Below are 42,499 nucleotides of genomic sequence, written 5' to 3'. Positions count from 1 at the left end.
CCGGCGTCAGCGGATGCGGTCGACAACATGACGACATCATCGCAGCCACCACCGACAAGTTCGGGCCACCCGATCCCAACGCCGCCACCACCGCCAACCATGGATAGCCGCGCAGGTAACGCATGCGGACCCCCGGGGCGAAGGCGACGGCGAGCCACAACTTTTCTCGCGCAGCCGCGGCCGGACCGCACCTTAGAATGAATCCCCTTGGTGCTGCCGTGTCACCGGTCGGGATGAGGTTGGTCATGAATTGCCATGGGCTCCGGTCGGCACTGGTCTGGGCGGCGGTGCTCGTGGTGGCCGGCTGCACAACGTTTGTCGACGGGCGCGCGCTGTCGATGCTCAACGACCCCTTCCTGGTTGGCGGGTTGCCCGCGACCAACGGGCCCAGCGGAATTCGTTCGAACGCGCCCAGCCCGACGGGGAAGGTGCTCAACACCGACAACGGACCCATCGACAGGTTGGCGCTGCTCTCGGTCAACGACATCGAGGACTATTGGCAGTCGGCGTACACCCAATCGCTGAAGGGCAAATTCGTCCCCGTCAGCAAGGTGGTGTCCTACGACTCCAACGACCCCAGCAGCCCGATCGTGTGCCACAACGACACGTACAAGCTCGTCAACGCCTTCTACACGTCGCGCTGCCACCTGATCGCCTGGGACCGCGGCGTGTTCATGCCCGTCGCGCAAAAATACTTCGGCGACATGTCCGTCACCGGAGTGCTCGCACACGAATTCGGGCACGCGCTGCAGCAGATGGCCAAGCTGGTGACCAGACGGGACCCGACCATCGTCCACGAACAGCAGGCCGACTGCTTCGCCGGCGTCTATCTGTTCTGGGTCGCCGACGGCAAGTCGCCGCGCTTCACGCTGAGCACCGCCGACGGGCTCGACCACGTGCTGGCGGGCATCATCACCACGCGCGACCCGGTCATGGACAGCGAGACCGACAACGACGACGCCCACGGCTCGGCCCTGGACCGGATCAGCGCCTTCCAAATGGGTTTCATCAACGGCGCCTCGGCGTGTGCGGCCATCGACCGCCGGGAAATCGAGCAGCGCCGCGGCGATCTGCCGAACGCCTTGCGGGTCGACTCCACCACCGGAACGCCGGAGACCGGCGAGGTCCCGATCAACCAGGACACCCTGTCGACCCTGATGGAACTGCTGGGAAAGATCTTCGGCCCGGCCAATCCGCCGGTGCTGACCTACCAGCCCGCGAATTGCCCGGACGCCAAACCCACCCCGCCGGCCTCCTACTGTCCGGGCACCAACACCATCGCGGTCGACCTGCCCAAGCTCGCCGTCGTGGGCAGGGTCGCCGACGAGAACGAACAGACCCTGCCGCAAGGCGACGACACGGCCCTGTCCCTCGTGATGTCGAGATACGCGCTGGCGGTGCAGCATGAACGCGGCCTTGCGATGCAGAGCCCGTGGACCGCGCTGCGCACCGCATGCCTGACCGGCGTGGTGCACCGCAAGATGTCCGAACCCATCGAACTGGCCTCGCACAACCAATTGCAGCTCACCGCCGGCGATCTCGACGAAGCGGTGGCCGGGCTGCTCACCAACCACCTGGTGGCCAGCGACGCGGACGGCACCAGCGTGCCCGCCGGTTTCACCCGGATCGCGGCGTTCCGCGGCGGCGTGACCGGCAACGCGGACGCGTGTTACACGCGCTATCCGGGATGACGAAAGACGGCCCGGGTCAACCTATTTCGGCAAGCCGGGGAATCACCTCGTCGCCCAGGCGCCGGACGAACCCGACCGGGTCCGGGTTGCCGGGCAACGGGCCGACATTGATCATCTCGACGCCGAGCTTGGCGTAGCGTTCGACCGTCTTGAGGTAGGCGTCGACATTCTCGAACGGGTCCGCCGTCGCGAGGCCGCCCGACGTCTTGCGGATGTCGGCGGGGTTCCTGCCCACCGCATCGCAGTGCCGGTGCAACACGTCGATCTTGTGTTCGAGCTCCCCGACGTCGTTCGACATGCTGTTCCAGATGTCGGCATATTGTGCGACCAGGCGCAGCGTCTTCTTCTCGCCGTCCCCGCCGATCAGGATCGGGGGACGCCGAATCGGTTGCGGCGCACAGATTGTCTCGTTCAGGCGATAGTGCTTGCCGTCATACGGCCCGTCGTCGTCGCTCCACATCTGCCGGCAGATCTGCAGCGTCTCTTCGAGCATTTCGAAGCGCGCGCTCAGCGGCGGATACGGAATGCCCAGCGCGGTGTGTTCGCGCTCGTACCACGCCGCGCCCAGCCCGAGCATCGATCGGCCCTGGGACAACACGTCCAGGGTGGTGGCCGTTTTCGCCAACACGCCGGGGTGACGGTAGGTGACCCCGGTGACCAGCAGGGCCAGGTCGATCGTGGCGGTCTGGGCGGCCAGGAATCCCAACGACGTGTAACCCTCGAGGAATGGATCCTGGGCCGGGCCAAGCTCTTCCATCTGGAAGAAGTGGTCGGCCAGGGTGAACAATGTGGCGCCGCCCTGCTCGGCGGCCTTGGCCGCGTCGGCCAGCGTCGGGCCCAGCCTGGCCGGGTCTCCGGGGAGATAGTCGATGAAATGCAAACCCAATTCCATTGCGATGACGCCCTTTCTTATTGTTCGGTCAAGCGCTCGAGTAGCGACAGCGCATCGACGATGACGCGCCGCTCCGCCTCGGTATAGCGCTCCTGGATGGTCCGGGCCAGCCACTCCTGCCGGGCGCGACGGTCGCTCTCGGCGCGCTTTCTGCCCGCCGGCGTCAGCGAGACCACCTGTCGCCGACCATCATTCGGGTCCGGGGCGCGTTCGATGAGCCCCCGCTGACCCAACGCGGCCAGGATGGTGGCCATCGACTGGGGACGTACCTGTTCCGCACCGGCCAATGCGCTGGCCGACGACGGCCCCTCTTTCCATAGCCGGGTGAGCACCGCCGTCTGTGACGGTGTCAAACCGTCGACCGCGATGTCTTTCAACCGGCGCCGCAGCCGGCTGAACACCACCCGGATATCGCGCGCCGCCGTCACCGCGGAGTCGCTGATGCCATCCACGGCACCACTCTAAATTAGACAGGAGAAACTGTCCAGTTTTAGCTGTCTAATTCCGGCCGAGCAGCTGCATCGCGGCGTCGACCGCCAGGGCCGGGACGTTCAGGGTCTTGGACCGCAGATCGTGTCGGGCGCTGGCGATCTCGACGACGGCGGTCGTCCCGCTGATCAGCGCGGCCGCGGTGCGCAGTTCGTCGGGCGTGCCGAAGGGGTCCGAGGTTCCATGGGTGAACACCGTCGGCACGGTGATGTCGGGCAGATGCTCGGTGCGCAGCCGTTCCGGCTTGCCCGGCGGGTGCAGCGGGTAGGAGAACAGCGTCAGCACGTCCACCGGAGCCTCACCGGCGGCCACCACCATGGATGTCTGCCGGCCGCCGTAGGAGTGCCCGCCGGCGATCAGCGGGCCGCCGGCGAGGCCGCGGCACACCGTGATCGCCTCGACGATGCCGGCACGATCGGTGGCGGCCGACCCGGATGGCGGGCCGCTGGGCCGGCGCCGCCGGTACGGCAGGTTGTAGCGCACCGCCAGCCAGCCGCGCTGGGCCCATTCGTCGCAAACCTGTTGCAGCAGTGGCGAATCCCGGTTGCCGCCGGCGCCGTGCGTCAGGACCACGATCCCTTTGGGGCCACCCTTGTGGTCGCCGCCGGGTTCGTGCGCGATGCCCGTGATCTGGTCGAGGAGGCCGGCCATCATGACAGCCTAAACAGCGGGGAGACGGGGCCGTGGCCATGGCCCAGGGGATAGGAGGCGCGCAGACATTCGGTGACCCACCGCTTCCCGAAACCGACCGCGTCCGGCACGGTGAAGCCGTGCGCGAGGGCGCAAGCGGCCGCGCTGGCCAGGGTGTCCCCGCCGCCGTGGTCGTTGCCGGTCGCGATCCGCTCCGCATCGAACTCGTGATAGGAGGTGCCGTCATAGAGCAGGTCGCAGCTGCGGTCCGACGAGCGCAGGTGACCGCCCTTGACCAACACCCACTGCGGGCCGAGGGCATGCAGGGCCTTGGCCGCCGCCCGCTGCGACGCCGGGTCCACGACGTCGATGTCGACCAGCAGCCGCACCTCGTCGAGGTTGGGCGTGACCAACGTGGCCAACGGAAACAATTGATTCCTAAGCGAATCCAGGGCCGCCGGCGCCATGAGCGCATCGCCGTGCATGGACGCGGCCACCGGGTCGACGACCAGCGGAACGGTCAATCCGAGCCGGCGCCAGGTGGTGGCCACGGTGTCGATGATGCGCGGCGACGCCAGCATCCCGGTCTTGGCGGCCTGAATACCGATGTCGCTGACCACGGCCTCGATCTGGCCGGCGACGACGTCGTCCGGCACCTCGTGAAAGCTCTTGACTCCCACCGTGTTCTGCACGGTCACCGCGGTCACCGCGACACACGCGTGCACACCCAACAGCGCCATGGTGCGCATGTCGGCTTGGATGCCCGCGCCGCCCCCGGAGTCCGATCCGGCGATGGACAACACCCGCAGGGGCGTCGTGCCCGGCGGCGGAAGGGGCAGCAACGTCACGGTTCCGGATGGCGGCGATCCGCTGCGCCCGGCCGTGCCAGTTGGTGGCGATCCGCTGCGCCCGGCTTCGCCGCGCTTGCGATCGCCGCGTCCGCGGTTGCGATCACTGCTGTGCCAGCGGCAGATACACCCGGTTGCCGTGCTCCGCGAACTCGCGAGACTTCTCCGCCATGCCCTCGGACATGGCCGCCTCGATCGCTTCCTCGCTGTCCAGGCCGTGCTTGGCGGCGTAGTCGCGGACGTCCTGGGTGATGCGCATCGAGCAGAACTTCGGCCCGCACATCGAGCAGAAGTGCGCGGTCTTGGCGGGTTCGGCGGGCAGCGTCTCGTCGTGGTATTCCCGCGCGGTGTCGGGATCCAGCGACAGGGCGAACTGGTCGTTCCAGCGGAACTCGAAGCGCGCCGTGCTCAGGGCGTTGTCGCGCTCCTGGGCGTGCGGGTGTCCCTTGGCCAGATCGCCGGCGTGCGCGGCGATCTTGTAGGCGATCACCCCGTCCTTGACGTCCTTGCGGTCCGGCAGGCCCAGGTGCTCCTTGGGCGTCACGTAGCACAGCATCGCGGTGCCGGCCTGGGCGATGATGGCCGCGCCGATCGCCGAGGTGATGTGGTCGTAGGCCGGCGCGATGTCGGTGGCCAGCGGGCCCAGCGTGTAGAACGGGGCCTCCTCGCACCACTCCTCTTCCAGCCGCACGTTCTCGACGATCTTGTGCATCGGGACATGGCCCGGGCCCTCGATCATCACTTGCACGCCATGGGATTTCGCGATCTTGGTCAGCTCGCCGAGGGTGCGCAGCTCGGCGAACTGCGCGGCGTCGTTGGCGTCGGCGATCGAGCCCGGCCGCAGCCCGTCGCCAAGGGAGAACGTGACGTCGTAGCGGGCGAAGATCTCGCAGAGTTCGTCAAAGTTGGTGTACAGGAACGATTCCCGGTGATGAGCCAGGCACCACGCCGCCATGATCGAGCCGCCGCGGGACACGATGCCGGTGACACGCTTGGCGGTCAGCGGCACGTAGCGCAGCAGCACACCGGCGTGCACGGTCATGTAGTCCACACCCTGCTCGCACTGCTCGATCACGGTGTCGCGGTAGATCTCCCACGTCAGCTCGGTCGGGTCGCCCTTGACCTTTTCCAGCGCCTGGTAGATCGGCACGGTGCCGACCGGCACCGGCGAATTGCGCATGATCCACTCGCGGGTTTCGTGGATGTTCTTGCCGGTGGACAGGTCCATGATGGTGTCCGCGCCCCACCGGGTCGCCCACACCATCTTGTCGACCTCCTCGGCGATCGACGACGTCACCGCCGAGTTGCCGATGTTCGCGTTGACCTTGGTCGCAAACGCCTTACCGATGATCATCGGCTCGATCTCGGGGTGGTTGTGATTGGCCGGGATCACCGCGCGCCCGCGGGCGACCTCGTCGCGCACCAACTCTGCGGGCATGCCCTCGCGCGCGGCGATGAACGCCATCTCCGCGGTGATCTCGCCCGCACGGGCGCGCTGCAACTGGGTGCCGCGGTCGCGCACCACCCCCGGCCGCGCCGGCAGCCCGGCCGTCAGGTCGATCGTCGCGTCCGGATCCGTGTAGGGGCCCGAAGTGTCGTAAAGATCGAAGTGATCGCCATTGGACAGGTCCACCCGGCGGAACGGAACCCGTCCGCCGGCCACATCGCGATAGATCTTGTGGCTGCCCGCAATCGGGCCGGTGGTCACGGACGGTGCAGCGGTTCCCGATAGGGTCTCGGTCATTTTCATCTCCCTACGCCGGCATTACCCGGTCAGGTTCGTACGGTCGACGGCCCCGAGCCGTCCTCTCAGCGCACTCGGCATGCGCTCCCGCGTTGATGGATGGGTCCGCACGCGACGTTACCCCCACCCCGGACCGCATGGCAGGGCGACGGCCCTTCTTCCGGGGCGGTAGCCGAGGACGTCCCCGAGTGGAAGGATGCAAACGTGCAAGCTGGAGAGCCGTCCACCAACGGCGAGAGCGCGCGATCCGGTGGGCCGGGCGAATACCTGAATATCGGCACCTTCCGGTTCTGGTTCCTGGGCCAACGTTGGGAATGGTCCGACGAGGTGGCCCGCATGCACGGCTATGAACCGCAAGACGTGGAGCCGACGACTCAACTGTTGTTGTCGCACAAGCATCCCGACGACCGAGCGCATGTCCAGGAGTTGCTGGACTACGCCCTGCGGTCGGAAGGCTCGTTCTCGAGCCGGCACCGATTCCTCGACACCGCGGGCACCGTGCACGACGCCATCGTCGTCGCCGACCGCATGCTGGACGAGTCGGGCGCCGTGCTGGGCACCGAGGGCTATTACATCGACCTCACCGACACGCTCGACGAGGCCCGGCAAGAGGTGCTCGACGAGGCGTTGCCGGAGCTGGTTGAGAGCCGCGCGGCCATCGAACAGGCCAAAGGCGTTCTGATGTCCGTCTACCGGATCAGCGCGCAACAGGCCTTCCGCGTGCTGCAGTGGCGCTCGCAAGACACCAACGTGAAACTGCGTGCGCTGGCCAAGCAGCTGCTCGACGAGATGGCCACCCTGCCCGCGCCGCCGGGCGCGATGCAAAGCCAGTTCGATCATTTGCTGCTGACCGTGCACGAAAGGATTTCGCCCGAGCCCGCTGACTAGGATCTCGACGTCGGCGAAAGGCACGAACTTGTCGGCGGCGTTACGAGGCTAGACCTCCTCCATCGCCTCGCCGAGCTCCTCGAGGAGCTTGTTGTGGTGATTGCTCGCCAGCAGGTGTCCGGCGGCGATCACCACGGCCACCGGCCAGTCGATGAGTTCGAGGGCCGCCAGGGCGGCCAGCCCCCCGAAGTAGGCCAGCTGCTCGGGCCGGGGGATCTCTACCTGGCCGATCGCCGGCAGGTTCACCACAAAGGTTTCGCCCTCGCGGATCTTGTCCACCGCATCGCGCTGGGACGTCTCGCGCCGCGACTTCTTTTCCGCCATCATTTGCCTTTCAGTAACGAAGGGTTTCCCGCCTCGCCGGTTCGCGCGTACAACGTCGGACCTATGTCGATGATGACCGACACCGGGGGCGATCCGCTAGTTTCGTCGATTGCTTCGGTGCTCAGGGTGCCGTTACTGGAACTCTATGCGCTGTTGTGGCGCGTCGGGGTGGTCGAGATTCGAAACCCTGAGCGGGAGGCTCGGCGAGATCCGCCGGCGGCTCGGGGTCTGATTTGTCCGGACCCGTCAGCGCACGCGACAGCACGCCGGTCGCGACCGTCGCCACCGCGGCGGCGCCCAGGCCCTGGGCCCAGCCGAACGGTCCGAGCGGCGTACACCCGAGCAGCTGGCTGACGCCCGGCGTGCTGATCAGGACCCCCACCAGCCCGAGCGAACCGAGCGCGGTGAGCACCACCAGCGGGGCCTGAGACTCGACCAGCGTCTGGCCCAGTTCGGTCCCCACCAGCGCGACCAGCGCGACGGTCGAGGCGCGTTGCGGACTACTCAGCGGACCGGTCAGGCCCGCCATCGCCCACGCGGCCGTCGTCGCCGCCGCCGTGGTGACGCCGCGAATGGCGACCGCCTGCCACAACGCGGCCTGATCCGCGCCGCGCAACCGCGGGTCGATCGGGCCGCTGGGCTTACTGACCGCGAGCGCGGCGGCCGGCAGCGCGTCGGTCATCGTGTTGACCAGCAGCAGCTGGCGCGTGTTCAGGGGCGACGTGCCGGTGATCGCGCTGCCGATGATCGCGAAGATCACCTCGCCGGCGTTGCCGCCGAGCAGCACCGACACCGCCGCCTGCACCCGCCGCCACAGCTGGTGGCCTTCCCGGATGGCCTCCATGAGCGCGTCGATCCGGCCGTCGACCAGCACCACGTCGGCGACCAGGTGCGCCGGATCGCTGCCATGGGCGACCACGCCGATGCCGACCGTGGCGGCCCGGATGGCGGCCGCGTCGTTGGCCCCGTCGCCGACCATCGCCGTCCGCACGTCCGCGTTCTCGAGCGCTTGGACAACCTGAACCTTGTTCTCCGGCGTCATGCGGGCGAAGATCACCCGCTCCGCCGCGACGCGCTCCTGGTCCTTGCGCGACAAGGCCTCCCATTCGGCGCCGCTGATGACCTGATCGGCGGTCACGTTGAGCCCCAGCTCGGCGGCGATGGCCTTGGCGGTGATCGGATGGTCACCGGTGATCAGCTTCACGCCCACCCCGAGGCCGCCGAGGTCGGCGAGCAATTTCGCGGCCTCGGCGCGCGGGGTGTCGGACAGGCCGAGGAAGCCGGTCAACGTCAGCCCGCTGGTGCAGTACTCGGCGATGTCATCGGGGTTTTCCGCGATCGCCCGGGCCTGTTGGGCGGTCAGCTCGCGGCGCGCCACCGCGATGACGCGCAGGCCGCCGGCGGCGAGTTCGGCGACCGTGCCTTCCATCGCGCCGCTCTCCCCGCAGGCGGCCAGGACCACTTCGGGCGCGCCCTTGACGGTCAGCTCGGTGCCGGTCACCGAGGCGGAGAACGACCTGCCGGAGCGGAACGGCAGGTGCGCGGTCGGCGGTGTGGACGGCGAGCCGTCGGCGTCCGCACCGGCCTCGACGATGGCGACATCGGTGGCGTGCACCTGGGTGGCGCCGTTCGTCACCGGTGCGGCGTGCACGGCGCAGCGCAGCACCTCCTCGCGCGAGTACCCGGCCGCGGGATGGACCTGCGAGACGCGGAGGCGGTTTTCGCTGAGCGTCCCGGTCTTGTCGAAGCACACCACCTCGATGCGGCCGAGCGCCTCCACCGAGCGCGGAACCCGCACCAGCGCACCGAATTTCGTCAGCCGTCGCGCCGACGACGCCTGGGCCAGCGTGGCCACCAGCGGCATTCCCTCGGGAACCGCGGCGACCGCGATGGCGATGGCGCTGCCCACCGCGTGCTGCAGGGGGAGGCGGCGCAACAGCCCGAGCGCACCGACCAGCGCGCCGCCGGTGATGCTCACCGGAAGTGCCTTGGTGGTGAGCTGGCCGAGTTGGTGCTGCAGGCCGATGTCGGAGGACAGCTCGCCCGAGATGAGGTCGGCGGCGCGGCGCTGCTGGGTGTCGGGCCCGACCGCGGTCACCAGCGCCACCGCGGTGCCCGCCACCACGGTGGTCCCGGCGAACACCATGCAGCGCCGCTCGGCGAGCGGCGCCCCGGGCGTCGCCTCGACCTGCTTTTCCACCGACAGCGATTCGCCGGTGAGGCTCGACTCGTCGACCTCGACGTCGACCTCTTCGATGACGCGGGCGTCGGCGGGCACCACCTCATGGGTGCGCACCTCGATGACGTCGCCGGGCCGCAGTCGCGCGGCGTCGACGAGCGTGTACGTCCGCGCGCCGTCCGGCCCGGTGACGACCTTTCGGGCGGGCGGAGTCTGTTGGGCCAGTAGGTAACTCAACCGCTTCTCGGCGCGCAGCCGCTGCGCGGCGGCCAGTATCGAGTTTCCGGTCAACACGGTCCCGACCAACATCGCATCGACCGGCGAGCCGAGCACCGCGCTGGCCGCCGAGCCGAGCGCCATCACCGGCGTCAGCGGGTCGGACAATTCGGCGCGCACCGCCTTGGCGAGCTGCCAGACCGCCTGCGCGGGCGTCTCCGCCAGCCGCAGGGCGGCGGGGGTGTCTCGCTCCGTCGGGGCGGGCGGCGCGGAGTCCTGCGCGGGCAAGGCGTTTCGGACCTGCTCGACCGACATCGCATGCCATTCGTGCGTGGCCGCCGGCCGCGGGGTGTCCGCGCCCAGGACCCCGCGGGCGAGCAGATACCCCGAGAGCAGACCGGCCGCCGCGCCGACGTTCACCGTTTCGGATCCGAGGTTGCCCCGCACACCCGGGATCATGAACAGCGACCCCATCGCGGTCGCGCCCGCCGAAATCCCGATGCCGCGCTGGATCGCGGCGTTGGCCGCGGGCAGCGCGTGCACCACCCGCCAGACGGCCGCCAGGTCCGGCAACAGCAGATCGGCGTTCCACAGCGGGGCGCCGCCGCGCGCGGGCAGCACGCCCAGCGCCAGGTGTGCCAACGAAATGGCTTGTGCCGCAGACGATGACAGCACGGCCACCGTGCGGCCGGCCTCCTGCAGGTCGCCCACCGCGGCGGCCAGCGCGTCGTCGATGGATTTGTCGGTCCCGCTCTTCAGCGGCCGGACGTCGTCGAACGCCGGTCGCAACTCGTCGAGCGACTCGTGGTCGACCGACACCAGTTGCGCCCCGGCGCGGTTGGCCTCGCCGACCACGGCTGAGGCCAGCGGATCGTGGGCGGGCAGGAACAACGCCTCGACCGGCGCGTCGGGCCGCCTGCCCGAAATCCCGGGCACCTTGCGCCAGCCGGGGCGCAGGCCGCTGTTCTCCAGCATGAGCTGGGCGCGACTCCACGCCGCGGGCAGCTCGCTGTCGTCCGCGCCGCGGATGCGGGCCACCCGCAACGTGTCGGTACACAACACGCGGGGGTCGATGACGATCGTGTCGACCTTGTTCAGCCGGCGCAGGCTTTCCGGCCGCAACGGCAACACCGAGTGTCGCTCGGCCAGGCCGCGGCCCAGCGTCGCCGCGAACGCCTCGGGGGTGGTCCGGTTGGCTTTGGGGGTGGTCACCTGCACCGCGGTGGCGGCCATGTTCAGGTTGCGGGTGCCGGCGCCGATCGCGCCGGCGCTGAGCGCCTGGAGGAGGGCGAAACGACCGGGAGCACGTTCCATGCCCCTCGACGGCTGCGGCCGCGGCGACCGGGGGGTCAGCGGTTGGTCGGCGTGGCGCGCCAGCTCGGGTTCATGCTGCTCCCACGCTCGCGCCTCGGCACGGCACTCGGCGACCTTCAGCGACTGCATCGTCAGCCCCAGCGACAGCGACGTCGGCGACTGGGAAAGCGTCTGACTGGTCGCCTGAACCAGCGTCATCACGGTGTCGGTGGCGGGGCCGCCGATCCGGTCTTCGAGCCGGCGGCGCAGCCAGGGCTGATAGTCGAAGAACGTGATGCTCGCGGCGATGGTGACCGGCAGCCGGGGCAACCGCGTCGCCCGGCCGAAGAGCGCCACGCCCAACCCGGCGGCATTGGCGGCCACGGTGAGCGCCCTGGTCGCCAGCACCAGGCCGTCGCCTGGCAGGCTCGCCGACGTTGTCACGGTTTGGTCGGCGTCGTATGTTGGCGCACAACGGTTTTCGGATTCCTCGACGATGCGGCAGAGGTCGCTCAGCGAAGTGTCCGGGTCGTCGAGGTCCACGACCACCCGCGACAGGGGATGATTCAGCTTTGCTGAAGCCACGCCGGGATGGGCCAGGATCGCCTCGAGCACGGCCGGGCCGAGTCGGCCGTCGGGCGCGCCGGACAGGCCGCGCACTTCGATCCACGCGCGGCCGTTGCCGCGCCAGCAATGCCGGCGCAACGTGGCGCGGGAGAGTTCGCCGGAGAGCACCTTGGCTCCCTCGCGCAAGGGGATCGTCGCGACTTCGATACCGGTTTCGATGCCGGCTCGCGCCAGTCCGGTTGTCGCCTGTAGGCCCGCAGAAATCATTCGCGACGGCAACGACCGTCGCAGAGACATTGTGATACTCAAGAGTTCAGTAAGGATTCCGTGTCAGTTGGTGCTGCGCAGCGTGGCGCTGCCGGCGCGGCGGCCGGTGGCCTTCTTGGCCGGTTTTCTGGCGGCCGCCCGTTTGGTGGGGGCCTTTTGCGGCGGCGATTTTTGCGTCTGGGGCGCGGGTTCGGGCTTGGTCGGCACCGTCGTCAGCTTTGCCCTGGCCGGCGGGGCCGACTCCTTCTGTTGGCGGGCGATGCGCTGCAACACCAGCGCGCCGCCGCCGACCGCCAGCAGCACCGGCCACTCGATCAGGCCGATGGCGCCGAGCGCTCCCAGGCCCACCGCGGCGGCCGTCGTCGATTTGCTGCCCTTGCTGATGCCCTGCTGAATGCCGTCCGCGGCGCCCTTGATGCCGCCGACGACACCGTTCACCGCCGCGCCGCCGACCGCGCCGGCGGTGGAGGTGGTGACCGATGCCGCACGATTCAGTGTTCGCCCCACGCTGCGAACCGCTCCGTCGACGACACCCATGTTGACTCCCTGGCCCAATTTCGTATTCATGCAATTCGCGTTCGCTGTTTTCATGTATACCGTGGATCGCACAGTAGAGGGGATCTACGGAATTGCGCTGCCAGTTAGCCTACGCCGGGTCGCAGCGTCAGTCGACGCGCACATCGACGAGCACGGGCGCGTGATCGCTCGCGGCTTTTCCCTTGCGTTCCTCGCGGTCGATCCGCGCGTCGGTCACGCGACTCGCCAATGCCGGTGAGCCCAGGATGAAGTCGATGCGCATGCCCTGCCGCTTCGGGAATCGTAGCCGGGTGTAGTCCCAATACGTGTAGACGCCGGGCCCCGGCGCGAAAGGCCGTACGACGTCGGTGAATTGCGCCTCGACGATGGCGTTGAACGCGCGGCGCTCCGGCGCGGAGACGTGGGTGGCGCCGGCATAGAACTCCATGCTCCACACGTCGTCGTCCTGCGGGGCGATATTCCAGTCGCCGGCCAGCGCGATCGCGGCGGCGGGATCGTCGCGTAGCCACCGTTGCGCCGAATCACGCAGGGCAGCAAGCCAATCGAGCTTATAGGCGTAGTGGGGATCGCCCAGCGCGCGGCCGTTGGGAACGTAGAGGCTCCACAGCCGCACGCCGCCGCAGGTGGCGGCTAGGGCGCGGGCCTCCGCGACGGCGGCGACCTCCGGCTTGCCGCTCCAGGTCGGCTGGCCGTCGAATCCGATCTGCACGTCGTCGAGGCCGACGCGTGAGACGATCGCCACGCCGTTCCACTGGTTGAAACCGACATGGGCGACCTCGTAGCCGAGTTCGAAGAACGGCAGGGTCGGGAACTGGCTGTCGGAGCATTTGGTCTCCTGCATGGCCAGCACGTCGACGTCGGCGCGGGCCAGCCAGTCGACGACGCGGGGCAGGCGGGAGCGGATCGAATTCACGTTCCAGGTGGCAAGCCGCAGGCGCGGCGATCGCAAGGGCGGCGAAGCCGGGCGCAGCGGGTCGCCGCCATCGACCAGGTCGCCGTCATCAACCGCATCGGGCATGGGATCAGACGGTATCTCAGGTGCCCCGTCGGACCGGGAAGTAGCGGCGGTGATGGTGCAACCGGAAACCCAGCCACCCGGTGTCGGCCTCGGCGTCGGGGACGGCGACGTAGCCGCGCGTCGCGCCGCGACCGGCGCCCCACACCAGCAGCGCTTCGCACACGGCCGTTGCGGCCCGGTCGTCGTCGCCGCGGATCGCCGACAGCCCGACCCAGCGCGCGCCGTCGGGCGCATCGGTCATCGCGGCACGCGCGACCGCCGCGCCGTCCAGGGTCCCGAACATGAGTTCGCCGTCGCCGATCGCGGTGAGCACGTCGACGTCGACGTCGCGCCCGTATGCCCGCAGCCAGGCGTCGTCCGGACGCGCCGAGAGGGCGACGGACGCGTCGGGTTCGCGCGCCGCCAGGTCGGACACGTCGCGCACCAGGACGCTCTCGGGGTGCTCACCCGTCGAACCGGTCGGCACCGACAACAGGCGATCGGGTATGGCCAGTCGCGGTGACAGGCCGCGGCGCTCGTACCAGTCCACGATCGCGGGCACGGAACTCAGGCGGGCCGAAAGGTCCAGCGGCACCGCCGAATTGGCGGTGAGTTCGGTGCCCTTGCCGGTTGGGGGGCCGGCCCGCAGCAGCCACCCCTGAAGCCAGGCGTGTTCGACGCCGGGCCAGGCCATGGCCGCCGCGTGCTCGAGCGCCCGGATATCCGAGGTGCGCACCGGGGCGAAGGTCAGCACCCGCAGCATGACCACATCGGCGGGCGAACATTCGACGACCGCACCCGTTTTCGTCTGCAGCCGCACCACCGGGTCGACCGCCAGCAGGTGTCCCACCGCGTCGGTCAACGGCGGCACCGACCCCTGCGCGCGCCGGTAACGAACCATCACCCGGGTTCCCAGGGCCGGCCACGAGATCATCAGTGGCCGAACGGGTCCGGTCCCTCGCCGGGCATCCAGGAGAGGCCGGGAACGCCCCAGTTGTGGGATTTGACGGCCCGTTTCGCGCTGCGGGCGTGCCGGCCGACGAGGCGGTCCAGGTACAGGAACCCGTCCAGGTGCCCGGTCTCGTGTTGCAGCATCCGGGCGAACAGGTCGTTGCCCTCGAGGGTGACCGGGCTGCCGTCGGCGTCGAGCCCGGTGACCCGGGCCCAATTGGCCCGGCCGGTGGGAAAGGACTCGCCGGGGACGGACAGGCAGCCCTCGTCGTCGTTATCCGGGTCGGGCATGGTCTCGGGTACTTCGGAGGTTTCCAGGACCGGGTTGACGACGACGCCGCGCCGGCGCTCGGTGCGCCCTCGTTCGTCGGCGCAGTCGTAGACGAAGACCCGCAAGCCGACCCCGATCTGGTTGGCCGCCAGCCCCACCCCGTGCGCGGCGTCCATGGTGTCGTACAGGTCGGCGATCAACGCGGGCAGCTCCGCGGGCAGCGAACCGTCGGCAGCGACGGGCACCGGTTTCGTCGGGGTATGCAGGACGGGATCTCCCACAATGCGGATCGGAACGACTGCCATGGTCGGCTAAGCTACCGCACGCCCGTGGGCTGTTCGGCCGCCGATCTTCGGGGGTGGGCAATTCGGTCAATCGGCCGACTCGCGGGTCTGGATGACGGCTTGAGGGTTTGGGGCGTGTTTCAATATTCGCCGAAAGACGCGCTTAGCTAAGTCAAGTCATTCGAGCAGTTCGGAATTCGCCGAAAGGGTCCAGGGGAATCAATATGGACAGCGCCATGGCGCGGGCAAATCGATCGGGGGACGATTCTGAGATCGCCGATGGCCTTACCCGCCGCGAGCACGACATCCTGGCCTTCGAACGCCAGTGGTGGAAGTTCGCCGGTGTGAAGGAAGACGCCATCAAGGAGTTGTTCTCGATGTCGGCGACGCGGTACTACCAGGTGCTCAACGCGCTCGTGGACCGGCCTGAGGCGCTGGCGGCCGACCCGATGCTGGTGAAACGGCTGCGCCGGCTGCGCGCCAGCAGGCAGAAGGCACGTGCGGCGCGGCGCCTCGGCTTCGAGGTGACCTGACTCGTTACAGTAGGGCTCGATGAAAGAACGAGTTCCCGACTCCACTGGGCTGCCCCTGCGGGCGATGGTGATGGTGCTGTTGTTCCTCGGCGTCATTTTCCTGCTGCTCGGCTGGCAGGCCCTCGGCACCTCCGGGAGCTCTGACGACGATTCGGCGTCGCCGGTACCCAGTTCGACCGCCACCACCTCCGCCACGTCGACGAGCAACAAGCCGGCGGCCGCCCAGGCCGACGTGCAGGTCTACAACATCTCCTCGAAAGAGGGCGTCGCCGCGCGCACCCGAGACCAGCTGACGTCCGCCGGATTCAAGGTCACCAAGGTCGACAACATGGCCGTGCCCGACGTCTCGTCCACCACGGTCTACTACACCGACGCCGACGACGAGCGCGCCACCGCCGACGCGGTCGGCAAGAACCTGGGCGCGCCCGTCGAACCGCGAATTCCCGCGCTGAGCTCAGAGCCGCCGGGTGTCATCGTCCTCGTCGCGGGCTGAGTACGCGCCGGGTTTGATTGCCCGCCTCCTCAGCGAGCCGTTCCGGCTCGCATCGTCACCGGGCTAGGCTGCTGGCTATGCCGAAGCTGCCCCCCTCCCTGGTTCTGGCCGGATGTGTCGCGCTGCTGGGTGCCTGTTCGTCGCCCGAGCACGCCGCGTCGGTTCCGGGCACCACGCCGGCGATCTGGACCGGGTCGCCGTCGCCGTCGGGCGCCAAAGGCACGGAGGCCAGGCCCGCGGAGGTGCCGACCGTCACCACGCATCTGAAGGCGCCGGACGGCACCCAGGTCGCGATCGCGAAATTCGAATTCAACAACGGCTACGCGACGGTCACCATCGAGACGACCGCCAACGGTGTGCTCGCGCCCGGCTTTCACGGCGTGCACATCCACAAGGTGGGCAAGTGTGAGCCCAACTCCGTCGCCCCGAACGGCGGTGCGCCCGGGGACTTCCTGTCCGCGGGTGGCCACTTCCAGGTTCCCGGACACGCCGCCGAGCCCGCCAGCGGAGACCTGACCTCGCTGCAGGTCCGCAAGGACGGCTCCGGGACGTTGGTGACCACCACCGACGCGTTCGCCATGGAGGACCTGCTCACCGGGCAGAAGACCGCGATCATCATTCACGCCGGCGCGGACAACTTCGCCAACATCCCGGCGGAGCGCTACAACCAGACCAACGGAACACCGGGCCCGGACGACATGACAATGAGCACCGGTGACGCCGGCAAGCGGGTGGCCTGCGGTGTCATCGGTGCCGGCTAGAAGGCGTGACGCGCGCATCGATTTCGCCCGGTCGTCGCGGCCGACCATCGGGGTGGAGTGGGAGTTCGCGCTCGTCGACGCGCAGACCCGCGACCTGAGCAACGAGGCCACCGCGGTGATTGCCGAGATCGGCGAAAACCCGCGCGTGCACAAGGAATTGCTACGCAACACCGTCGAAGTGGTCACCGGCATCTGCCAGTCCGCCGGCGAGGCGATGGAAGACCTGCGGCAGACCCTCGGCCCCGCGCGCCGCATCGTGCGGGATCGGGGCATGGAGCTGTTCTGCGCCGGCGCACATCCGTTCGCGCAGTGGACCACCCAGAAGCTCACCGCCGGCGCGCGCTATGCCGAGCTGATCAAGCGCACCCAGTGGTGGGGACGGCAGATGCTGATCTGGGGTGTGCACGTGCACGTCGGGATTTCCTCGCCGAACAAGGTGATGCCGATCATGACGTCGCTGCTGAACTACTACCCGCACCTGTTGGCGCTGTCGGCGTCCTCACCGTGGTGGACCGGCGTCGACACCGGCTACGCCAGCAACCGGGCCATGATGTTTCAGCAGCTGCCCACCGCCGGGCTGCCGTTCCAGTTCCAAACCTGGTCGGAGTTCGAGGGGTTCGTCTACGACCAGAAGAAGACCGGCATCATCGACCACGTCGACGAAGTCCGTTGGGACATCAGGCCTTCGCCACACCTGGGCACCATCGAGATGCGGATCTGTGACGGCGTGTCCAACCTGCGGGAGCTGGGCGCGCTGGTCGCGCTGACGCATTGCCTGGTGGTCGATTTGGACCGCAGGCTGGAAGCCGACGAGTCGTTGCCCAGTATGCCGCCGTGGCACAACCAGGAGAACAAGTGGCGCGCGGCGCGCTACGGCCTGGACGCGGTGATCATCCTGGACGCCGACAGCAACGAGCGGTTGGTCACCGAGGATCTCGACGACGTGCTGACCCGGCTGGAGCCGGTCGCGAAGAAGTTGAACTGCGTCGACGAGCTGGCCGCGGTGGCGGAGATCCCCCGACAGGGCGCCTCCTACCAGCGGCAGCGCCGGGTGGCCGAGGAACACGACGGCGACCTGCGCGCGGTCGTCGACGCGCTGGTGTCCGAGCTGGAGATCTGATGACGGAACCCGTTGAGCTGGCGATGTTTCCGCTCGAGTCGGCGCTGCTGCCCGACCAGGAGCTGCCGCTGCGGATCTTCGAGCCCCGCTACGGCGCGCTGGTGCGACACTGCATGGCAACCGGCGAGCCGTTCGGGGTGGTGCTGATCTCGCGGGGGCGCGAGGTGGGCGGCGGTGATGCGCGTTGCGACGTCGGCGTGATGTCGCGGATCACCGAATGCGTCGACCAGGGCGCGGGCCGGTACGCGCTGGATTGCCGGACCGGGGACCGGATCCGGGTGCGCGAATGGCTGCCCGACGATCCCTACCCGCGGGCGCGGATCACGCCGTGGCCCGACGAACCGGGGCCCGAGGTTTCGCCGGCCCAGCTGCTCGACGTCGAAGACCGCGCGGTGGCTTTGTTCGAGCGGATCGCGCAGGCGCGCGGGATCACCCTGCCGGGTCGCGAGGTGCTGTTGGGCCACGGCGCGGGGCGCCCGGCGGGGGAGCGCCTGTTCGCGTTGGCCTCGCGCATCCCGATCGGCACGGCCGACCGCTACACGGTGCTCGCGGCCCCGACGGCCGCCGAACGCCTCGCCGCGCTGTGCGAAGCCGTCGACGCGATCGCCGAGGTGGTCGAGTTTCAGCTCTCCGAATAATACTGCGCGACAGGAGCATACGATGAAGGTTCACCTCCAGGTGGACGGTTCACCGGCGGGCGCGGCGGCAAGCGCCGCCGACATCGCCGCGACGGGAGCGGATGGCCTGTTCACGTTCGAAGGCCAGCACGATGTCTTCTTCCCGCTGCTCCTCGCCGCCGGCGCGACCGGCCTGGACCTGATGACGAACGTGGCGATCGCCCCGCCGCGCAGCCCGTTGCACCTGGCGCACGCCGCCTACGATCTGCAGTGCTACAGCGGCGGGCGGTTCCGCCTCGGCCTCGGCTCACAGATCAAGGTGCACATCGAAAAGCGTTACGGCAGTAAGTGGGACAGTCCCGCGGCCCGGATGGCCGAGGCCATTGCGGCGATCAAGGCCATCTTCGACGCCTGGGAGGGCCAGGGCCGCTTGGACTTTCGTGGCGAGTTCTACACGCACACCGTGATGGCGCCGAACTTCAACCCCGGCCCCAACCCGTTCGGCCCGCCGCCGGTGCTGCTGGGCGCGCTGGGCCCGGTGATGACCCGCACCGCGGCCGAGGTCGCCGACGGTCTGTTGGTGATGCCGTTCAACAGCGCCCGCCACTTCGCCGAACGCACCGTTCCCGCGATCGGCGAGGGGCTGCGCCGTTCGGGGCGGGAGTCCGGCGAGTTCACCATCATCGCCCAGGCCATGGTCGCCGTCGGCCGCGACGAGGCCGATCTGGCGGCCGCGGTCAACGGGGTCGCGACCCTCATCGCCTTCTACGGGTCGACGCCGGCCTACCTGCCCGTGCTGCAGGTCGAGGGCTGGGCCGACGTCCAGCCGGAGCTCAACGCGCTGTCCAAGCAGGGCCGCTTCGCCGAGATGCGCCGGCTGATCAGCGACGAAATGGTGGCCCGGATCGGGATCGTCGGCACGCCCGAGGAATGCGCACAACAGATCGCCGTCCGGTTCGGCCGGCACGCCGGGGAGGTGTGCTGCTACTTCCCCGGCTACACGCCGCGCGACGCCGACATCGCCGACCTGATCGGCGCCCTGCACCGGGCGCCGGCCCTGCCATGAGCGATGACCTGACGGTCGAAATCGACTCGGGCGTGGCGATACTCACGCTCAACCGGCCCGATCATCACAACGCCTAGACCGCCGAGATGGGCGCGCTGCTGAGCCGGGCTTATCGGGATTGCGACGGCGACGACGACGTGCGGGCCATCGTGGTGACCGGAGCGGGACGCGCCTTCTGCGCCGGCGCGGACTTCTCAGGTGGCGCAACCCCGTTCGACGCCCCCGCCGCCGACGGCACGTTCTCGGCATCGCCGATCACCCCGGCCGCGTTCGAATTGCGTAAGCCGGTGATCGCCGCGGTCAACGGGCACGCCATCGGAATCGGGCTGACCATCGCGTTGCAGGCCGACATCCGCGTCGTCGCCGAGGACGCCAAATACGGTGTGGTGCAGGTCCGCCGGGGCGTGATCCCCGACTGCATGGCGCACTGGACGCTTACCCAGCTGACCACCCTGGGGGTGGCCGCGGACATCCTGCTCACCGGGCGGACGTTCGGCGGGGCCGAGGCCGTGACGCTCGGGGTCGCCACGCGGGCCCTGCCCGCCGAGCGGGTGCTCGAGCACGCGCTGACGGTGGCCCGCGACATCGCGGTCAACGTGGCGCCGATGTCGGCCGCGCTGTGTAAACGCCTGCTGTGGGACAGCGCGATCCATCACTACACGCCGCGGCAGGTCGCCGCGCTGGAAACCCGGTTGCACGAACGGGTGATGGGCGGCGCCGACGCCGGCGAGGGTGTCGCCGCCTTCCTGGAGCGCCGCCCACCGAATTTCACCGCGCGGCTGTCGCGGGATTGGTTGCCGCTTCCCGAGCCGTGACCGAGTCACGGTGCGGCGCAAAGTCTTTCGGAGAGTTCCCACAGTTCGGCCGCGCGCCGCCCGTCGCGGGCGTGGGGCGCGGCCTCCCCGATCCCGCAGTCTTCCAGGTAGAGGCCGCCCCGGCCGGCCAGCTCGGGGCTGACCGCGGCCCATACCTGCGTCGCCGCGCCGTGTTCGGGCATGACGAAATCGAGGAAGCCGTCGGAGGGTTCGCGGCGGGTTTCGGCGACGAGGCTGCGCAGCCGCGAGAAGTCCGAGCGCGACATGTACCGCGCGAGCGAGGTGGCCACGGTGCCCGGATGCACGGCGTAGGCGCGGATTCCCGCGTCGCGCAGGCGCCGGTCGGCTTCGATCGCGTGCAGGACGTTCGCCGTCTTGGAGGCGCCGTAGGCGGCGAACTTGTCGTATTCGCGACGCTCCCAGTTGGGGTCGTCGACGTCGACGTCACCCATCACGTGGCCGCCGGAGGACAGGATCACCACCCGGGCGCCGCCGGCGGCGGCAAGGCGCGGGACGAGCAGCCGGGTGAGCTCGAAATGCCCGAAATGATTTGTCCCGATTTGCAGTTCGAAGCCGTCCCGGGTCCGGCCAAATCGCGTGAACATGACGCCGGCGTTGTTCATCAACACGTCGACGACCGGCGTGATGTCGGCGATCGCGCTGGCCGCCGCACGCACGCTGGACAGGTCGGTGAGGTCGAGCGAGACCGTCGACGTCCGGGCGGCCGGAACCTCGGCCGCGATCCACCGGGCGGTCTCCGCCAGCGCGTCGGGGTTGCGGGCGGCCAGGATGACGTGTGCCCCCGCGGCGGCCAGCGCCCGCGCCGACTCGCGGCCCAGCCCCGACGACGCCCCGGTGATCACACATGTCTTGCCGGACAGGTCGATTCCCTCGACGATCTGCAGGGCCGTTGGACGCTCGGTCATGCGGACCAACCTATCGCCGTGGTTTGTTCGCGGCTGCAAAATCTTAACCGCCGGTGACTGGCGGCGCGGGCACGGGAGCCGGAGACTGGCATGACGAAAAGGAGTGCACATGTCTGACGGCCCAGATCAACCCGCCGACGCGGGCGATCCCGTGGTACGCGCCAACACGGAATGGCGCTCGGCGCTTGCCACATTCGGGCCCCATCACGAGTCAACCCTGACCGCGCTGCTCGCGCTGGCGTCGGCGCGCTGGACCGCCGGGGACAGCCTCGGTGCCGTCCACGACGCGAGCCAGGTACTGGCCGTCAGGCGCGAAACACTCGGAGACGAACATCCCTTTACCCTTGGCGTGGCGGGACTGGTCGCGATCTGGCGCTACCACCGCGGGGACGAGGGCAGCGTCGATGAGCTGCGCGAGCTCGTCCCGGTGATGACGCGGGTACTCGGCGTCGAGCACGCGGACACGTTATGGGCTACCCACACGTTGGCCACGGCCGAGGATGCCGGCGGTGATCCCGCCGGTCGGCTGCTGCGCTGGGTGCAGTTATGCGGTGCCGAGACACGGGTCTTCGGCCCCCGTAACGAATTAACCTTGTCCGCCGCCTACGGGGTGGCCCTGGCCCGCCACGACCTCGGGGACCCCTTCGGCGCCAGCACCGATGCGCTGATTGTCGTCGGCTACCGCCGACGACTGCTCGGCGAACACCATCCCCACACCTTGGCCGCGCAACTGTCGCGGCTGACGTGGCTGGGTGAGGCCGAGGGTATCAACGCTCACACCCTCAACGAGTTCGATGCGCTGATCGTCGCGCTGCAAAACACGCTCGGTCACGACCACGAGCACACGCTGATCGCCCGCTACAACCGCGCTGTATGGACGCCGGAGACGGCCGACGAAATCGAGCGAATTTCCGAATGGGAGGTCCTGGCTGAGGATCTCGTGCGTGTTCTCGGTGAACAGCATCCAATGACAATGGGTGCCGGCGAGAAACTCGGCGCAGCCCGCGCCGAATGGGAAGACAGCGTCAACGAGACGCGCAACATTGCTTTCGATCTGTTCGTCGACGCCGAGTCCGAGGACCGCGACATCGATGTCGTGCCCGGCAGGGACTGGATGAACCCGGGCAATCTCGACGACGAGGCCCTGGCCAAAGTCGCCGAAGACGCCGACGAACAACGCTCGGAGCGCGAAGATCTCATGGAACACGCGGTGGAAGCGAAACGGGCGCTCGCCCGCAGCGCCCGCACGCTGGGGAACGATCACATCGAAACCTTGCAATGGAGGTACTACCTCGCCTGGTGGCTCTGGAACGGCCACGAATTCGACCCGGCCGCCGCGCGTACCCGAAAGCTCATCGATGACGGTGTTCGTGTGCTCGGCGAGGACCACCCACTCATCGATGCGACGCGGACCCTCGACGCCCACATCACCAACCGCGTCTGGAGCGGGTTGAGCCCGTTCTGGGATGGGGGCGCGCTGGTGTGAGAGAGGGAAGCCGGCGGCGGTCAGCTTCGATCTCGGCCAGTGACTTCAGGGTGAGCAACTGCTTGCGCATCATCACCAGGTCCCCCAGCGCCAGGGCGTGAGCGAACAGCCGAGGCCCGCCGAACAACACGCGCGCATGCAGCCGCGAGCCCTGCCCGTCGGGCCGGATCGCATACGTGACGGCGACACCCTTGGACCGCAACGTGATCTGCCGGCCGTCGAGAAACGACCGCAACACAAAGATGGTCATGAATCGCTGCCCGACTTCGAGGCGCGTCAGCTCCGGGTCGCGTCGGCGTGGGCTGCGGCGGCCGAGGTTATCCAGGCTGTCGTAGCTGTACGGCGCCACGCGCAACTGGCACAGCCAACCGAACACGATCGACGGCGGCGCGGCGATGCTGATCGCGCGGTCCGCCCGGACGCCGGCCGAGGGCAGGAGGCCGTCACAAGGCAGTGGTGTCGTTCGCTCCCCGGGCCTGACCCCCCACGTCAGGCCGGGCATCACGAGATCGACGCCTTGCGTGAATGAACCGTCGCCGCAACGCGTTTCATCGTCCACCTTACGGCGACGCGGTGCGCGCCGGTGCCGATGACGAGCGCCCGATACGCCTTTCCGCGGATTCCCGGGAAGGCCGCCCAGGTCGCCGCGCGCAGGCGGGTGCGTCCGTCGAGCTCGTCCAGCTCGAACACCCACTGGTAGACCGCGAACCAGTGGCGGCCCTTCAGTGCGAACCGCGCCGGTGCGCGCGCTTCGTCCAGGACGAAGCCGACAGGCACGGTCGTCGGGTCTTGCGGGTCGCGGCACATCACCCGCAGCAGCGCCGACCACGTGTCTGCGCGGTGTGCGTCGATCGTTATGGCATGCTCATCGATATAGGGTAACCGTTCCATATAGAAGGACTGTACTAGATCATGGCGCCTCCGCGGAAGCATGAAACCGATGTGATCCTCGACGCCGCCCGGGCGCTGGTGCTCGGCGGCGGACCGCGCGCGGCCAGCGTGGCGGCGATCGCGAAAACCAGTGGTGCGCCCGCGGGCACGCTGTATCACCGGTTCGGGAACCGCGACGGCATCCTGACGGCGGCGTGGCTGCGCGCGCTGGAACGCTTCCAGGCCCGGGCGCTGGCCGCCGACGGGGAGACCCCGGCGGACACTGCCGTGGCGATGGCGGTGGCCGCCGTCGGCTTCGCGCGCGCCCTGCCCGAGGATGCCCGGCTGTTGTTGACGATCCAGCCGGGCGACCTGCTCGACGACGAACCCGACGCGGCCTTCCGGCAGACGCTTGCCGCGATGAACGCCCCGCTGACCGAGCGGATCGCGGCGTTGGCCCGGCAGCTGTACGGGAACGCCAGGCCGCGTTCCGTCGACGCCGTCGCGCGCGCGGTCGCCGACCTGCCCTACGCGGTGGTGCGGCGCCACGCCCATGACGATCCGATGCCGTCGTGGCTCGAAAAGGACGTCGCGGCCTCGGCGTTGGCGGTGCTAAAGAGCTTTGGCGAAACCCCTTAGCGACTCGACCTGCGCGGGATCCAAAGAGGGACGGACGGTTTCGCACGCGGCCGCGAGGTCGGCCGCCGTCACGTCGGTGGCGTCGATGGATCGGCGCATGGCGGTCAGTGCGGCCTCCCGCAGCAGCGCCACGCAATCGGCGGCGCTGTAGCCGTCGAGCCGGGCGGCCACCTCGTCGAGGTCGACGTCGGCGCTCAGCGGAACCGATTTGCCTGCGGTGCGCAGGATTTCGCGGCGGGCCTCCGCGTCGGGCGGTTCGACGAAGACCAGCCGCTCCAGCCGGCCCGGGCGCAACAGCGCGGGGTCGATGAGATCCGGCCGGTTGGTGGCGCCCAGGACGACGACGTCGCGCAGCGGATCGACGCCGTCGAGCTCGGTCAGCAGCGCGGCCACCACCCGATCGGTGACGCCCGAGTCGAAGCTCTGCCCGCGCCGCGGCGCCAGCGCGTCGACCTCGTCGAGGAAGACCAGCGAGGGCGCCGAGTCCCGGGCGCGCCGAAACAGTTCGCGCACAGCCTTTTCCGAACTGCCCACCCACTTGTCCATCAGCTCGGAGCCCTTGACGGCGTGCACGGACAGCTGTCCGGTGCTGGCCAGCGCGCGCACGACGAAGGTCTTGCCGCAGCCGGGCGGCCCGTACAGCAGCACCCCGCGTGGTGGGTCGACGCCCAGCCGGGCGAAGGTGTCGGGATGCTGCAGCGGCCACAACACGGCCTCGGTCAGCGCTTGCCGGGCCTCGGCCATGTCGCCGACGTCGTCGAGGGTGATGTCGCCGACGCTCACTTCCTCGCTGCCCGAGCGGGACAGCGGCCTGATGACGGTCAGCGCGCCGACCAGGTCCTCCTGGATGAGCTCGGGGGGACGGCCGTCGGCGCTGGCCCGCGACGCCGCGCGCAGCGCCGCCTCCCGCACCAGCGCGGCCAGGTCGGCGACAACGAAACCCGGTGTGCGCGAAGCGATCTCGTCGAGATCCAGGCCACCGGCGGGGACGTTCTTGAGCAGCGATTCCAGCAGCGCTTTGCGGGTGGCGGCGTCGGGCAGCGGCAGGCCCAGCTCGCGGTCACACAGATCGGGGGCCCGCAGCCGGGCATCGAGCTGGTCGGGCCGCGCGGAGGTGGCGATCAGGGCGACGCCCTCGCTGGCCACCGCGGTACGCAGCTCGCCCAGGATCAACGAGGCCACCGGGTCGGCGGCGGCCGGCAGGAGGGCGTCGACGTCGGTGATCAGCAGGACGCCGCCGCCGTCGCGCACCGTCTGCACCGCGGAGGCCACCGCCTTGAGCCGGTCTTCGGCGGCCAGCGCGCCGGCCTCCGGGCCGTCCAGCGTGACCAGCCTGCGGTCACCGCAGACCGCGCGGACCAGGGTCACCTTGCCCACGCCGGCCGGGCCCGACACCAGCACGCCGAGGTTGGTGCCGGCGCCCAAAGTCTTGAGCAGGTGCGGTTCGTCGAGCGCGAGCTTGAGCCATTCGACGAGCTTGGCGGCCTGCGGCTGCGTGCCTTTGAGTTCCTCGACGACCATCTCCGGCCGGGCGACTTCGACCGAGATCCGCGACGACGTCATCGCCCCGGCCGCGACATCGCCGGTGCCCCAGGTGACCAGCGAGTTGGGCTGCACGCTGACCGGCCCCGCGGGGTCGACACCCGTGACGGTCAACAGCTCCGAGGTCCAGCTGATGCCCACGGCCGTGGCCAGCGCCCGGGTGGCGGCCGAGGTGGACGTGCCGGGTCCCAGGTCGCGGGGCAGCAACGACACGGCGTCGCCCACCATGACGACCTTGCCGAGCAGGGCCTGGCGCAGCGTGACCGGCGTGATCGACTGGGTGGCCAGCGTCGAGCCGGACAGCGTCACCGACCGCGCGCCGTAGACCGTGACCGCGCCGACGACCACCGCGGACCCCTCCCGCAGCCCCGCGTTCGACAGCGTCACGTCGTCGAGCAGCGCGGTGCCGAACGGCGTGTCCGGGCCGGCGAGGCCCGCGACCGCCGCCGTGGTCCGCGAGCCGATCAGCGAAACGGCGTCCCATTCCCGAATCCCCAGTGCGGCAACGGCACTCGGATGCAGCCGGACGACGCCGCGGCGGGAGTCGACGGCCGAGGTGTTCAGCCGAGCCGTCAAGGTGAGTTGACGGGACGCGGGATTGATGGCTCCGCTCCTCAGCGGCCCGGAGCGGCCCGCATCGTCGCCGGAGCCGCCGGCCGTCACGGCACGCGCCTGCCCGGCTTGCGCAGGCCCAGCCGCGCCACCGACCGGCGGTTGGGCTGCGCCCGGCGGATCGCGCGGCGCGCGGCGCGACGCTGCTTGGGTTCGTCGTCCCATGCCTCGGGGTGGGCGGCCAGCCAGCGCTGGTTGCGGATGGCGAACGGCACGTGGCACAGGTAGGCGATGATGATCACCCAGATCAACACGTAGGGCGCCAGCACCGCCGCCGCCGCGCAGATCGCCAGGATCGCCAGCAGTGGGGCGGCCCAACTCGGCGGCACCGCGACCGCGTGCATCTTGCGCATCGGGATCTTGCTGACCATCAGGATCGAGGTCCCGGTGATCCAGATGCACAGGAACAGCGGCGAGGTCCACCAGCCGTCACCGAACTGCAGCTTGAGCCCGATCAGGCCGATCATCGAGATCGCCCCGGCCGGCGCGGGCATGCCGACGAAGAATTCGTGCGTGTAGGCGGGCTGGCTGCCGTCGTCCTGCAGCGCGTTGAACCGCGCCAGCCGCAACACGACGCAGACGGCGTAGAGCAGGATCACCACCCAGCCGGCCGGCGAGTTGGTCAGCAGCGTCACGTACAGCACGATCGCGGGGGTCACGCCGAAGTTCACCGCGTCGGCCAGCGAGTCGATCTCCTCGCCCATCCGCGACTGGGCGTCCAGGATGCGGGCCACCCGCCCGTCTAGGCCGTCCAGGATGGCCGCCGCCGCGATCAGCGCCATCGCGGCCTTGGGCTGGTGTTCGAGGGCGAACCGGATCGAGGTCAATCCCGCGCACACCGACAGCACCGTCATCGCGCTGGGCAGGATCTGCAGATTGACCGCCCGTCCGCGCGGCTTGCTGATCATGGCAGCTCGGCCAACACGGTCTCGCCGGCGATCGCGCGCTGGCCGACTTTCACCAGCGGTTCGGAGCCGGCCGGCAGGTAGGTGTCGAGTCGGGAGCCGAACCGGATCAGCCCGTAGGTGTCGCCGATCGACACCTTGTCCCCGACGTGTGCGTCGCAGATGATCCGCCGGGCCAGCAGCCCGGCGACCTGCACCGCGACCACGTCGGCCCCGCTCGGGGTGCGGATGCGCAGGCTGGTGCGTTCGTTTTCGGTGCTGGCGGCTGCCAGGTCGGCCGACCCGAAGCGGCCCGGCCGGTGCTGCACGGCGACCACCTCGCCACTGACCGGTGCGCGCTGCACATGGGCGTCCAGCAGCGAAAGGAAGATGCTGATGCGCGGTAGCGCGGTGTCGCCCATGCTCAGTTCCGCGGGCGGCGTGGCGAAGTCGATCACGCAGATCTCGCCGTCGGCGGGGGCGACGACGGCCCCGGGCCGGGTGGGCGGCACCCGTGGGGGGTGGCGGAAGAACCCCGCGCAGGCGCCCGCCGCCAGCAGGCCCGCCCGTCGCACCCAGCGGTGACGGCGGCCGGCCAGGGCCAGCGCCAGCCCGGCGCCGATGAACGGGCGTCCGGCCGGGTGCACCGGCGGAATGGCGGAGCGCACCAGCTCCAGCGCGTGTTGGGGGCTGAAGCCCGGGTCCGAAGCGGTGGGGCCGATAGTGCGGGGGCGTCGTGCCACGCGGCCATCTTACGGAGCCCGCGGTTGATTCGTGGACGCCCGCAGAGGGAACGTTGACCTTCGACATGCAACCGCACAGTGCCGACCGGTGGGCGACGCCGGTGCGTCGGGCGAAACGCGGTGTCACCGCCGCATTCATCGCCCACGGTCTGGTGTTTTCGTCGTGGGCCGCCCACATTCCGCGGGTCAAGGCCGAGCTGGGACTGTCCGACGCGGCGCTGGGAACGGCGCTGTTCGGCGCGCCGCTGGGATCGGTCGTGGCCACGCTGGCAAGCCACTGGGCGCTGCGCCGCTGGGGCAGCCACCGGCTGATCCCGGTCATGGTCGCCGGCTATGCGGCCGCGGGGACGACGGTGGGGCTGGCCAGGTCCGGGCCCGTGCTGTTCGGGGCGCTGGCGTTGTGGGGGACGTTCCAGGGGGCGTTGGACGTCGCGATGAACACCCAGGCCGCGACGGTCGAGCGGGCCGCCCGGGCGCCGATCATGGCGCGGTTTCACGGCATGTGGAGCGTCGGGACGCTGGTGGGGGCGGTGGTCGGCGCGGCCTGCGTCGGCGCGGGCATCGGGCTGACCGCGCAGCTGACGGTCCTCGGGGCGGTCGTGCTCGTCGTGGTGGGGGCCCTCACCCGTCGCCTGATGCCCGATGCGGCCGATGACGCTGGGGCGCCGCCGGGACGTACCCGGGGCGGACGGGCCTGGATGACGCCGACGGTCGCGATCCTGGCCGCGATCTCGTTCGCGTCGTTTCTGTGCGAGGGTGCGGCCACCGACTGGTCGGCCAACTACCTGCGCAACGTCGTCGGCGCCGGCCCGAGCGTCGCCGCGTTGAGCTACGCGGCCTACACGCTGACGATGGTGATCACCCGGTTCGGCGCGCCCCGGCTGCACGCGCGGGTGCCCAGTCGCCGGCTGCTTCCGGCCCTGGCGGTGGTGGCCGTCGCGGGCATGGGCGTGACGCTGGCGACCGCCAACGCCGGCGTCGGCGTGCTGGGTTTCGCCGCGTTGGGCGTCGGGGTGGCGCTGCTGGTGCCCACCGCGTTCAGCGCGGCCTACGGCGCGAGCGAAGCGGGATCGGCGATCGCCATCGTGGCGGCGACCGGTTGGCTGGGCTACCTGCTCGGCCCGCCGTTGATCGGTCACCTGTCCGGCTGGGTGGGGCTGTCGGCGGCGCTGGTCACCATCCCGGTGATGATGTCGATCGTCGCCATCGCGATCCGCTACACCCCGGCGTTCGACAAGGCCGACGAATTCCACCGGGACGTGGCCACGCCCGCGGGCTAGCGCAGATCCCAGACCTGCAGCCGGGTTCCCTCGGGCACCTCGACGACGTCTTCCGGGATATCGAGCAGCCCGTTCGCCGACGCCAGCCAGCGCAGGTGGTGCGATGCCGGCGGGCCGTAACTGGTGACCCAGCTGGCGTCGTCGCTGAGCACCGCGCGCCGGAACTGCCGCTTGCCCCGCGGCGAGGTCAGCGACTCGGCGAGGACGGCGGACCGGTGCGGGCGTTCCGGGTCCGGCAGGCCCATCGCCGTGCGCAGCGCGGGCCGGATGAACACCTCAAAGGACACCAGCGCGCTGACCGGGTTGCCGGGCAGCGTGACGATCGTCGCGCCGGCCACCCGGCCCACGCCCTGCGGCATGCCGGGCTGCATGGCCACCTTGACGAATTCCACGCCCTGGTCGCCCTCGCGCCCGAAGGCGTCCTTGACCACCTCGTAGGCGCCGGCGCTGACGCCGCCGCTGGTGATGATCAGGTCGGAGTCGGCCGCGTACCGGTCGATGATCGAACTGAATTGGGCCACATCGTCTTCGGCGGTCGCGACGGCGACCAGTTCGGCGCCCGCGTCCCGAACCGCCCCTGCCAGCATGATCGAGTTGGACTCGTAGATCTGCCCCGGCCGCAGCGCGGTGCCCGGCGTCACCAGCTCCGATCCGGTCGAGATCACCAGCACCCGCTGGCGCGGGATCGCCGGCAACTCTGCGATCCCCAGCGCCGCGGCCAACCCGAGCACGGCCGGCGTCACGACCTGGCCCCGGCGCAACACGGTGGTGCCGGGGGCGACGTCCTCACCCGCCCGCCGGATGTGCTTGCCGGCCTCGCGGGGTTCGCGGATCGACACGACGTCCACCCCGCCGTCGGTGGCCTCGACCGGGACGATCGCCGTCGCCCCCTCCGGCAGCGGGGCGCCCGTCATGATCCGGTGTGCCGTACCGGGTTGCAGCGTCAGTTCGTCGGTGCGCCCGGCCGGAATGTCCTCGGCGACCGGCAACACCACCGGGTTTTCCGGCGTGGCGGACGACGTGTCCTCGGCGCGCACCGCGTACCCGTCCATCGCGGAGTTGTCGAAGACCGGCAGCGCCAGCCGGGCCACCACGTCCTCGGCCAGCACCAGACCCTGGGCGTCGGCCAGCGCGACCGAAGCCGGCGGCCGGGAACGGATCAAATCGGTGACGACACGCTGATGTTCCGCGACTGATCGCATCGGGGCCATTATCCGCGCGTCAGACCGGGAAGCTGACGCCGGTGAGTTCTTCGGAGACGGCCCACAGCCGGCGTTGCAGTTCGGGGTCGTGGGACTGGGCGCTGGACTTGACCAGCTTCGGGTGGCCGCGCTGCTCGAGGAAGCCGTCGGGGCCGAAGTACTGTCCGCCCTGGACGGCCGGATCGGTGGCGGCCCGCAGCGTCGGCAGCGCACCCATGGCCGCGCTCTGGAACAGCACCGGGCCCAGCGCCGCCGCGGCGGGCCGCACGATCGCCGGCAGGTTGCGGGTCAGCTCGGTGTTGGAGCCGCCGGGGTGCGCGGCGACGGCGATGGTCTTCGCGTCGGGCGTGGCCGCCAGCCGGCGCTGCAGCTCGTAGGTGAACAGCAGGTTGGCCAGCTTGGATTGCCCGTACGCGGCGATCCGGTCGTACCGGCGTTCCCACTGCAGGTCGTCGAAGTGGATCGCGGCCCGCAGCCGGTGACCCAGGCTGCTGATGGTCACCACCCGCGAGTCCGGCACGGCGAGCAGGTGGTCGAGCAGCAACCCGGTCAGCGCGAAGTGGCCCAGATGGTTGGTGCCGAACTGCAATTCGAATCCGTCCGCGGTGACCTGCTTGGGCGTCCACATCACGCCCGCGTTGTTGATCAGCAGATCGATGCGCGGGTACGCCGCGCGCAGCGCGTCGGCGGCCGACCGCACCGCGTCCAGCGACGTCAGATCCAGCTGCTGCAGCGTGACATCGACTTTCCGGTCGCCTTGGCCCCCGGCGGCGACGATGCGCGACAGCGCCGCGTTGCCCTTCTCGAGGTTGCGCACCGCGAGCACGACGTGCGCACCGCGGTGGGCCAGCACGGCGGCCGCCTCATACCCGATGCCGGTGTTGGCGCCGGTGATGACGACGACGCGGCCGCTCTGATCCGGGACGTCACCCTCCGACCAGGCGCGGTTGTCTTTGTCGTTGGAAGCCATGGCCCAAAACATACTCACGAGTCAGACCCAGTAGTTGTCGTGGCGGACGAACCACTCCCGGCGTTCCTCGTCGGTCATGTCGGCCAGCGCCGCGAACCCTTCGAAGTAGGCCTCGCGGGGAGCGCCGGGCGCGAACAGCATGAGGATCGACGCCGGCTCGTCGGCCTCGTTGCGGAAACCGTGGACGCCGCCGGGCGGGACGTAGAGGAAGTCGCCCTGGTGTCCGTCGGTCCACTCGGTGCCGTCGTAGAGCTTCATCGTCCCGGAGAGCACGAAGAAGGCCTCCGACATGGCCCGGTGGAAGTGGGCCGGGGGTCCGCCGCCGGCCGGGGCGATGTCGACCCGGTACAGCCCGTAGTCGCCGGCGGTGTCTCGTTGGTTGGCCAGGTAGTGGTAGGCGACCCCGGAGGTCTCGTAGTCGGGGGGTTCGTCGGCTCGCTTGAGCCAGGCGCTGATCTCCGGCTCTTGCTGGGTGTAGCGGGCCGGCGGGTAGGGCGGCACGACGAGGGACATGGTTCCAGTGTGCGCATAGCATCGCCGTAATGGAGGCCGCGGAAGAAGTGCGCGTGCAACGGCTGCTGGACGCCGAGTGCAAGGCGGCGCAACTGTTCGACGAGATCGAGCGGCGGGCCATGATCCGCCCCGGGATCGGGGAGAAGCAGCTCTCCGACGAGATCCACGATCTCGCCGGCGAGATGTTCGGCGTGACCCGGCACTGGCATCGGCGGATCGTGCGCGCCGGGGAGAACACGCTGCAACCGTTCCACGAGCGTCCGCCGGACAGGCTGATCGTCGACGACGACATCGTCTTCCTGGACCTGGGGCCCATCTTCGAGGAGTGGGAGGCCGACTTCGGCCGGACCTTCCTGCTGGGCGACGACCCGCACAAGAAGTCCGTCCGTGATGCGCTGCCCCGGGTGTGGCAGGCCGGGCGCGACTACTTCGCCGGCCATCCCGACGTCACCGGCGCCGAGCTGTTCGACGTCGTGGTCGGGGTGGCCCGCGCGGAGGGCTTCGAATGGGCCAGCCGCATCGCCGGTCACCTGGTGGGGGAGTTCCCGCACAAGAAGATCGCCGGCCCCGGCATCGAGTGGTACATCATGCCCGGCTCGGACAAGCGGATGCGCCGCACCGACCCGCGCGGCCGCGTCTGCCACTGGATTCTCGAGATCCATCTCGTCGACCGCCCGCGCGGCTTCGGCGGCTTCTACGAGCAGCTGCTCGACCTGCCCTGAGCGGGCCGCTTCCCCGGGCCTTCTTCTTGCACTCGGCATAGGCGAGTGCTAAGAATGACTTGGCACTCGCGACCAGTGAGTGCTAGGTCGGGACGGTGAGGCCTGGGCCGCGTCAGCGGGGACACCCAGAGCCGTCCGTCGCGGGCACTGCACCCGGCCACAGCGTCCAATGGGGCGACCCGACAAACGGTCGCCCCGTGTGTCACCCCATATTTCGGAGGAATCACTTCGCAATGGCCAAGACAATTGCGTACGACGAAGAGGCCCGTCGCGGCCTCGAGCGGGGGCTCAACGCCCTCGCCGACGCGGTAAAGGTGACGTTGGGCCCCAAGGGTCGCAACGTCGTCCTGGAGAAGAAGTGGGGTGCCCCCACGATCACCAACGATGGTGTGTCCATCGCCAAGGAGATCGAGCTGGAGGACCCGTACGAGAAGATCGGCGCCGAGCTGGTCAAGGAAGTCGCCAAGAAGACCGACGACGTTGCCGGTGACGGCACGACGACGGCCACGGTGCTGGCGCAGGCGTTGGTCCGCGAGGGCCTGCGTAACGTCGCCGCCGGCGCCAACCCGCTGGGTCTCAAGCGCGGCATCGAGAAGGCCGTCGAGAAGGTCACCGAGACCCTGCTCAAGTCGGCCAAGGAGGTCGAGACCAAGGACCAGATCGCTGCCACCGCGGCGATTTCGGCGGGCGACCAGTCGATCGGTGACCTGATCGCCGAGGCGATGGACAAGGTCGGCAACGAGGGCGTCATCACCGTCGAGGAGTCCAACACCTTCGGCCTGCAGCTCGAGCTCACCGAGGGCATGCGGTTCGACAAGGGCTACATCTCGGGTTACTTCGTCACCGACGCCGAGCGTCAGGAAGCGGTCCTCGAGGACCCCTTCATCCTGCTGGTCAGCTCCAAGGTGTCGACCGTCAAGGACCTGCTCCCGCTGCTGGAGAAGGTCATCCAGGCCGGCAAGCCGCTGCTGATCATCGCCGAGGACGTCGAGGGCGAGGCTCTGAGCACCCTGGTCGTCAACAAGATCCGCGGCACCTTCAAGTCGGTGGCCGTCAAGGCCCCCGGCTTCGGTGACCGCCGCAAGGCGATGCTGCAGGACATGGCCATCCTCACCGGTGGTCAGGTCATCAGCGAAGAGGTCGGCCTGTCGCTCGAGAGCGCCGACGTCGCCCTGCTGGGTAAGGCCCGCAAGGTCGTCGTCACCAAGGACGAGACCACCATCGTCGAGGGCGCCGGTGACTCCGACGCCATCGCCGGCCGGGTGGCCCAGATCCGCAGCGAGATCGAGAACAGCGACTCCGACTACGACCGCGAGAAGCTGCAGGAGCGCCTGGCCAAGCTGGCCGGCGGTGTTGCGGTGATCAAGGCCGGGGCCGCGACCGAGGTCGAGCTCAAGGAGCGCAAGCACCGCATCGAGGACGCCGTGCGCAACGCCAAGGCGGCCGTCGAGGAGGGCATCGTCGCCGGTGGTGGCGTGGCCCTGCTGCACGCCACCCCGTCGCTGGACGAGCTGAAGCTCACCGGTGACGAGGCGACCGGCGCCAACATCGTCCGCGTGGCGCTCGAGGCTCCGCTGAAGCAGATCGCCTTCAACGGTGGTCTGGAGCCTGGCGTGGTGGCCGAGAAGGTCCGCAACTCGCCCCCCGGTACCGGCCTGAACGCCGCCACCGGTGAGTACGAGGACCTGCTCAAGGCCGGCGTCGCCGACCCGGTGAAGGTGACCCGTTCGGCGCTGCAGAACGCGGCGTCCATCGCGGGGTTGTTCCTGACCACCGAGGCCGTCGTCGCTGACAAGCCGGAGAAGGCCGCCGCACCTGCCGGCGACCCGACCGGTGGCATGGGCGGTATGGACTTCTAAGAAGTCAACGAAAAAGCCCGGTCCCGTTGGGGGCCGGGCTTTTTCGTGCGCGCCGAGCGTGAACTCACGGCGGGAATTTCGCGATTTTTCCGCCCTGGTTTCACGCTCGGCGCGCAGGCTTCACACTCGGCGCTCTAGGGTGAACGCGTGGCGCTTCCGACTCCCTCACCCACCAGCACCGCCGTCGTGACCGGCGCCTCGTCGGGCATCGGCGCCGACATCGCGCGCGAGCTGGCCGACCGCGGCCACGGCGTGACGCTCGTCGCCCGCCGCGAGGAGCGGCTGCGGACCTTGGCCGACGAACTCGCCGGCCGCGTCCGCGTCGAGGTGATCGCCTGCGACGTCGCGGACGCCACCGCCCGCGCCGGCCTGTTCGACGAGGTCGCGCGCCGCGGGCTCACCGTCGACATCCTGGTCAACAATGCCGGCATCGGCACCATGGGCTCGGTGACGAAAATTCCCGTCGCCGACGAGATCGCGCAGGTGCGGGTCAATGTCGAGGCCGTCATCGACCTGACGACGCGGGCGGTCCAGCAGATGGTGCCGCGCGGCCGCGGCGCGATCCTCAACGTCGGCTCCACCGCGGGCTACCAACCCTTCCCGGGACAGGTCGGGTACGCGGCCACCAAGGCGTTCGTCAACAACTACACCCAGGGGCTGCGCGGCGAACTCGCCGGCACCGGCGTCACCGTCGCGGTGCTGTGCCCTGGGCCGGTGCGCACCGAATTCGTGAAGAGCGCCGGCATGGACGAGCGGGACTTCGCGGACGCGTTCCCGAAGTTCATGTGGAAGCCCTCGCGTGAGGTGGCCCGCGCCGGAATCGACGCGCTGGACCACGACCGCGGAACCGTGATCCCCGGGCTGCCGAGCCAGATCAGCACCCGCCTGTTTCAGTTCATGCCGCGGCGGATGTTGTTGCCGCTCTTGAAGAACCAGCATCCGAGCCTGCGCAGGGACCGCTCAGTCGGCTAGCGGCCAGCGCCGCATCCAGCCCTCCACCGGAAGGGCGAGCGCATTGCACAGCGTGCAGATCGTGCGGTACCAGCCGACGGCCGTGAGCAATTCGATCCGCTGCTCGTCATCGAGAAAGCCGCCCAGCGCTTCCCACGTCTCCTCCGACCACGAGCCGGTGCGCTCGCACTCGTCGACCGCCGCGATCAGCGTCCGCTCGGCCGCGCCCCACCGCGGGTCATCGGGGCCTGCTAAGACCAGCGCGTCGCACTCGTCGTCGCTGACACCGGCGATCGGGCCCCAGAAGGCGGCCTGGCCGCCCCACTCGTAGGCGCAGCCCAGCAGCGCGCAGATGCGAAGGATGGCGATCGTCCGCGTCCGGGGCGGCAAAAGCGCTGCGGTGTAAAGGGATTCGCCAAGCTTGCGGAGGCGGGAGGCCAGCGCCGGATGGCGCTGCAGGCAACGCACCAACAGCAGCGGCTCGTAGGTGCGGTCCGGGTGGCCCCAGCTGTTGATGCCGGCGGCGTCCTCTTCGCTCCACGGCGGGGCGAGGGGTGCGATGCGGCTCACGGATGAGACTGTACGACGTCAGGCCGAGGGCAGCGAGAACACGACGCAGTCGTGCAGGCAGCCCTTGGCCGCATCGGGGGAGTCGGCGTCGCGGTGCAGCAGCGCGCGCGTGGGCGCGACCGTGAGCCGGACGGCGTCGCCGGCTCGGTTTTCACCGGACACCTCGGCCGCGCCGTCGACGATCAGCGAGTAGCCGCCGGGCTCGGCGGGGGGCCACAGCAGGGTGACGTCGCGGCGCCGGGCCAGGTTCTGCTGCGTGCGGCCGCCGATGAGACCGACCTCGAGGGTCTCCCCGCGCAACTCGGGTTCGACCGTCACGGTGTGCGAGCGGTAGTCGTCGTCGACCGTGATCAGGTACGCGTACGGGTAATCGGGGAGCGCGTCGGCCAGCGCCGCGAAATCGACCTTCTTCTTGCTACGCATGATGTTCCAGGATAGGCGCGAACCGGTGCGGTCCCGCGCTACTGCGGCGCCGGGGGCGTGAGGAACCCGGCGATGCGCGACGTGTAGCCGCGGGCGACGGCGCCGGACGTGGCCGGGCGCGTGACGGCGGTGCTGGTGTTGGAAAAGCCGAGGTTTTGCAGTACCTCGTTCCAGGGTGGCAGCTTGGCCACGGCGGCCGACGCGTCGGCGTGATACCCGAACATCGCCGCCACGTCCGAGGCCCACATCTGGTCGTAGGCCGCCTCGATGTCGGCGATCGCCGGGGTGTTCTGGCCCAGATGATTGTTGGCCGCCAACGCCGACACCAAGGCCCGGTTGGCCGCCACCACCGCGGGCTGCACCGTGGCCGCGAGCGCCACCTCGAACGCGGTCGCGATGGCCGAGGCCTGGTGGGACACCTCTTCCGCCTGCGCGGCCGCCGCGGAAAGCCAACTCACATACTGGCTGGCCACGGTCATCATGGCGGCCGATGAAGCGCCCTGCCATGACCCGCTGGCCAGATCTGACGTCACCGAAGAAAACGACGACGCCGACGACGCCAGCTCCTCGGCCAGCCCGTCCCACGCGGCCGCGGCAGCAAGCAGCGGCCCGGGACCAGGACCGGAGAAAATTAGTGCCGAGTTGACTTCCGGCGGCAACCACGCAAAATGCGGGTTCGTCACGGGACCCAACTTAGCTGGTATATGCCACTTTTGGTGGCGTTATTGCAAGGGCGCCGGACTGGGCTGACGGCCGCGCACCAACTTGCCCGGACGCGCCGCGGTGGGGACGCCGTGTTCAGCGATGATTTGCCCGGACACGATCGTGGCGACGTACCCGTCCGCGGTCTGGTCCAGGCGCCGCCCGCCGGCGGGCAGGTCGTAGCTGAGGACCGGCTTGTGCAGGCGCAGGGCGGTGTGGTCGATGACGTTGAGATCGGCCTTGTAGCCCACGGCGATACGGCCGCGATCACTCAGCCCGGCGACGCGCGCCGGCACCGAGGTGAGTTCGCGAATCGCCTCGGGCACCGTGAACCGCCCGGACTTGCGGTCCCGCGCCCAGTGCGTCAGGAAGTACGTCGAGTAGCTGGCGTCGCAGATCATGCCGTAGTGCGCGCCGCCGTCGCCGAGGCCCAGCACCACGTCGTCGCGGTGCAGCAACTCCCCGACGGTGTCCAGCGAGTTGCCCTGCAGGTTGCTGGTCGCGACCAGCAGCATGGCCCGGCCTTCGTCGTCGAGCAGCCGGTCGTAGGCCTCCTCCATCGGCTCCACCCCCTTGGCGCGGGCGCGGGCCCCGATGCTGGTCGACGGGTCGGGCTCGTAGTCGGGGTCCTCGCCGAGGGGGTAGATCCAGTCCCACATCTGGGCGACGTACAGGATCGGGTGACCCTGGCCGGGCTTGTCGGCCAGGATGCGGGCGCGGACCTCGGGCTTGCGCATCTGCGCGACCCGCTCGGCCAGCGGCAGGTGCGCGATCTCGCGATAGCTGGGGTAGAGCACGAACGGGTTCGCCGACAATTGCAGCCCGATGATCAACCCGATGGGACGCGGCAACAGCTGCGCGGTGATATCACCGCCGGCGGCGTTGGCCTTCTCGATCATGGTGATGGCGTCCGGCCACGTCGGGTCGCCGGAGTTGCCGACGACCAGGGTGAAGGTGAGCGGCAGACCGACGTCCTCGGCGACATCGAACACCGTCTGCAGCACGGGCTGGTAGCCGCCGGCCGGGATGTCGGGGACGAACTGCAGCAGGCCGCCGCCGCCGTCCACGACGCCGCGGGCGATCTCCTCGATCTCCTCGCGGGCGGCGTCGTAACTCGGTATGGGCGAACCGCTTTCGGTCTTGTGGATGGTCAACCGCGACGACGCGAAGCCCAGCGCGCCGGCCTCGATCGCCTCCTTGGCAAGCGCCCTCATCTTGGCCAGGTCGTCCTCGGTGGCCGGTTCGCGGTCGGCGCCGCGCTGCCCCATCACGTACACGCGCAACGGCGAGTGCGGCAGGTACGCGGCCACATCGATGTCGCGCCTGCCCGCGTCGAGCGCGTCCAGGTATTCGGGGAAGGTCTCCCACGTCCACGGCAGGCCGTCGGTCATCACCACGCCGGGGATGTCTTCGACACCGGCCATCACGTCGACGAGGACGTCGTGGTCGGCCTGGCGGCACGGGGCGAAGCCGACCCCGCAGTTGCCCATCACCACCGTCGTCACCCCGTGCGCGGACGACGGGGTGAGCCGCTCCGACCAGATGGACTGGCCGTCGTAGTGGGTGTGCAGGTCGACGAAGCCGGGCGTGACCAGCAGCCCGGTGGCGTCGATCTCCCGCTCGCCCGTGGCCCCGTTCAGGGAGCCGACCGCCTTGATGACGTTGTCGGCCACCGCCACGTCCCCCACGTACGGCTCGCCCCCCAGCCCGTCGACGATGGTGCCGTTGCGGATGATGAGGTCGTAAGTCATTCAAACAATCTACGACCGTGTCGGCGGGTCGTGCCAGGATCTTCCCCATGATCGACCACGTGGGCATCAACTGCGCCGACTACGCGAAATCGCAGCGGTTCTACGACGCGGTGCTGGGGACGCTGGGCTTCTCGCGGCAGCTGGATGTCGGCCCTGCCATCGGATACGGGCGCGCGGGAAAACCGACCTTCTGGATCTCGGGCGCTCTGGCCGGCCCCAATCGGGAGGTTCACCTCGCGTTCGAGGCCGCCGACGAGGACGCGGTGCGCGAGTTTTATCGGGTGGCGGTCGAGGTGGGCGCCGAGCCGCTGCACGCGCCGCGCCTGTGGCCCGAATACCACCCCGGCTATTTCGGCGCGTTCGTGCGCGACCCGGACGGCAACAACGTCGAGGCTGTCTTCCACGGGGCGCTCCCGTAGTGTCGCGAGTATGGCCAGCACCGACGATGCCGCCGTAATCCGAGTCCTCCTGCGCGACGCGTTCACCCGGTTGATCGAGCACGTCGACGAGATCACCGACGGGCTGACCGAGGAGGTGTCGTCTTATCGTCCGACCCCGGACGCCAACAGCATCGCCTGGCTGCTCTGGCACAGCGCGCGGGTGCAGGACATCCAGCTCGCCGACGTGGCTGGCGTCGAGCAGGTGTGGCTGCGCGACGGCTGGGTGGACCGGTTCGGACTCGACCTGCCGCGGAACGACATGGGCTACGGGCATTCGCCCGACGACGTGGCCAAGGTGAAGGCGCCCGCGGACCTGCTGTCCGGCTACTACCACGCGGTGCACGAGTTCACGTGCAACTACATCGCCGGCATGACCGCCGAGGAGTTGGCCCGCGTCGTGGACACCAACTGGGATCCGCCGGTGACGGCGAGCGCGCGCCTGGTGAGCATCATCGACGACTGCGCCCAGCATCTCGGGCAGGCCGCGTACGTGCGGGGGATTGCGTAGATTCGCAGGCGTGCGATTCGCGGCGAGCGTGCTGTTGTGGCTCATCACCACGCTCGCGCTGGCGGTGACGATCCCCGCGGCGTGGACCCAGCTGCATGTCGTCGACGCCGACGGCTACGCCGCGATGGCGCGCGGGGCGGCGGCCGATCCGGCCCTGCAGTCCGCCATGGCGGCCGAACTGACCACGCGGGCAATGGCTCTGGCCGCCGAGCGCGGCGGGGGCCGCTATCCCGTCGACGGTTCCGACGTGCACGATGCCACCAGCGCTTTCACCGCCGGGCCGGCGTTTCCGCCACTGTTCGCCCAGGCCAACCGCGCGGCGCACGGTTGGCTGTTCGGCGACCCGGGGGCCGGCGGGGACGGCAATCAATGGGCGGTCGACGTGGCCCTGATGCTCAGGGATGACTCGATCCGCCCGCTGCTGAACCAATACAACGTGACCGTTCCCGCGAAACTGACTGTCCCGCTGACGATTTCGGCGCCGCAAGCGATGCGCGAGGGGCGGCTGAGCGGACTGTCCACCTGGGGCCCGTGGGTGAGCGTGGGGGCGGCGGCGTTGTGTGGCGTGTGCGCGTTGCTCACGCTGGCCGCTGCGCGCCGCCGCGGCAAGGCGCTGAGCAGCTTGGGGGTTTCCGCCCTGCTCGTCGGCGCGGCCGGCTGGGCCGGCCTTGAGGTCGCCGGCCGCTACATCGACAAGGCGCTCAACCGCACCACCGGCGACATCCGGCGCGTCGCCGAGGTGATGGTCGGACACGCCGAAGCCGGTCTGCACCAATGGCTCAACGTCACGTTGCTGGCGGGCGCCGCCCTGGTGGGACTGGGCATGCTCGTCGCGATGCTGGGCAGCCTCTGGAAGAAATCCTGAGCCGCCCGGCTACCCGAACGTGAACGAGAAGACCTGCAGGCCCTTGCTGACCCGCATGTCCAGCTGGTCGCGGTGCGCGCCGTCGTCGGCGACGATCTGATGCAGGGTGGGTGCCCCGCCGATCGTCGTCGTGGTGGTCTTGCCATCACGCGTCACGGCGATGGTGCCGGTGCCGCCGACGACGGCGTAGACATTTTTCGCGGTGTAGTTCAGCCGGATGGCGCAGTCCTCGCCCTCGGCGGTGGCGCCCTGGTCGTCCAGGGCCCAGCGGCCGCGCAGGGCGAACTTGTCGTCGGCCAGGGTCGGCGGGAAGCTCAGCGTGACGGCGCCGGACTTGTAATCCCCGCTGCCACCGTAGTTTCCGGTCCTGTCGACGCCGAGGTAGGTCTCGGGCGTGAGCCGGGTTTGCGGGGTGGTGTCGGCCGAATTCGCCGGTGCGGGTAGCGGGGCGCCGGGGTGGGCGTCGACGAGCAGCTGCCGGATCAGTCTTTCGGTGCCGTCGTAGTCGCCCTCGCCGAATTTGGTATGCCGCACTTGCCCGTCCGCGTCGATCAGGTATTCGGCCGGCCAGTACAGGTTCTGGTAGCTGTTCCACGTCGCGTAGTCGTTGTCCAGGGCGATGGGGTAGGGGATGTGCAGGTCGGCGGCGCCGCTGGCCACGTTCTGGGGAACCCGCTCGAACGCGTACTCGGGGGTGTGCACCCCGATGACGAGCAGTCCGCTGTCGCGATACCTGTTGTACCAATCGATTACGTGTGGGATCGCGCGCTGGCAGTTGATGCACGAGTAGGCCCAGAAGTCGATCAATACGACCTTGCCGCGCACCTCGGCGGGGCCCGGCGGTTTGCCGTCCGGGGTGTTGAGCCACCCGGTGACGCCGGTCAGGGCGGGCGCCGGCCCGCACTGCTGCAGCTCGGCGGAGCCGCTGGAGCAGTCACTCAGGGCGCCGTCGACGGTGGTGCTGGGCGGGCTCAGCTGCAGCCCGCTGCCGTGGTTCGGCCGCTGTGTGGGGGTGGGGTTCATGCTGCGCCCGATGTCGTTGGCTCCCAGCTTGTTCTGCATCGCCGTCGTGTAGTCGGGGACGACGCGCTGCAGCATCGCCGGCAGGTTGAACACCAGCGCCATGGCCAGCACGATCATCGCGATCCCGCCGGCGATCTGAATCACGCGCTGCCGTCGGCGGAACGCGGCGACGCGCTCGGCGACGCGACGCCCCGCCAGCGCGAAGGCCAACAGCGGCAAGGCATTTCCCAGGGCGAACGTCGCCGTCAACACCAGCGCGCCGGGCCCGATCGACGACGTTCCGCCCGCGACCACGATCGCCGCCAGCACCGGACCCGCGCACGGCACGTAGAGCGCGCCCAACGTCAGGCCAAGCCCGAAACCGTCTGCGTTGGCGCCGATTTGGCGCTGCGGGAGGTAGGCGAACGGCCGCTCGATCAGGTGTTGGACCGGCGGGAAAATCAGGCCCAGGCCGATCAGGGTCAACACCACCAGGGCGGCCCACCGAATCGCGTCCTGCGGCAGGTGCAGCGCCGTCAGTAGCGCGGAGCCGAGCAGCGTGGCCA

41 protein-coding genes, 3 pseudogenes and 1 riboswitch (1 of these 45 running past the window's edge) are annotated in these 42,499 nt (G+C 69.7%); of the genes and pseudogenes, 19 read left to right on the top strand and 25 right to left on the bottom strand.

The genetic code is table 11. The annotated features are described in order from the left end of the window. Nucleotides 1-245 precede the first annotated feature (245 nt). Entirely contained in the window at nucleotides 246-1,691 is a 1,446-nt protein-coding gene (locus JF781_RS10585) for a peptidase (RefSeq protein WP_225328426.1), read from the top strand. A 16-nt stretch (nucleotides 1,692-1,707) separates the two neighbouring features. Here JF781_RS10585 and JF781_RS10580 read toward each other — a convergent pair whose 3' ends face one another. The 5 genes from JF781_RS10580 to thiC form a co-directional block, all read right to left on the bottom strand. After that, nucleotides 1,708-2,583 (bottom strand): LLM class F420-dependent oxidoreductase, encoded by an 876-nt coding sequence (locus JF781_RS10580; RefSeq protein WP_225328425.1) that lies wholly within the window; start codon nucleotides 2,581-2,583, stop codon nucleotides 1,708-1,710. Nucleotides 2,584-2,600: 17 nt separating this feature from the next. Continuing rightward, complete coding sequence (locus JF781_RS10575; protein ID WP_225328424.1) at nucleotides 2,601-3,035, bottom strand: MarR family winged helix-turn-helix transcriptional regulator; 435 nt, start codon at nucleotides 3,033-3,035, stop codon at nucleotides 2,601-2,603. Nucleotides 3,036-3,081: 46 nt separating this feature from the next. Next, nucleotides 3,082-3,723: an alpha/beta family hydrolase gene (locus JF781_RS10570; protein ID WP_225328423.1), complete on the bottom strand. Its 642-nt coding sequence runs from the start codon at nucleotides 3,721-3,723 to the stop codon at nucleotides 3,082-3,084. After that, a complete protein-coding gene (gene thiD / locus JF781_RS10565; RefSeq protein WP_225328422.1) occupies nucleotides 3,723-4,550 on the bottom strand; it encodes a bifunctional hydroxymethylpyrimidine kinase/phosphomethylpyrimidine kinase in 828 nt (275 codons plus the stop codon). Before thiD ends, JF781_RS10570 begins: the two co-directional genes overlap by 1 nt. A gap of 103 nt (nucleotides 4,551-4,653) precedes the next feature. Further along, nucleotides 4,654-6,294 carry a phosphomethylpyrimidine synthase ThiC gene (gene thiC / locus JF781_RS10555; RefSeq protein WP_225328421.1) on the bottom strand — a complete coding sequence of 547 codons (1,641 nt, stop codon included), beginning with the start codon at nucleotides 6,292-6,294 and terminating at the stop codon, nucleotides 4,654-4,656. After that, nucleotides 6,285-6,395, bottom strand: a riboswitch (TPP riboswitch). (Overlaps the previous gene by 10 nt.) A gap of 103 nt (nucleotides 6,396-6,498) precedes the next feature. On the opposite strand from thiC, the gene JF781_RS10550 reads away from it, so the two are divergent. Further along, nucleotides 6,499-7,182: a PAS and ANTAR domain-containing protein gene (locus JF781_RS10550; protein WP_225328420.1), complete on the top strand. Its 684-nt coding sequence runs from the start codon at nucleotides 6,499-6,501 to the stop codon at nucleotides 7,180-7,182. 48 nt (nucleotides 7,183-7,230) lie between these two features. On the opposite strand, the gene JF781_RS10545 is transcribed toward JF781_RS10550, so the two are convergent. Continuing rightward, entirely contained in the window at nucleotides 7,231-7,506 is a 276-nt protein-coding gene (locus tag JF781_RS10545; protein ID WP_225328419.1) for a hypothetical protein, read from the bottom strand. A gap of 63 nt (nucleotides 7,507-7,569) precedes the next feature. Between JF781_RS10545 and JF781_RS28715 the strand changes: the two are divergent. Next, nucleotides 7,570-7,647 (top strand): annotated as a pseudogene (locus tag JF781_RS28715) (hypothetical protein); the annotation flags it as partial. Here JF781_RS28715 and JF781_RS10540 read toward each other — a convergent pair. From JF781_RS10540 to JF781_RS10520, 5 genes are all read right to left on the bottom strand, one after another. Beyond that, nucleotides 7,628-12,058, bottom strand: a complete 4,431-nt coding sequence (locus JF781_RS10540; protein WP_225341164.1) for a cation-translocating P-type ATPase — start codon at nucleotides 12,056-12,058, stop codon at nucleotides 7,628-7,630. The pseudogene JF781_RS28715 and the gene JF781_RS10540 overlap by 20 nt on opposite strands. Before the next feature lie 33 nt (nucleotides 12,059-12,091). Next, complete coding sequence (locus JF781_RS10535) at nucleotides 12,092-12,565, bottom strand: hypothetical protein (RefSeq protein WP_225328434.1); 474 nt, start codon at nucleotides 12,563-12,565, stop codon at nucleotides 12,092-12,094. 127 nt (nucleotides 12,566-12,692) lie between these two features. Beyond that, nucleotides 12,693-13,499, bottom strand: a complete 807-nt coding sequence (locus JF781_RS10530) for an exodeoxyribonuclease III (RefSeq protein WP_225328433.1) — start codon at nucleotides 13,497-13,499, stop codon at nucleotides 12,693-12,695. Nucleotides 13,500-13,599: 100 nt separating this feature from the next. Then, nucleotides 13,600-14,496, bottom strand: coding sequence for a GNAT family N-acetyltransferase (locus JF781_RS10525; RefSeq protein WP_225328417.1), 897 nt, complete (start codon nucleotides 14,494-14,496; stop codon nucleotides 13,600-13,602). Continuing rightward, nucleotides 14,496-15,089, bottom strand: coding sequence for a peptide deformylase (locus tag JF781_RS10520; protein WP_225328416.1), 594 nt, complete (start codon nucleotides 15,087-15,089; stop codon nucleotides 14,496-14,498). Before JF781_RS10520 ends, JF781_RS10525 begins: the two co-directional genes overlap by 1 nt. Before the next feature lie 203 nt (nucleotides 15,090-15,292). On the opposite strand from JF781_RS10520, the gene JF781_RS10515 reads away from it, so the two are divergent. From JF781_RS10515 to JF781_RS10485, 7 genes and pseudogenes are all read left to right on the top strand, one after another. Further along, entirely contained in the window at nucleotides 15,293-15,601 is a 309-nt protein-coding gene (locus JF781_RS10515; protein ID WP_007768412.1) for a DUF3263 domain-containing protein, read from the top strand. Between the two features lie 19 nt (nucleotides 15,602-15,620). Then, nucleotides 15,621-16,094, top strand: a complete 474-nt coding sequence (locus JF781_RS10510; RefSeq protein ID WP_225328415.1) for a LytR C-terminal domain-containing protein — start codon at nucleotides 15,621-15,623, stop codon at nucleotides 16,092-16,094. 77 nt (nucleotides 16,095-16,171) lie between these two features. Further along, nucleotides 16,172-16,855, top strand: coding sequence for a superoxide dismutase family protein (locus JF781_RS10505; RefSeq protein ID WP_225328414.1), 684 nt, complete (start codon nucleotides 16,172-16,174; stop codon nucleotides 16,853-16,855). After that, on the top strand, nucleotides 16,845-17,975 hold the full coding sequence (locus JF781_RS10500; protein ID WP_225328413.1) for a glutamate--cysteine ligase: 1,131 nt from the start codon (nucleotides 16,845-16,847) through the stop codon (nucleotides 17,973-17,975). The genes JF781_RS10505 and JF781_RS10500 overlap by 11 nt, the downstream gene beginning before the upstream one ends. Next, on the top strand, nucleotides 17,975-18,613 hold the full coding sequence (locus tag JF781_RS10495; protein WP_225328412.1) for an LON peptidase substrate-binding domain-containing protein: 639 nt from the start codon (nucleotides 17,975-17,977) through the stop codon (nucleotides 18,611-18,613). The genes JF781_RS10500 and JF781_RS10495 overlap by 1 nt, the downstream gene beginning before the upstream one ends. A 22-nt stretch (nucleotides 18,614-18,635) precedes the next feature. Next, nucleotides 18,636-19,658 carry a TIGR03617 family F420-dependent LLM class oxidoreductase gene (locus JF781_RS10490; protein WP_225328411.1) on the top strand — a complete coding sequence of 341 codons (1,023 nt, stop codon included), beginning with the start codon at nucleotides 18,636-18,638 and terminating at the stop codon, nucleotides 19,656-19,658. Further along, nucleotides 19,655-20,473: pseudogene (locus JF781_RS10485) on the top strand (enoyl-CoA hydratase-related protein). Before JF781_RS10490 ends, JF781_RS10485 begins: the two are co-directional and overlap by 4 nt. A 5-nt stretch (nucleotides 20,474-20,478) precedes the next feature. Here JF781_RS10485 and JF781_RS10480 read toward each other — a convergent pair. Next, nucleotides 20,479-21,399 carry an SDR family NAD(P)-dependent oxidoreductase gene (locus tag JF781_RS10480; RefSeq protein ID WP_225328410.1) on the bottom strand — a complete coding sequence of 307 codons (921 nt, stop codon included), beginning with the start codon at nucleotides 21,397-21,399 and terminating at the stop codon, nucleotides 20,479-20,481. Nucleotides 21,400-21,508: 109 nt separating this feature from the next. On the opposite strand from JF781_RS10480, the gene JF781_RS10475 reads away from it, so the two are divergent. Beyond that, nucleotides 21,509-22,885: a tetratricopeptide repeat protein gene (locus JF781_RS10475; RefSeq protein ID WP_225328409.1), complete on the top strand. Its 1,377-nt coding sequence runs from the start codon at nucleotides 21,509-21,511 to the stop codon at nucleotides 22,883-22,885. Here JF781_RS10475 and JF781_RS10470 read toward each other — a convergent pair. Then, nucleotides 22,827-23,387 (bottom strand): hypothetical protein, encoded by a 561-nt coding sequence (locus JF781_RS10470; protein WP_225328408.1) that lies wholly within the window; start codon nucleotides 23,385-23,387, stop codon nucleotides 22,827-22,829. The genes JF781_RS10475 and JF781_RS10470 overlap by 59 nt on opposite strands. Beyond that, nucleotides 23,387-23,776 (bottom strand): hypothetical protein, encoded by a 390-nt coding sequence (locus tag JF781_RS10465; protein ID WP_225328407.1) that lies wholly within the window; start codon nucleotides 23,774-23,776, stop codon nucleotides 23,387-23,389. The genes JF781_RS10470 and JF781_RS10465 overlap by 1 nt, the downstream gene beginning before the upstream one ends. 21 nt (nucleotides 23,777-23,797) lie before the next feature. Between JF781_RS10465 and JF781_RS10460 the strand changes: the two genes are divergently transcribed. Further along, on the top strand, nucleotides 23,798-24,394 hold the full coding sequence (locus tag JF781_RS10460; RefSeq protein WP_225341163.1) for a TetR/AcrR family transcriptional regulator: 597 nt from the start codon (nucleotides 23,798-23,800) through the stop codon (nucleotides 24,392-24,394). Here the strand turns inward: JF781_RS10460 and JF781_RS10455 are convergent. From JF781_RS10455 to JF781_RS10445, 3 genes are read right to left on the bottom strand one after another with little or no spacing between them, the layout of a single operon-like run. Then, complete coding sequence (locus JF781_RS10455; protein ID WP_225328432.1) at nucleotides 24,368-26,539, bottom strand: AAA family ATPase; 2,172 nt, start codon at nucleotides 26,537-26,539, stop codon at nucleotides 24,368-24,370. The two genes, JF781_RS10460 and JF781_RS10455, sit on opposite strands and share 27 nt — an antisense overlap. Before the next feature lie 56 nt (nucleotides 26,540-26,595). Further along, complete coding sequence (gene pssA, locus JF781_RS10450; RefSeq protein ID WP_225328405.1) at nucleotides 26,596-27,456, bottom strand: CDP-diacylglycerol--serine O-phosphatidyltransferase; 861 nt, start codon at nucleotides 27,454-27,456, stop codon at nucleotides 26,596-26,598. Continuing rightward, complete coding sequence (locus tag JF781_RS10445) at nucleotides 27,453-28,175, bottom strand: phosphatidylserine decarboxylase (protein ID WP_225328404.1); 723 nt, start codon at nucleotides 28,173-28,175, stop codon at nucleotides 27,453-27,455. Before JF781_RS10445 ends, pssA begins: the two co-directional genes overlap by 4 nt. A 65-nt stretch (nucleotides 28,176-28,240) precedes the next feature. On the opposite strand from JF781_RS10445, the gene JF781_RS10440 reads away from it, so the two are divergent. Then, the gene (locus JF781_RS10440; RefSeq protein ID WP_225328403.1) at nucleotides 28,241-29,455 is read left to right on the top strand and encodes an MFS transporter; all 1,215 of its coding nucleotides are present in this window, start codon (nucleotides 28,241-28,243) and stop codon (nucleotides 29,453-29,455) included. Here the strand turns inward: JF781_RS10440 and glp are convergent. Genes glp through JF781_RS10425 form a run of 3 tightly spaced genes read right to left on the bottom strand, consistent with a single transcriptional unit; the run spans nucleotide 29,452 to nucleotide 32,140 of the window. After that, nucleotides 29,452-30,657, bottom strand: coding sequence for a gephyrin-like molybdotransferase Glp (glp, locus tag JF781_RS10435; protein ID WP_225328402.1), 1,206 nt, complete (start codon nucleotides 30,655-30,657; stop codon nucleotides 29,452-29,454). The genes JF781_RS10440 and glp overlap by 4 nt on opposite strands. A gap of 19 nt (nucleotides 30,658-30,676) precedes the next feature. Continuing rightward, nucleotides 30,677-31,627, bottom strand: coding sequence for an SDR family NAD(P)-dependent oxidoreductase (locus JF781_RS10430; protein ID WP_225328401.1), 951 nt, complete (start codon nucleotides 31,625-31,627; stop codon nucleotides 30,677-30,679). 21 nt (nucleotides 31,628-31,648) lie between these two features. Continuing rightward, entirely contained in the window at nucleotides 31,649-32,140 is a 492-nt protein-coding gene (locus tag JF781_RS10425) for a cupin domain-containing protein (protein WP_225328400.1), read from the bottom strand. A gap of 29 nt (nucleotides 32,141-32,169) precedes the next feature. Between JF781_RS10425 and JF781_RS10420 the strand changes: the two genes are divergently transcribed. From JF781_RS10420 to JF781_RS10410, 3 genes are all read left to right on the top strand, one after another. Further along, nucleotides 32,170-32,862, top strand: a complete 693-nt coding sequence (locus JF781_RS10420; protein WP_225328399.1) for a M24 family metallopeptidase — start codon at nucleotides 32,170-32,172, stop codon at nucleotides 32,860-32,862. A 233-nt stretch (nucleotides 32,863-33,095) separates the two neighbouring features. Further along, nucleotides 33,096-34,721 carry a chaperonin GroEL gene (groL, locus tag JF781_RS10415; RefSeq protein ID WP_225328398.1) on the top strand — a complete coding sequence of 542 codons (1,626 nt, stop codon included), beginning with the start codon at nucleotides 33,096-33,098 and terminating at the stop codon, nucleotides 34,719-34,721. Nucleotides 34,722-34,868: 147 nt separating this feature from the next. Next, on the top strand, nucleotides 34,869-35,693 hold the full coding sequence (locus tag JF781_RS10410; protein WP_225328397.1) for an SDR family oxidoreductase: 825 nt from the start codon (nucleotides 34,869-34,871) through the stop codon (nucleotides 35,691-35,693). On the opposite strand, the gene JF781_RS10405 is transcribed toward JF781_RS10410, so the two are convergent. The 4 genes and pseudogenes from JF781_RS10405 to JF781_RS10390 form a co-directional block, all read right to left on the bottom strand. After that, entirely contained in the window at nucleotides 35,682-36,242 is a 561-nt protein-coding gene (locus JF781_RS10405; protein ID WP_225328396.1) for a carboxymuconolactone decarboxylase family protein, read from the bottom strand. The two genes, JF781_RS10410 and JF781_RS10405, sit on opposite strands and share 12 nt — an antisense overlap. 18 nt (nucleotides 36,243-36,260) lie before the next feature. Further along, nucleotides 36,261-36,665, bottom strand: coding sequence for a pyridoxamine 5'-phosphate oxidase family protein (locus JF781_RS10400; RefSeq protein WP_225328395.1), 405 nt, complete (start codon nucleotides 36,663-36,665; stop codon nucleotides 36,261-36,263). Between the two features lie 146 nt (nucleotides 36,666-36,811). After that, nucleotides 36,812-37,348: pseudogene (locus tag JF781_RS10395) on the bottom strand (PPE family protein); the annotation flags it as partial. A 39-nt stretch (nucleotides 37,349-37,387) separates the two neighbouring features. Further along, nucleotides 37,388-39,118, bottom strand: coding sequence for an amidohydrolase family protein (locus JF781_RS10390; RefSeq protein ID WP_225328394.1), 1,731 nt, complete (start codon nucleotides 39,116-39,118; stop codon nucleotides 37,388-37,390). A gap of 47 nt (nucleotides 39,119-39,165) precedes the next feature. Here JF781_RS10390 and JF781_RS10385 point away from each other — a divergent pair, with 47 nt between their 5' ends. The 3 genes from JF781_RS10385 to JF781_RS10375 are packed head-to-tail and all read left to right on the top strand — an operon-like array spanning nucleotide 39,166 to nucleotide 40,931. Next, nucleotides 39,166-39,537 (top strand): VOC family protein, encoded by a 372-nt coding sequence (locus tag JF781_RS10385; RefSeq protein WP_225328393.1) that lies wholly within the window; start codon nucleotides 39,166-39,168, stop codon nucleotides 39,535-39,537. Between the two features lie 10 nt (nucleotides 39,538-39,547). Next, nucleotides 39,548-40,066, top strand: coding sequence for a mycothiol transferase (locus JF781_RS10380; RefSeq protein WP_225328392.1), 519 nt, complete (start codon nucleotides 39,548-39,550; stop codon nucleotides 40,064-40,066). A 10-nt stretch (nucleotides 40,067-40,076) separates the two neighbouring features. Beyond that, nucleotides 40,077-40,931, top strand: a complete 855-nt coding sequence (locus JF781_RS10375; RefSeq protein WP_225328391.1) for a hypothetical protein — start codon at nucleotides 40,077-40,079, stop codon at nucleotides 40,929-40,931. Between the two features lie 9 nt (nucleotides 40,932-40,940). Here JF781_RS10375 and JF781_RS10370 read toward each other — a convergent pair whose 3' ends face one another. Further along, nucleotides 40,941-42,499, bottom strand: partial view of a cytochrome c biogenesis protein DipZ gene (locus tag JF781_RS10370; RefSeq protein ID WP_225328390.1) — the 3' portion only. 196 nt of this gene lie beyond the right edge of the window; 1,559 of the gene's 1,755 nt are visible here — the last part of the coding sequence; its start codon lies off the right edge, out of view — the gene reads right to left on this strand; the stop codon is at nucleotides 40,941-40,943.

This window comes from Mycobacterium sp. WUMAC-067 (genome assembly GCF_020217485.1).
Lineage (GTDB): Bacteria > Actinomycetota > Actinomycetes > Mycobacteriales > Mycobacteriaceae > Mycobacterium.
The sequence above is the reverse complement of the archived record's forward strand: the minus strand, read 5'-3'. Positions and strand labels throughout refer to the sequence as shown.

Excerpts from the sequence above, each read along its gene's own strand:
- JF781_RS10460 (WP_225341163.1), top strand. The coding sequence starts at position 23,798 with ATGGCGCCTCCGCGGAAGCATGAAACCGATGTGATCCTCGACGCCGCC.
- JF781_RS10465 (WP_225328407.1), bottom strand. The coding sequence starts at position 23,776 with ATGGAACGGTTACCCTATATCGATGAGCATGCCATAACGATCGACGCA.
- pssA (WP_225328405.1), bottom strand. The coding sequence starts at position 27,456 with ATGATCAGCAAGCCGCGCGGACGGGCGGTCAATCTGCAGATCCTGCCC.
- JF781_RS10475 (WP_225328409.1), top strand. The coding sequence starts at position 21,509 with ATGTCTGACGGCCCAGATCAACCCGCCGACGCGGGCGATCCCGTGGTA.
- JF781_RS10420 (WP_225328399.1), top strand. The coding sequence starts at position 32,170 with ATGGAGGCCGCGGAAGAAGTGCGCGTGCAACGGCTGCTGGACGCCGAG.
- JF781_RS10545 (WP_225328419.1), bottom strand. The coding sequence starts at position 7,506 with ATGGCGGAAAAGAAGTCGCGGCGCGAGACGTCCCAGCGCGATGCGGTG.
- JF781_RS10470 (WP_225328408.1), bottom strand. The coding sequence starts at position 23,387 with ATGCCCGGCCTGACGTGGGGGGTCAGGCCCGGGGAGCGAACGACACCA.
- JF781_RS10540 (WP_225341164.1), bottom strand. The coding sequence starts at position 12,058 with ATGTCTCTGCGACGGTCGTTGCCGTCGCGAATGATTTCTGCGGGCCTA.
- JF781_RS10585 (WP_225328426.1), top strand. The coding sequence starts at position 246 with ATGAATTGCCATGGGCTCCGGTCGGCACTGGTCTGGGCGGCGGTGCTC.
- JF781_RS10515 (WP_007768412.1), top strand. The coding sequence starts at position 15,293 with ATGGACAGCGCCATGGCGCGGGCAAATCGATCGGGGGACGATTCTGAG.
- JF781_RS10505 (WP_225328414.1), top strand. The coding sequence starts at position 16,172 with ATGCCGAAGCTGCCCCCCTCCCTGGTTCTGGCCGGATGTGTCGCGCTG.
- JF781_RS10380 (WP_225328392.1), top strand. The coding sequence starts at position 39,548 with ATGGCCAGCACCGACGATGCCGCCGTAATCCGAGTCCTCCTGCGCGAC.
- JF781_RS10495 (WP_225328412.1), top strand. The coding sequence starts at position 17,975 with ATGACGGAACCCGTTGAGCTGGCGATGTTTCCGCTCGAGTCGGCGCTG.
- JF781_RS10490 (WP_225328411.1), top strand. The coding sequence starts at position 18,636 with ATGAAGGTTCACCTCCAGGTGGACGGTTCACCGGCGGGCGCGGCGGCA.
- groL (WP_225328398.1), top strand. The coding sequence starts at position 33,096 with ATGGCCAAGACAATTGCGTACGACGAAGAGGCCCGTCGCGGCCTCGAG.
- JF781_RS10400 (WP_225328395.1), bottom strand. The coding sequence starts at position 36,665 with ATGCGTAGCAAGAAGAAGGTCGATTTCGCGGCGCTGGCCGACGCGCTC.
- JF781_RS10385 (WP_225328393.1), top strand. The coding sequence starts at position 39,166 with ATGATCGACCACGTGGGCATCAACTGCGCCGACTACGCGAAATCGCAG.
- JF781_RS10520 (WP_225328416.1), bottom strand. The coding sequence starts at position 15,089 with ATGGCAGTCGTTCCGATCCGCATTGTGGGAGATCCCGTCCTGCATACC.
- JF781_RS10525 (WP_225328417.1), bottom strand. The coding sequence starts at position 14,496 with ATGATCTCGTGGCCGGCCCTGGGAACCCGGGTGATGGTTCGTTACCGG.
- JF781_RS10390 (WP_225328394.1), bottom strand. The coding sequence starts at position 39,118 with ATGACTTACGACCTCATCATCCGCAACGGCACCATCGTCGACGGGCTG.
- glp (WP_225328402.1), bottom strand. The coding sequence starts at position 30,657 with ATGCGATCAGTCGCGGAACATCAGCGTGTCGTCACCGATTTGATCCGT.
- JF781_RS10430 (WP_225328401.1), bottom strand. The coding sequence starts at position 31,627 with ATGGCTTCCAACGACAAAGACAACCGCGCCTGGTCGGAGGGTGACGTC.
- JF781_RS10425 (WP_225328400.1), bottom strand. The coding sequence starts at position 32,140 with ATGTCCCTCGTCGTGCCGCCCTACCCGCCGGCCCGCTACACCCAGCAA.
- JF781_RS10535 (WP_225328434.1), bottom strand. The coding sequence starts at position 12,565 with ATGGGTGTCGTCGACGGAGCGGTTCGCAGCGTGGGGCGAACACTGAAT.
- JF781_RS10510 (WP_225328415.1), top strand. The coding sequence starts at position 15,621 with ATGAAAGAACGAGTTCCCGACTCCACTGGGCTGCCCCTGCGGGCGATG.
- thiC (WP_225328421.1), bottom strand. The coding sequence starts at position 6,294 with ATGACCGAGACCCTATCGGGAACCGCTGCACCGTCCGTGACCACCGGC.
- JF781_RS10440 (WP_225328403.1), top strand. The coding sequence starts at position 28,241 with ATGCAACCGCACAGTGCCGACCGGTGGGCGACGCCGGTGCGTCGGGCG.
- JF781_RS10570 (WP_225328423.1), bottom strand. The coding sequence starts at position 3,723 with ATGGCCGGCCTCCTCGACCAGATCACGGGCATCGCGCACGAACCCGGC.
- JF781_RS10480 (WP_225328410.1), bottom strand. The coding sequence starts at position 21,399 with ATGACCGAGCGTCCAACGGCCCTGCAGATCGTCGAGGGAATCGACCTG.
- JF781_RS10580 (WP_225328425.1), bottom strand. The coding sequence starts at position 2,583 with ATGGAATTGGGTTTGCATTTCATCGACTATCTCCCCGGAGACCCGGCC.